The organism is Bradyrhizobium sp. USDA 3311, assembly GCF_054062495.1.
The window spans coordinates 1-57,671 of sequence record NZ_JBSSFI010000001.1 but is presented as its reverse complement, the minus strand read 5'-3'; the positions used below and the strand labels follow the sequence as shown (position 1 = coordinate 57,671).

At 59.6% G+C, this 57,671-nt stretch carries 41 protein-coding genes and 16 pseudogenes (1 of these 57 running past the window's edge); 30 read left to right on the top strand and 27 right to left on the bottom strand.

The genetic code is table 11. The features are described from left to right. Both ACVWW6_RS00285 and ACVWW6_RS00280 read right to left on the bottom strand, forming a co-directional pair. Positions 1 to 226, bottom strand: partial view of an IS110 family RNA-guided transposase gene (locus tag ACVWW6_RS00285; protein ID WP_018273859.1) — the beginning only. 818 nt of this gene lie to the left of the window's left edge; only the first 226 of its 1,044 coding nucleotides appear in the window; it begins with the start codon at positions 224 to 226; the stop codon falls past the left edge of the window. A gap of 89 nt (positions 227 to 315) precedes the next feature. Next, positions 316 to 583: pseudogene (locus ACVWW6_RS00280) on the bottom strand (integrase core domain-containing protein); the annotation flags it as partial. A 79-nt stretch (positions 584 to 662) separates the two neighbouring features. On the opposite strand from ACVWW6_RS00280, the pseudogene ACVWW6_RS00275 reads away from it, so the two are divergent. The 3 genes and pseudogenes from ACVWW6_RS00275 to ACVWW6_RS00265 form a co-directional block, all read left to right on the top strand. Next, a pseudogene (locus tag ACVWW6_RS00275) lies at positions 663 to 908 on the top strand (IS110 family transposase); the annotation flags it as partial. A 492-nt stretch (positions 909 to 1,400) separates the two neighbouring features. Beyond that, positions 1,401 to 2,717 carry a group II intron reverse transcriptase/maturase gene (gene ltrA / locus ACVWW6_RS00270; RefSeq protein WP_202633193.1) on the top strand — a complete coding sequence of 439 codons (1,317 nt, stop codon included), beginning with the start codon at positions 1,401 to 1,403 and terminating at the stop codon, positions 2,715 to 2,717. A 107-nt stretch (positions 2,718 to 2,824) separates the two neighbouring features. Next, positions 2,825 to 3,604 (top strand): annotated as a pseudogene (locus ACVWW6_RS00265) (IS110 family RNA-guided transposase); the annotation flags it as partial. A 258-nt stretch (positions 3,605 to 3,862) separates the two neighbouring features. Here the strand turns inward: ACVWW6_RS00265 and ACVWW6_RS00260 are convergent. Together ACVWW6_RS00260 and ACVWW6_RS00255 are read right to left on the bottom strand one after the other, a co-directional pair. After that, a pseudogene (locus ACVWW6_RS00260) lies at positions 3,863 to 4,782 on the bottom strand (IS3 family transposase); the annotation flags it as partial. Between the two features lie 529 nt (positions 4,783 to 5,311). After that, positions 5,312 to 6,085: an IS5 family transposase gene (locus ACVWW6_RS00255; protein ID WP_456679850.1), complete on the bottom strand. Its 774-nt coding sequence runs from the start codon at positions 6,083 to 6,085 to the stop codon at positions 5,312 to 5,314. Positions 6,086 to 6,874: 789 nt separating this feature from the next. Between ACVWW6_RS00255 and ACVWW6_RS00250 the strand changes: the two genes are divergently transcribed. The 5 genes from ACVWW6_RS00250 to tnpC (ACVWW6_RS00230) all read left to right on the top strand — a co-directional run bounded on the left by ACVWW6_RS00250 (position 6,875) and on the right by tnpC (ACVWW6_RS00230) (position 12,045). Continuing rightward, positions 6,875 to 8,251, top strand: a complete 1,377-nt coding sequence (locus ACVWW6_RS00250) for an aminotransferase (RefSeq protein ID WP_456679849.1) — start codon at positions 6,875 to 6,877, stop codon at positions 8,249 to 8,251. 1,110 nt (positions 8,252 to 9,361) lie between these two features. Next, positions 9,362 to 9,514, top strand: a complete 153-nt coding sequence (locus tag ACVWW6_RS00245) for a hypothetical protein (protein ID WP_456679848.1) — start codon at positions 9,362 to 9,364, stop codon at positions 9,512 to 9,514. Positions 9,515 to 9,569: 55 nt separating this feature from the next. Next, a complete protein-coding gene (tnpA, locus tag ACVWW6_RS00240) occupies positions 9,570 to 10,016 on the top strand; it encodes an IS66-like element accessory protein TnpA (RefSeq protein ID WP_060908461.1) in 447 nt (148 codons plus the stop codon). After that, complete coding sequence (gene tnpB, locus ACVWW6_RS00235; protein ID WP_038379303.1) at positions 10,013 to 10,363, top strand: IS66 family insertion sequence element accessory protein TnpB; 351 nt, start codon at positions 10,013 to 10,015, stop codon at positions 10,361 to 10,363. Before tnpA (ACVWW6_RS00240) ends, tnpB (ACVWW6_RS00235) begins: the two co-directional genes overlap by 4 nt. Positions 10,364 to 10,458: 95 nt before the next feature. After that, complete coding sequence (gene tnpC, locus ACVWW6_RS00230) at positions 10,459 to 12,045, top strand: IS66 family transposase (RefSeq protein ID WP_371740533.1); 1,587 nt, start codon at positions 10,459 to 10,461, stop codon at positions 12,043 to 12,045. On the opposite strand, the gene ACVWW6_RS00225 is transcribed toward tnpC (ACVWW6_RS00230), so the two are convergent. The 3 genes and pseudogenes from ACVWW6_RS00225 to istA form a co-directional block, all read right to left on the bottom strand. Then, positions 12,046 to 12,483, bottom strand: coding sequence for a hypothetical protein (locus ACVWW6_RS00225; protein ID WP_060908463.1), 438 nt, complete (start codon positions 12,481 to 12,483; stop codon positions 12,046 to 12,048). Between the two features lie 137 nt (positions 12,484 to 12,620). Further along, a pseudogene (istB, locus tag ACVWW6_RS00220) lies at positions 12,621 to 12,857 on the bottom strand (IS21-like element IS1631 family helper ATPase IstB); the annotation flags it as partial. Beyond that, entirely contained in the window at positions 12,835 to 14,580 is a 1,746-nt protein-coding gene (istA, locus tag ACVWW6_RS00215) for an IS21 family transposase (RefSeq protein WP_456679847.1), read from the bottom strand. The pseudogene istB and the gene istA, both read right to left, overlap by 23 nt. Before the next feature lie 145 nt (positions 14,581 to 14,725). Here istA and ACVWW6_RS00210 point away from each other — a divergent pair. Next, positions 14,726 to 14,917, top strand: a pseudogene (locus ACVWW6_RS00210) (IS481 family transposase); the annotation flags it as partial. Positions 14,918 to 14,993: 76 nt separating this feature from the next. On the opposite strand, the pseudogene ACVWW6_RS00205 reads toward ACVWW6_RS00210, so the two are convergent. Both ACVWW6_RS00205 and tnpB (ACVWW6_RS00200) read right to left on the bottom strand, forming a co-directional pair. Further along, a pseudogene (locus ACVWW6_RS00205) lies at positions 14,994 to 15,536 on the bottom strand (IS66 family transposase zinc-finger binding domain-containing protein); the annotation flags it as partial. 74 nt (positions 15,537 to 15,610) lie between these two features. Further along, on the bottom strand, positions 15,611 to 15,850 hold the full coding sequence (gene tnpB / locus ACVWW6_RS00200) for an IS66 family insertion sequence element accessory protein TnpB (protein WP_456679846.1): 240 nt from the start codon (positions 15,848 to 15,850) through the stop codon (positions 15,611 to 15,613). A 583-nt stretch (positions 15,851 to 16,433) separates the two neighbouring features. Between tnpB (ACVWW6_RS00200) and ACVWW6_RS00195 the strand changes: the two are divergent. Beyond that, a pseudogene (locus ACVWW6_RS00195) lies at positions 16,434 to 16,703 on the top strand (transposase); the annotation flags it as partial. Positions 16,704 to 16,705: 2 nt separating this feature from the next. Here ACVWW6_RS00195 and ACVWW6_RS00190 read toward each other — a convergent pair. Further along, positions 16,706 to 17,437, bottom strand: a pseudogene (locus ACVWW6_RS00190) (IS481 family transposase); the annotation flags it as partial. 73 nt (positions 17,438 to 17,510) lie between these two features. After that, positions 17,511 to 17,822, bottom strand: a pseudogene (locus ACVWW6_RS00185) (integrase core domain-containing protein); the annotation flags it as partial. 173 nt (positions 17,823 to 17,995) lie between these two features. On the opposite strand from ACVWW6_RS00185, the gene ACVWW6_RS00180 reads away from it, so the two are divergent. Continuing rightward, a complete protein-coding gene (locus ACVWW6_RS00180; protein WP_456683101.1) occupies positions 17,996 to 19,285 on the top strand; it encodes an ISL3 family transposase in 1,290 nt (429 codons plus the stop codon). 20 nt (positions 19,286 to 19,305) lie between these two features. Here ACVWW6_RS00180 and ACVWW6_RS00175 read toward each other — a convergent pair whose 3' ends face one another. Then, positions 19,306 to 20,130, bottom strand: a complete 825-nt coding sequence (locus tag ACVWW6_RS00175) for an IS5 family transposase (protein WP_456679845.1) — start codon at positions 20,128 to 20,130, stop codon at positions 19,306 to 19,308. 35 nt (positions 20,131 to 20,165) lie between these two features. Here ACVWW6_RS00175 and ACVWW6_RS00170 point away from each other — a divergent pair, with 35 nt between their 5' ends. Beyond that, the gene (locus tag ACVWW6_RS00170; RefSeq protein WP_456683100.1) at positions 20,166 to 20,447 is read left to right on the top strand and encodes a transposase; all 282 of its coding nucleotides are present in this window, start codon (positions 20,166 to 20,168) and stop codon (positions 20,445 to 20,447) included. A 69-nt stretch (positions 20,448 to 20,516) separates the two neighbouring features. Here ACVWW6_RS00170 and ACVWW6_RS00165 read toward each other — a convergent pair. Further along, positions 20,517 to 21,236, bottom strand: a pseudogene (locus tag ACVWW6_RS00165) (helix-turn-helix domain-containing protein); the annotation flags it as partial. Between the two features lie 127 nt (positions 21,237 to 21,363). Between ACVWW6_RS00165 and tnpC (ACVWW6_RS00160) the strand changes: the two are divergent. Next, positions 21,364 to 22,236: pseudogene (gene tnpC / locus ACVWW6_RS00160) on the top strand (IS66 family transposase); the annotation flags it as partial. 354 nt (positions 22,237 to 22,590) lie between these two features. Here tnpC (ACVWW6_RS00160) and tnpC (ACVWW6_RS00155) read toward each other — a convergent pair. From tnpC (ACVWW6_RS00155) to ectB, 6 genes and pseudogenes are all read right to left on the bottom strand, one after another. Then, a pseudogene (gene tnpC / locus ACVWW6_RS00155) lies at positions 22,591 to 24,026 on the bottom strand (IS66 family transposase); the annotation flags it as partial. A gap of 425 nt (positions 24,027 to 24,451) precedes the next feature. Further along, positions 24,452 to 25,624 (bottom strand): IS91 family transposase, encoded by a 1,173-nt coding sequence (locus ACVWW6_RS00150; RefSeq protein ID WP_271611718.1) that lies wholly within the window; start codon positions 25,622 to 25,624, stop codon positions 24,452 to 24,454. 9 nt (positions 25,625 to 25,633) lie between these two features. After that, positions 25,634 to 26,494, bottom strand: coding sequence for a site-specific integrase (locus ACVWW6_RS00145; RefSeq protein ID WP_188106851.1), 861 nt, complete (start codon positions 26,492 to 26,494; stop codon positions 25,634 to 25,636). Between the two features lie 144 nt (positions 26,495 to 26,638). Continuing rightward, entirely contained in the window at positions 26,639 to 26,920 is a 282-nt protein-coding gene (tnpB, locus tag ACVWW6_RS00140) for an IS66 family insertion sequence element accessory protein TnpB (RefSeq protein WP_456679844.1), read from the bottom strand. Between the two features lie 61 nt (positions 26,921 to 26,981). Continuing rightward, entirely contained in the window at positions 26,982 to 27,404 is a 423-nt protein-coding gene (tnpA, locus tag ACVWW6_RS00135; protein WP_456679843.1) for an IS66-like element accessory protein TnpA, read from the bottom strand. Between the two features lie 88 nt (positions 27,405 to 27,492). After that, complete coding sequence (ectB, locus tag ACVWW6_RS00130) at positions 27,493 to 28,758, bottom strand: diaminobutyrate--2-oxoglutarate transaminase (RefSeq protein ID WP_456683099.1); 1,266 nt, start codon at positions 28,756 to 28,758, stop codon at positions 27,493 to 27,495. Positions 28,759 to 29,026: 268 nt separating this feature from the next. On the opposite strand from ectB, the gene ACVWW6_RS00125 reads away from it, so the two are divergent. The 4 genes and pseudogenes from ACVWW6_RS00125 (at position 29,027) to ACVWW6_RS00110 (ending at position 33,096) form a co-directional block, all read left to right on the top strand. After that, positions 29,027 to 30,439, top strand: a complete 1,413-nt coding sequence (locus tag ACVWW6_RS00125; RefSeq protein WP_456679842.1) for a hypothetical protein — start codon at positions 29,027 to 29,029, stop codon at positions 30,437 to 30,439. 585 nt (positions 30,440 to 31,024) lie between these two features. Then, positions 31,025 to 31,325 (top strand): annotated as a pseudogene (locus ACVWW6_RS00120) (IS66 family transposase); the annotation flags it as partial. 358 nt (positions 31,326 to 31,683) lie between these two features. After that, positions 31,684 to 31,896, top strand: a complete 213-nt coding sequence (locus tag ACVWW6_RS00115) for a hypothetical protein (protein ID WP_456679841.1) — start codon at positions 31,684 to 31,686, stop codon at positions 31,894 to 31,896. 984 nt (positions 31,897 to 32,880) lie between these two features. Next, on the top strand, positions 32,881 to 33,096 hold the full coding sequence (locus ACVWW6_RS00110) for a hypothetical protein (RefSeq protein ID WP_456679840.1): 216 nt from the start codon (positions 32,881 to 32,883) through the stop codon (positions 33,094 to 33,096). A gap of 370 nt (positions 33,097 to 33,466) precedes the next feature. On the opposite strand, the gene ACVWW6_RS00105 is transcribed toward ACVWW6_RS00110, so the two are convergent. Next, positions 33,467 to 33,880, bottom strand: coding sequence for a hypothetical protein (locus ACVWW6_RS00105; protein WP_456679839.1), 414 nt, complete (start codon positions 33,878 to 33,880; stop codon positions 33,467 to 33,469). Between the two features lie 780 nt (positions 33,881 to 34,660). Between ACVWW6_RS00105 and ACVWW6_RS00100 the strand changes: the two genes are divergently transcribed. The 5 genes from ACVWW6_RS00100 to ACVWW6_RS00080 all read left to right on the top strand — a co-directional run bounded on the left by ACVWW6_RS00100 (position 34,661) and on the right by ACVWW6_RS00080 (position 37,108). Continuing rightward, a complete protein-coding gene (locus ACVWW6_RS00100) occupies positions 34,661 to 34,777 on the top strand; it encodes a hypothetical protein (protein WP_456679838.1) in 117 nt (38 codons plus the stop codon). A gap of 26 nt (positions 34,778 to 34,803) precedes the next feature. Continuing rightward, positions 34,804 to 35,034: a hypothetical protein gene (locus ACVWW6_RS00095; RefSeq protein WP_456679837.1), complete on the top strand. Its 231-nt coding sequence runs from the start codon at positions 34,804 to 34,806 to the stop codon at positions 35,032 to 35,034. A 148-nt stretch (positions 35,035 to 35,182) separates the two neighbouring features. Continuing rightward, positions 35,183 to 35,458, top strand: a complete 276-nt coding sequence (locus ACVWW6_RS00090) for a Wadjet anti-phage system protein JetD domain-containing protein (RefSeq protein WP_456679836.1) — start codon at positions 35,183 to 35,185, stop codon at positions 35,456 to 35,458. A gap of 640 nt (positions 35,459 to 36,098) precedes the next feature. Then, entirely contained in the window at positions 36,099 to 36,338 is a 240-nt protein-coding gene (locus tag ACVWW6_RS00085; RefSeq protein ID WP_456679835.1) for a transcriptional regulator domain-containing protein, read from the top strand. Between the two features lie 362 nt (positions 36,339 to 36,700). Beyond that, positions 36,701 to 37,108: a hypothetical protein gene (locus ACVWW6_RS00080; protein WP_456679834.1), complete on the top strand. Its 408-nt coding sequence runs from the start codon at positions 36,701 to 36,703 to the stop codon at positions 37,106 to 37,108. A 15-nt stretch (positions 37,109 to 37,123) separates the two neighbouring features. Here the strand turns inward: ACVWW6_RS00080 and ACVWW6_RS00075 are convergent, their stop codons facing one another. Next, positions 37,124 to 38,059: a LysR family transcriptional regulator gene (locus ACVWW6_RS00075; protein ID WP_456679833.1), complete on the bottom strand. Its 936-nt coding sequence runs from the start codon at positions 38,057 to 38,059 to the stop codon at positions 37,124 to 37,126. 138 nt (positions 38,060 to 38,197) lie between these two features. Beyond that, positions 38,198 to 38,479, bottom strand: coding sequence for a helix-turn-helix domain-containing protein (locus ACVWW6_RS00070; protein ID WP_456679832.1), 282 nt, complete (start codon positions 38,477 to 38,479; stop codon positions 38,198 to 38,200). 322 nt (positions 38,480 to 38,801) lie between these two features. Here ACVWW6_RS00070 and ACVWW6_RS00065 point away from each other — a divergent pair. Further along, positions 38,802 to 39,979 (top strand): annotated as a pseudogene (locus ACVWW6_RS00065) (adenosylmethionine--8-amino-7-oxononanoate transaminase); the annotation flags it as partial. On the opposite strand, the pseudogene ACVWW6_RS00060 reads toward ACVWW6_RS00065, so the two are convergent. Together ACVWW6_RS00060 and aepX are read right to left on the bottom strand one after the other, a co-directional pair. Continuing rightward, positions 39,979 to 40,464, bottom strand: a pseudogene (locus ACVWW6_RS00060) (phosphocholine cytidylyltransferase family protein); the annotation flags it as partial. The pseudogenes ACVWW6_RS00065 and ACVWW6_RS00060 sit on opposite strands and share 1 nt — an antisense overlap. A gap of 323 nt (positions 40,465 to 40,787) precedes the next feature. Beyond that, complete coding sequence (gene aepX, locus ACVWW6_RS00055) at positions 40,788 to 41,645, bottom strand: phosphoenolpyruvate mutase (RefSeq protein ID WP_456683098.1); 858 nt, start codon at positions 41,643 to 41,645, stop codon at positions 40,788 to 40,790. A gap of 604 nt (positions 41,646 to 42,249) precedes the next feature. Between aepX and ACVWW6_RS00050 the strand changes: the two genes are divergently transcribed. Beyond that, positions 42,250 to 42,462: a response regulator transcription factor gene (locus tag ACVWW6_RS00050; protein ID WP_028143493.1), complete on the top strand. Its 213-nt coding sequence runs from the start codon at positions 42,250 to 42,252 to the stop codon at positions 42,460 to 42,462. Between the two features lie 1,367 nt (positions 42,463 to 43,829). Here the strand turns inward: ACVWW6_RS00050 and ACVWW6_RS00045 are convergent. Next, entirely contained in the window at positions 43,830 to 44,603 is a 774-nt protein-coding gene (locus ACVWW6_RS00045; RefSeq protein ID WP_161533254.1) for an IS5 family transposase, read from the bottom strand. A 546-nt stretch (positions 44,604 to 45,149) separates the two neighbouring features. Here ACVWW6_RS00045 and ACVWW6_RS00040 point away from each other — a divergent pair. The 3 genes from ACVWW6_RS00040 to ACVWW6_RS00030 all read left to right on the top strand — a co-directional run bounded on the left by ACVWW6_RS00040 (position 45,150) and on the right by ACVWW6_RS00030 (position 49,418). Beyond that, a complete protein-coding gene (locus ACVWW6_RS00040) occupies positions 45,150 to 47,273 on the top strand; it encodes a prolyl oligopeptidase family serine peptidase (RefSeq protein WP_456679831.1) in 2,124 nt (707 codons plus the stop codon). 743 nt (positions 47,274 to 48,016) lie between these two features. After that, a complete protein-coding gene (locus tag ACVWW6_RS00035) occupies positions 48,017 to 48,223 on the top strand; it encodes a cold-shock protein (protein WP_456679830.1) in 207 nt (68 codons plus the stop codon). A gap of 1,006 nt (positions 48,224 to 49,229) precedes the next feature. Further along, positions 49,230 to 49,418, top strand: coding sequence for a hypothetical protein (locus tag ACVWW6_RS00030; protein ID WP_456679829.1), 189 nt, complete (start codon positions 49,230 to 49,232; stop codon positions 49,416 to 49,418). Between the two features lie 409 nt (positions 49,419 to 49,827). On the opposite strand, the gene ACVWW6_RS00025 is transcribed toward ACVWW6_RS00030, so the two are convergent. Then, positions 49,828 to 51,147: a type II toxin-antitoxin system HipA family toxin gene (locus ACVWW6_RS00025; RefSeq protein ID WP_456679828.1), complete on the bottom strand. Its 1,320-nt coding sequence runs from the start codon at positions 51,145 to 51,147 to the stop codon at positions 49,828 to 49,830. After that, positions 51,147 to 51,398 (bottom strand): helix-turn-helix domain-containing protein, encoded by a 252-nt coding sequence (locus tag ACVWW6_RS00020; protein WP_456679827.1) that lies wholly within the window; start codon positions 51,396 to 51,398, stop codon positions 51,147 to 51,149. Before ACVWW6_RS00020 ends, ACVWW6_RS00025 begins: the two co-directional genes overlap by 1 nt. A 518-nt stretch (positions 51,399 to 51,916) precedes the next feature. On the opposite strand from ACVWW6_RS00020, the gene ACVWW6_RS00015 reads away from it, so the two are divergent. From ACVWW6_RS00015 to ACVWW6_RS00005, 3 genes are read left to right on the top strand one after another with little or no spacing between them, the layout of a single operon-like run. Further along, positions 51,917 to 53,446, top strand: a complete 1,530-nt coding sequence (locus ACVWW6_RS00015) for a Wadjet anti-phage system protein JetA family protein (RefSeq protein ID WP_456679826.1) — start codon at positions 51,917 to 51,919, stop codon at positions 53,444 to 53,446. Continuing rightward, on the top strand, positions 53,436 to 54,074 hold the full coding sequence (locus tag ACVWW6_RS00010; RefSeq protein ID WP_456679825.1) for a DUF4194 domain-containing protein: 639 nt from the start codon (positions 53,436 to 53,438) through the stop codon (positions 54,072 to 54,074). Before ACVWW6_RS00015 ends, ACVWW6_RS00010 begins: the two co-directional genes overlap by 11 nt. After that, positions 54,071 to 57,505, top strand: coding sequence for an SbcC/MukB-like Walker B domain-containing protein (locus ACVWW6_RS00005; protein ID WP_456679824.1), 3,435 nt, complete (start codon positions 54,071 to 54,073; stop codon positions 57,503 to 57,505). The genes ACVWW6_RS00010 and ACVWW6_RS00005 overlap by 4 nt, the downstream gene beginning before the upstream one ends. Positions 57,506 to 57,671: the final 166 nt, after the last annotated feature.

Genomic DNA, 57,671 nt, shown 5'->3' with positions numbered 1-57,671 from the left:
GAATGAGCCGGACCTCATGACCGAGAGCTGCGATCTCGCGCGCCCAATAGTGGGCGCTACCGCATGCTTCCATCCCCACCAGGCATGCTGGCAGCTTCTCAAAGAATCGCAGAACTTCGCTGCGCCGTAGCTTCCGGTTGAACACGGGTGAGCCCTCGGCATCCGCCCCGTGAACCTGGAAAACGTGCTTGGCCAGATCCAGCCCGATGGTGATAACCTGTTTCACGGAACGGTCCCTCCTTTGTGGCGTTCGAACAACGACCACGTTCTAGCACTTTGATGCTGTTGGAGCGGGCCGTTCCACCACATCAAGTTTTATCCAATCCTGAGTGCGCTCCGGCTGTTGGATTTGCCCGGTTGGGTGGTGGTAGCGACGGGAGCTGGCGCGGAGCCCTCGGCATAGCGCAGCGCCAAATCCCGGCGCGGTTGGCAGGTGAGTGCGAACTCGGACGGGGTCTTCAATCCGAGCCGCGAGTGTGGGCGTGCATCGTTGTAATCGGCGCGCCAGCATCCGAGCACGACGGGCCTGGGCCAGCGAGATAAACAGCGTCTCGTTCAACATTTCATCCCGCAGCCGGCCGTTGATGGGGAAGACGGCCCCGCTCCCTCGGCGCCGGCGATATACTGGCGATGTACGGACCCGCTAACAGGAGCTATTCCCTATGAAAGTCGCGACAATTGGATTGGACATTTCGAAGCACGTGTTTCACATCCATGCAGTTGACAGCCAAGGCCAAGTGACCAGTCGCCAGCGCCTCCGGCGAGGCGAGATCATGTCGTTCTTCTCCTCGCTCGCACCTTGCTTGGTCGGCATCGAGGCTTGCGCGACCGCTCATCACTGGGCGCGGGAGATTCGGCAGTTTGGACACGATGTAAGATTGATTCCGCCGGCCTATGTCAAACCCTACGGTGCGCCCCGACGGCGCGTATTACCAGTGGAGGAAGGATCCACCCAGAGAGTTGTCGATTGATCTGGTAGCTGACGAGCGGTTTGGACGAGCAATCGGACGGATCGAAGCCTCGTGACAAAGGTCGCTTTAGGCGGCCGAGCAATCCAGCGGGCCGTAACGTGAGTGAAGCCTGAGCACGCCTCGAAAGTTACGATGTGAATGCCGATCCGATCGTATGGCGGGGAAGGCCGTGCGGACAGGGAAGCAATCGACGCACGCACCTGTCTGGTTCACCGGGGTAATGGGCACGGCACGTTGGAAAGGTAGTACGGGTAATCGGGGGAGACCCGTCTTGGTCGAAGGTCGCGCCTTCAGCATTGAGTAGTCGATGGACCGGACGGGAGTCGGACAGGGTCAAAGGTACCGATGAAACCGGGTAATTCCGGCGGAGGAAAGGACCCTGACTTCAGGTGCGCTTTTAAAGATGGCGAGGGAAAGGGTAGATTGGCGATGAGCCTTGAAACGCCCGATAAGATCAGGAGCCTTCAGAGAAAGCTTTATTGCAAAGCGAAGGCGGAGCCTGCCTTCCGCTTCTATGTGCTGTACGACAAGATCTGCCGCGAGGACATTCTGAGCCATGCCTACAAGCTGGCCCGCGCCAACGCGGGTGCGCCGGGAGTGGACGGAATAACTTTCGAACAGATCGACGCGTCGGGACTCGAAGCATGGTTGGCTGGCCTGCGCGATGAACTCGTCACGAAGACCTATCGGCCCGATCCGGTGCGGCGGGTGATGATCCCGAAGCCCGGCGGCGGCGAACGTCCGCTCGGTATCCCAACAATCCGGGACCGGGTCGTCCAAGCTGCTGCAAAGATCGTGCTGGAACCGATCTTCGAGGCGGATTTTGAGGACGGAGCTTATGGATATCGCCCGCGCCGCAGCGCGGTCGATGCCGTCAAGGAAGTGCACCGGCTTATGTGCCGGGGCTACACAGATGTTGTTGACGCCGATTTGTCGAAATACTTCGACACGATACCGCACTCGGACCTCCTCAAATCGGTGGCCCGACGCATCGTCGACCGGAATGTGCTGCGGCTGATTAAGTTATGGCTGCGAGTACCGGTCGAGGAGCGGGATAGCAACGGGAAACGGCGCATGAGCGGCGGTAAGAGCAACAAGTGTGGCACGCCACAGGGCGGTGTCATCAGTCCGCTGCTCTCCGTCATCTACATGAACCGGTTCCTGAAGCATTGGCGTCTCAGCGGTCGGCGTGAAGCATTCCATGGCCAAATTATCTCCTATGCCGACGACTTCGTCATTCTCAGCCGCGGCCACGCGGAAGACGCATTGACGTGGACGAAAGCGGTGATGACCAAGCTTGGGCTGACACTCAACGAGACTAAAACCTCGGTGAAGAATGCCCGATTGGAAAGCTTTGACTTCCTTGGGTACACGCTCGGACCCCGCCACTTCCGCAATGGGGGGCGGTGGTATCTTGGCGCGGCTCCGTCGAAGAAAAGCGTGCTGCGGATCAAGAGGAAGGTCAGCGAACTGCTGACGCCGGGCAACAAGGGCGCTTGGCCCGAAGTACAAGCACGACTGAACCGCCTTCTGCGCGGCTGGTCCGCTTACTTCAGCTATGGCTCGCTTGCTACGGCTCATCAGGCCGTTGATCGACACGTCTTTGACCGCGTGCTCGCCTTTCTGCGCAGACGACATAAGACGCCAGGACGTGGCGTCAGACGGTTCTCTGATCAGATCTATGGGAACCCTGGCGTACTTGTGCTGAACCGCGTGCGCAAAGTGTCGCCGACGTGCGCCTTGTGACGAAACCTGTCGGAAAGCCGGATGCGGGAAAACCGCACGTCCGGTTTGATGAGCGGGGAGAGGAAACGGAACGCGCAACAAGCGCATCACCGCGCCTCTCCTCGACTCTACTACGAAGAGGAGCCAAGAATGACGCCGCTGACGCGGCCGCGATCTGCGAAGCCGTCACCCGTCCAAATATGCGGTTCGTTCCAATCAAGAGCGTCGAGAACCAAGGGTTCTTGATGCTTCATCGTGCAAGAGGCTTGCTGGTCCGCCAGCGAACCATGACAGCCTGCGCCATTCGGGCTCACTTTGCTGAGTTCGGAATTATTGTCGGGCAAGGCCGGCAACGGGTGGATGGTCTGGTGGACTTGTTGGATGACGAGGGGTTGACGCTGCCGGCCCATGCCCGCATCGCACTGGCCGTTCTTATGAACCAACTGAAGGAATTGGACCGGCAGGTCGAGGCCATCGAGCGCGAGCTAGCTCAGATCCAGCGAGTAAATCCGATGGCGAAGTTGCTGTCCTCGATTCCCGGGATCGGTCCCATAACGGCCACGGCTCTCGCCGCGACCGTACCGGACGCGACCATGTTCCGCTCCGGGCGGGAGTTCGCAGCCTGGCTTGGCCTGACGCCTAAGCAGAATTCCACTGGCGGGAAGGATCGGCTCGGCCGGATTACGAAACAGGGCGATTCCTATCTCAGGCACTTGCTTGTCATCGGAGCAGGTAACGTCGTTCGGTACCCAAAGGCACGCTCCCGGGTTGGAGGCGGCTGGATCGAAGCCCTGCTTGAACGGCGTCGGCCCATGGTCGTCGCCGTCGCCGTTGCCAACAAGTTGGCCCGGATCGTCTGGGCGATGATGACGACCGGAGAATTCTATCGGTCAAAGCTCGCGGCCTGACTTTCCGCGTATGTTGGCCACCTTATGGTGTGAGGGCAAATGACAGCATGATGGACACCGGCGGAGCTGGGGATCGAGCAAGCCCGAAGAGCTTTAAGCGCAACAAGCGCGACCCGTTGATGAGGCCTCGATCCGCGATCTCCATCAGGGCCAGCGGCCATGGCATCGGTCGCACTAACAGGCCGTATACATGAACGCACCCGACCGATATCCAAAATGCTGTAAAAACCTCTTGCACCCGCGGGGCCGTCTATACATGAAGCTCTCGATGAAGGCATTCTGCATGGGCTTGCCCGGCGCGATGTAATGCCACGCGACGCGGCTCTGATCGGCCCACGTCAGGATGGCGTTGCTGGTGAGCTCGCTGCCGTTGTCGCTGACCACCATCTTCGGCTTGCCGCGCTCGATCATCAGCCGGTCCAGCTCCCGCGCCACGCGGGTGCCGGAGAGTGAGGTGTCGGCCACCAGCGCCAGGCACTCGCGGGTGCAATCATCGACGACGGTGAGGATACGGAAACGGCGGCCATCGGTGAGCTGATCCGACACGAAGTCGAGCGACCAGCGGTCGTTCGGCGCCATCGGCACCATCATCGGCGCCCGGGTCCCGATCGCCCGCTTGCGGCCGCCACGGCGGCGCACCGCGAGCCTCTCTTCCCGGTACAGCCGGAATAGCTTCTTGTGGTTGACCAGATAGCCCTCCCGCTTGAGCAGCACATGCAGGCGCCGATAGCCGAAACGACGACGTTCCTGGGCGATTGCCCGCATGCGCTGGCGAAGGCCGGCTTCATCCGCCCGGGTGGTCTGGTATCTCATGGTCATGCGGCAGCAGCCGATGGCTTTACACGCTCGCCGTTCGCTCATCCCGAACGCGCCTCGGAGATGGGCGACAGCTTTCCGCTTGGCCGCGGGCGTCACCATTTCTTTCCCACGAGATCCTTCAAGACGGCGTTGTCCAGCATGGAGTCGGCCAGCAGCCGTTTCAGTCGCGTGTTCTCGTCCTCCAGGGTCTTCAGCCGTTTGGCCTCCGACACCTCCAGCCCACCGAACTTCGCCTTCCATTTGTAGATGCTGGCGTCGCTGACGCCATGCTTGCGGCACAGATCGGCAACCGACACGCCGGCCTCATGCTCCTTCAAAATCCCGATGATCTGCTCTTCCGAAAAGCGGCTGCGCTTCATGCTCTGGTCCTTGTGGTGGGCCAGAACGAACTTCAAACTGGATTAAGCCCGAGGGGCAAGGTCAAAGACGTCAAGCCGCCAACCGGCTGCACTGTGTCCATTCTAAGCCTAACGGTCGAAACCGAGCCGCGGACTCGCAAATCACGCTTTCATTCGGTAGGTAGCCCCTGAAGAGCGCTCACCTCCTTCGGCCTCCGAACGTGCGCTGCCTCCAAGCACCTCAAGTGCGCACCCCGAGTGATGAGAAACTAGGTACCTTTTGCATCCAAACACATCCGAAATTCCCTTCGTTGCAGAGGCTTTGCGCCGGATCTAATCGAAACCACGGAGCCCGCGCATCGACTTAGTTGCGGCTCGGCTCGAAAACGTGCGCTTTATCGACGTGGCCTATATCGATTTCGTCACCGAACGGTGCATGATCGCCCGCTCATCTTAGAACGCTTATAGCGGCTGTCTCTAAACGCCTCCGATTTCCTCGGTCCCCGGCAACGCCGTGACTGTGGCCGGTCCAGTCTGGCTAGAACCTATCTCAAAATTGTCGAAACAGGATCAGCAGGCAAGCGAGCTGGACGAAGCCGAGGAAGTTTTGCGGATAGAACTCCCAGCGGACCAGCAGGCGCCGCCGCCACTGTATCCAGGCGAAGAAGCGTTCGACCAGCCAACGCCGAGTATAACGACGGAGCCTGCGGCCGTCCTGGGTGAGCGACCTCACTCGGTTTGAACGATGTGGCGCGATCATCTCGATGCCTTGTGACCGCAGTTCAACGTCGAGCGCATCGCTGTCATAGGCGCGGTCGCCGATCAGGTTCTCTGGCTTGGCCTCGATCATGTAGAAGTCGAAGCAGAGCTGTACCAAGCGCACTTCGTGATGGTTCGCGGCATGCGTGCTCACTGAAAGCGGCAAACCGTGGCGATCCACAATCGCCATGATTTTTAAGCCCTTTCCGCGCCTCGTTGGGCCGATCTCTGCACCGCCGCCTTTGGCCATCGCAAAGGTCGCGTCGATGAAACACTCCTCTTCGTCGAGCAAGCCCTTCTCGCGAAGTTCGTTGGCGATATCGGTCAGAACGCGTCGCAACACTTCATTGCGACACCAGTTCTGAAAGCGACGATGTACGGTCTTATAGTTCGGATAGCGCTGCGGCAGCATGTGCCACTGCGCGCCCGTGTTCAAAATCCAAAGAGCGGCTTCGAGAACCTGACGCGTCGCAATCGGCTTCCGGCCCGGCCGGCCGTCGGCAATGTGCTCTTCCGGAAAGTGTTTCCGGATGCGCTCCCATTGCTCGTCCGTCAGCCGAATCATCTTTCCTTTATAGCCGATCGACGCTGATCTTCAATTTTGAGATAGGTTCTAGTATCAGCCTTGGGGGCATTAGTCGGCGCGAAGATCGTACGTATTGAATCCTACGGAGATGCTGGCAAACGCCCCCCGCAGCTGCCCAGTTATCTTGCGCGGGATTGGAGGTCGCCAGGATAATCCGAATACCCCAAACGCCATTCCATATGTTCAGGTCCCCTAAGAGTTCGATACCGATGCGAAGGCGCTTGAGGGCGCCGCTAAGCTTTGTCCAAAAAGCGGAAGCGAGGCTCTTGCGAGTGCGACCAAAATAGATGTCAAACGCAAGTTAAAAGAGCCGAAAGCTAAGTTACCATGACAGACAGCGCTCGGCCTGCTTGCTCAATGGCGAACTTCGTAGGCCGGGGTTCATTGCTGTTCAGGGAACGGAAGTGACAATGAAAGTTCAGTCTGTAAAAGGCCCGACCACCGAACCTGAGGCTTCGGCGATCACGCCCTATTCCCTCCCTTAATATTCAAGCAGTTAATAGGAACGGAATGGCAGGAAGCGTGATATGGCTTCCCACTACCTCTAGGATGGAATGTGATGAGCAGCTGGGACAACGGCCCGCCGGCTATCGAGCTAACCCACCAATGCTCGTAGGTTCGCGCCACATGCAGTTTTGCTATGTCGCATGTTGACGCGAGGTCGGGCAACCTCTCCTGCTCCACCTCTTTTCGAGGTAGCAAGCTGCCCGTTTTAGGACGGCGGTTACTAACCTAGCTCTGACATGCAACACGGGACGTAAGCAGCAAATGTTCGACAACTCTAACGAACTCAGCCCTTGGGACCGCGATCACTTGTTTCACCCCGCAACGTATGCTGGAGCGCATGCACGAGGTGAATTGCCGACGCGTGTGATGCGCAAAGGAGACGGTGTTTACATCACTGATACGTCCGGCCGAACCAGTCTCGATGCCTTCGCAGGCCTTTTTTGCGTCAATGTTGGATACGGCCGCCAGAAGATAGCTGAGGCCATTGCAAAACAGGCAAAAGACCTTGCGTACTATCATGCTTATATTGGTAACGGCACCGAAGCACCCATTAGACTGTCTAAAATGATCATAGATCGCGCGCCTCGGGGCATGAGCCGAGTCTATTTCGGCCTGTCGGGTTCTGATGCGAACGAGACCAATATCAAACTGACATGGTATTACAACAACGTGCTTGGCCGACCGGAGAAGAAAAAAATTATATCGCGCTGGCGCGGCTATCACGGTTCAAGCGTAATGACGGGTTCGCTGACTGGGCTTGAACTGTATCACAACGCGTTTGATTTACCGCGCGACCCGATTCTTCACACTGAGGCACCCTACTATTTCCGTCGCGCCGACCGAACGATGAGCGAGGCGCAGTTCGCCCAAGCATGCGCCGATAAGCTGGAAGACATGATCCTGTCTGAGGGGCCCAATACAGTTGCGGCCTTCATCGGCGAGCCGATCTTAGGCGCCGGCGGTATCGTTCCGCCGCCCACCGGCTACTGGAAAAAGGTGCAGTCGGTACTAGAAAAATACGACATTCTACTCATAGCGGACGAAGTCGTCACCGGCTTCGGCCGCCTCGGCACCATGTTTGGCTCCGAGCACTACGGCATTAGGCCGGACCTCATCACCATCTCGAAAGGCCTCACCTCTGCGTACGCACCTCTGTCAGGCGTCATCGTTTCTGATAAGATTTGGCAGGTACTCATACAAGGATCTGATCAACTCGGCATGATTGGTCATGGCTGGACCTGTTCCGCCCATCCGATCTGCGCAGCGGCTGGCATTGCGAACCTCGAACTGATCGATGAGATGGGCTTGATCGCTAATGCTCGTGATACGGGCGCCTACCTCCGCGCCGCATTGACTGACGTGCTCGATGGCCACAGAAATGTCGGAGAGGTACGTGGGGACGGACTGATGGCGGCGTTGGAATTTGTTGAGGACAAGGATGACGGCGCCTTCTTCCATCCAGCCAAAAAAATTGGTGAGCAAGTAGCCGCCGCCCTGCTCGAGCGTGGCGTTATCGGCCGGGCCTTGCCGCAAGGCGATATTCTCGGGCTCGCCCCGCCGCTGTGCTTAACTAAGGAAGAGGCTGATATCATCATCGAGAAGACAGCGAGTGCAGTCAAGGCCGTTCTTGTCAATTGACCAAGTGGACTGGCTGCATAGAGTCATAGAGCCTGAGATCCCACTGCTATCACGAGCGCACAGTTGCGATAATCGTTGCCAGGATACAGTCGCGCGGCGCTGCTGCCGGTGGGATACGTCCTGCAGAGACACGTCAGAACACCTCTCTATAAGAGCACTGCCATCAGCAAATGGGAGGCAACTTTGAAGCTTCGGGGAAGATCGCCTCCCAACCAATCGGCCGAACGAAGTCCGCTCAACGTGCCGGCGAACATTACCACGCAGCTGTTAACCGGCAACGAAGAGGCAGGCCCGACCGCAAGAACCACGAAGAGACCGACGATTGGTTGAAGCCATCACCAATCAGCATTTTCAATTCAGTCCTATCAATCGTCCGTCTTAATGAAAGGCGCCCCCCTTGTGTGCTTTAAGGGATTGCCCGAGGATTTGACCTTAAGTCTAGCTTTAAGGCCACGTGGCGAATGCAGGTCAATGTTGGGCGCCGAGCGCTTGCGGCGCCGCAGACCGTCGCGCTAGACTGCAAGGTCTCTTCGAAGGCGAACCTTCTCATCTTAACTCCATCGTCGCGCGCCGGCATAGTGTGCTCGTAGCCTGCTGATCACCTGGGATCGACCAGCGGCAGGGGCAACTGGGTGGGGATGCTGTGCCAGCTCTTGTTCCTGTCGAGATCACGTCTATGGCGGCTCCGATCTCGAACGGCGTACCAGAATAGGCGTCACCGCCTGCGCAGCGTGCAAGGGCTGGAATCGTGGAGGTCGAGCTTGGGGGCCGTCGTGTTCGCGTTGACCGCTACGTGGACATTGAGGCTCTGCGCAAGTTCTTGAGCTCTTGCGGCGACAATGATTCCGATCCCTAGCGACGTCCGGTTTGGATCGCCACTTGGCCACACCGATGTGCATCGCGACTGTGAAGCCTCGCTCTAAGGGTTCAGGAGAGCCTGAAGCGCGATCCCCACGCGGGCGTTCCAGGCCGCTGCGGTGATCAGGTTAAGACTCTCTGGCACGGCGGGTTGGGCCTCTCGCTCTGCGGTAGAGCTCCTTGATCTTGGGAAGTTCATCTGCCCCGCGGCGTCAGCCGACGCTGTAGGCGCGCGCCATATCGATGGCGCAGATGGCCCATATGACCTCGGCGAAGGCGACGATGCTGTGGGACGTTTTCGACGAAATGGAGATCGAGGGCAGCCTCATGTGGGTCTATTGCGTCGGAGAAGACGACCTTCAGGTGTTCGTGAGCGTCATCTGGCGACCACGCACTGAGGGTTGATCTAGTCGGCTAGGAAGATCTCGTGGAGAGGTTTGTCACGAGGTCACCGGTCACCATGTCAAGAGCGAGTTGTAAGGATGGCGATAAGGATAGGCATACGCCTATCCTTGAGGACGGCTCCGACACGCTGCGGCGCGTCGAGATCATCACGGGGACCGGCCGACGACGGCGCTGGTCGACCGATGCGAAAGCGGCGATTGTCGCGGAGAGTTTTGCGCCGGGTGCAAGCGCTTCCGGGGTGGCGCGGCGACACGACATCAGCCCGAGCCTGTTGTTTCTTTGGCGTCGTCAGACAACGCGGGCGAAGCTCGAGGAGCATGGAGGCATGCCATCAGGCTTTGTGCCGGTCGCAATCACCGACTGTGGAGGCAAATTGCCGCTATGCGAGGAGCAGGGAGCGATTGAGATCGAGGTCGGCGCAGTTCGCATCCGTGTCATGGGAACGGTCGACCGGCGAGCACTCTGCGAGGTGCTTGCGGCAGTCGGGACGGTCGGCCGATGATCGGGCCCCGCGCTGGGTTATCGATCTGGATCGCGACGCAGCCGGTCGATTTCCGTCGCGGCATGGACTCGCTGGCGATGCTGGTAAGCGAGGCGTTTGGAGCCGATCCGTTCGACGGCGGGCTGTGGGTGTTTCGATCCAAGCGCCGAGATCGCGTGAAGATCCTGACCTGGGACGGAAGTGGCCTTGTTCTCTACTACAAGAGAATCGAAGGGCAGTTCAGCTGGCCTCCGATCAAGGAAGGCGTCATGCCGCTATCTCATGCTCAGCTCTCGGTGCTGCTCGACGGCTCGGACTGGAAGCGTGTGCCGATGCGGGTTGTGGATCAACCAACACGAGCTGGTTGATCATCATCAAGAGTAGTTCGTCATTCATGCAGAGCTGTAGTAGAACGCGCTGCATGATTGATTTGCCTTCCGATCGAGCATTGCTCCAGCAAGCCGTGACGGCACTGTCGTCACGGCTTGCCGTGGTGTCGGCGGAATGCAGCACGCTGGCGGCCGAGCGTGATGTGGCGATCGCCCAACGCGATGCTGCAGTCCAGGAGAACGACAAGCTCCTGATGATCCTGTCCCAGTACAAGCGCACGATCTTTGGTCCCCGCTCCGAGACACTGGATCCCGGACAGCTGTCTCTCTTCACCATCACGGCGCAGGCGGCAGGTGCCGCCGCCAACGACGACGGGACCGGAGGCAGGCTGCCTGATGGAGCGGAAGGCCGTAGCAAGCGACCGGCGCGACGCAACCGGGGGAGGCTTCCGGAGCATTTGCCGCGCATCGACGTCGTGATCGATATCGAGAGCCACATCTGCCCCTGCTGCGGCGAGCGGCTGCACAAGATCGGGGAGACCGTCAAGGAAGCCTTCGACGTCATTCCGATGCAGTACCAGGTCAAGCGCATTGTGCGTCCGCGCTACGGCTGCCGGGGATGCCGCCAGGGTGTGCTGCAGGCACCGGCGCCGGCCCAGGCGATCGACGGCGGGATGGTGACGGAAGCCTTGCTGGCCCACATCGCGGTGATGAAATACGGCTACCAGCTGCCGCTGTATCGGCAGGAACAGATGTTCGCCGCGCAAGGCATCACGCTTGACCGGCAGACGCTGGCCTCATGGATGGGCCGCGCCGCCTGGTGGCTGAAGCCGCTTCACACGCTGTTGCGCGACACAGTGATGTCCTACCCGCGGCTGTTTGCCGACGAGACGCCACTGCCGGTTCTCGATCCCGGCCGTGGCAGAACCAAAGTCTGCCAGTTCTGGGCGATCGCCACCGATGACCGTCCGTGGGGCGGCCCCGCGCCGCCGGCGGTGGTCTACATGTTTGCCGAGGATCGCAAGGCGATCCGCGCCAAGCAGCTGTTCGGGGATTACCACGGCATCCTGCAGGTCGACGGCTATGCCGCCTACAAGGGCCTGATCAAGAACGGCGGCCGTCTGGTGCTGCTGGCGTTCTGCTTCGCGCATGCGCGGCGGAAGTTCTGGGACGTTCACGTCGCGACGAAGTCGCCGATTGCCGCGGAAGCGCTGCAACGGATCGCGATGTTCTACGCCATTGAGGATCGCATCCGCGGTCTGCCGGCGGCGCATCGGGCTGCGGTGCGGCAAACCGACACCAGGCCGCTGATCGAGGACTTCAAACCTTGGCTCGAGGCGCGACTGCTGGAAGTCTCGAAGAAGTCCGGTCTGGGCAAAGCCATCCGCTACACCCTCAACCATTGGGACGGCCTGACGCGCTTCATCGATGACGGACGCATTGAAATAGACAGCAATACGGTCGAGCGCAGCATCAAGCCGATAGGCCTGGGAAAGAAGAACTACTTGTTCGCCGGCAGTGAAGGCGGGGCCGAGACATGGGCCATTCTCGCCTCGCTCATCAACACGGCAAAGCTGCAAGACATCGACCCGCGACACTATCTGACCGATGTTCTCGAGCGCATCGTCTCCGGACGTACAAAGATCAATCAGCTGCACATGCTGTTGCCGTGGAATTGGAAGGCCGAGCGCGACAGTTCGCTGGCAAAGCTCGCCGCCTGATCAGTTCGACGGCAAGGACTCTGGAACTTCCTGCGCATCGCTGGTGTCGTCATAGATCTCCTCGCGGATCACGCGCAGCGTCATCTCGTGCAGATAAACTTGCAACGCCCTCTCCAGCTCGGTGAACTCCGGCAACAGAACTTTGTCGACGAAGCCTCGGGACGCACGGATCACCACCGTGTTGCGTCGTTGGCGGTGATAACGAAACGGCCGCAGCCCGTACCGGCGGCAAAGCGCCAAAAACAGGTGCCGCGACCATTGGTCAGGAAGTGAGAATTGCTGCTCGATCGGCGGATCGTGGCGAGCGAGCTCCGCGACCCGGGCACGCACCCGCTGTAGCGCAGCTTCCGCCGCAAGGCGCTCACCGGCAGTTCCGGCACCCGCGAACAACGCCTCGATCTTCCGAAGCTTCTCGCGCAGCTGCGATTCGCTGGTCATTCTGATCCCCGTTGCCCGCTCCGAACCGGGATCACCCCATCACCGCGCGCCGGCAGCGTCAATCATCCAGACCGCGCTATCCAGAGCATTCCGCGCAAGTCAAGCCCAGGCGCCAGTGATCCTCTCGTGACGCTCACGAAGGACCAGTCGAACTCGGCGAGCGTCAGCTTTTCGTCGAGCCCGGATTGCTGGTATCGCCGCTCGATAAGACGGGACTGACGACGGTCCAGTTCATCCTGCAGGATAAGGGAGAAGGTCTCGAGGAAGGGCTGGTTGGCACCCTGCGCCTGGAGCACGCGCGTCTGCAGCGTGTCGCGGACACCCGACAGGCGCAGCTGTCGCAGGCAACGCTCAATTTCCGGCATGGTCATCATGTGGTTTGGTCTCCAGTGTGAGGTGAGAAGCCGCGGGAGCGCTCGTGGCGCCGGAGCTGGCCGGGGTTGCGCAGGCGACACGAGCGCGGATTGCCGTGGCGTGATCGTCGTGAGCCTCGGCCTGCCGGCCATTGTCGCCGGCATCGTGCCGCACGGCACGGCTGAAGAGATCGCCGTATTCCGCGGGGGTACGGATCAGCGGATGATCCTGGGTGAGCGGCGATGCCGGCTGTGGCGTCGCTCCAACCTGCGCGATCGCCTGTTCGAACAACCGCTCGACGGTCGCACGCACGTGCTTGTAACGGTAGATGCGGTTGCCGATGGCGTGCGCGCAGGCCTGCTCGACCAGCCGTGCTGGATACTTCCGGCTCAGCCCGACAATGCCCCACATCGCGCGCTGTCCGGGGCGCCCCTCGGTGTCGAACACTTGCTGGCATAGCGCCCTGGTCTGCGGCCCGATGCGCTCGGCGCTCGCCAGCAGCACGGCGGTTTGCCGCGACGGATTGAACGGCCGTTCGCTGGTCGGCAGGACAACAGAACCGGGGTGCGTCATCCGGGAATGAACACGCAGCAGCGCATGGGTGTGGCGATCACGGATCTCGATCGTGGAGGCGTAGATCCGCACCACGACCTGACTGCCGATCGGCGCGGGCCGCGCGGCGTAATAGCTGTTGTCGACGCGTACGGTGGTGTCGTCGCAGACAGTCCGGACGACTTCGGTGAAGATGCGGAAGGGAGCGACAGGCAGCGGCCGCAGGTGCGGCTTCTCTTCCTGGAACATCGCCTCGACCTGACGGCGCGTGCTGCCGTGGATGCGCTTGGAGGCCCAATTCTCCTCCCAGTGCCTCAGGAACTCGTTCTGGGCTTCCAGTGTCTCGAAGCGCCGTCCGGCCAGCGCGGTGCCCTGGGTATGTTGAATCGCACTCTCGACGCAGCCTTTCCGATTGGGATCGGCCACCCGCGCGGGATCGGCGACCACGGCGTAATGAGCCAGCATCGCGCTGTAAATCGGGTTGAGCTCGGGCTCGTACAAATCCGGCTTGAGGACGCCTTCCTTCAGATTGTCGAGCACGACATAGCTGGGGACCCCGCCAAAATACCGGAACGCCTCTTCGTGGAGCTGCGCCCAGACGTGTTGGCTGGACTTCCAGACCACCCGCCGGAAGCTGCGCCGCGAGTAGCGCAGCGTCATCACAAACAGGCGGGGACGGCGGTACCGGCCGCTCCTGGGATCAATCGTCAGAGCGCCCTCGCCATAGTCGACCTGGGCCTCCTCGCCAGGCAGGAACTCAAGTCGATCAAATTGCTCGGGATCGCTGTGTCGCAACGTGCGCACAAACCGCTTGACGCTCTGATAGCTGGACGGAAAGCCAAATCGATCGACCAGGTCCTGGTAAATCGCCTGCGCATTCCGCTTCAGGCGGACCTGTTCTTCGATCCATGCCCGATGCGGTTCGCAGGCCGAGCGGGCCAGGCTGCAGGCGGCTGTCGCTTCCGACACCCCAAAAGCCGGTGGTCGGGGTGGGGGAATTTGGTCGTCCGCGCTCACCGTGCCGGTGGTCACTTCCCCGGGGGAGTTTGCCTCCGCACCAGCCCGCAGCGCCCGGTAACGCCGGATCGTCTTGCGATCGACCCCCGTCAGCCTGTGGATCTCGCGCTGGCTGGCGTTGCGATCAAGTAATGTAAATACCGTGCTTTGCAGATGTGCCTTCAAGACGTTCAACTCCCAGTCCCCTTGCTGGATAAAAGGGGACCAAAATAAACGTCCTGCCTGACCGGCTACCGCTGTTCAGCGGCGCTGCCGGTGATCATCAGGTGGGGGAGTTTCAAGTGACCATACCCGGGGGATTTTGACCGACCCACGGGGGTTCTATCGCGTCGTGTTCCGCAAAAAGATCTATCCGAGCATCACTGCCTTGCAGAGCGATCTCGATGAGTGGATCGCTGCCTACAATGAGGTGCGCCCGCATCAGGGGCGCTGGTGCTACGGCAAGACGCCGATGCAAACCTTGCTTGACGCAAGTGCTCTGTCGAGAGAGAAATTGTTGCCGGCTGCGTGAGGTCGGACATGAAATCTTTGTCGGACACCTGCCGCGACAAAGCACTCACTGTCAGCTCAAGTCCCTTCTTTTACACATATTTGGAGACAAGCACCTGGGCGACGGTAGCCTCGGTCGGCAATCCCCCTCGATCAGCCGAGCCGGCGCCGGCGCCTGAATGACGCCGTCCTCGCAGGCACGGCAGGCATATTTGGGACGCCGGGTGACGAGATCCGGAACTGCGCCGGGACCAGGTCCAGCCGCTTGCTTCGATCCTCGCCGATCCGGTGCAACTTGCTCTGGCAGCAGGGACAGGTCTTGTCGTCGATATCGACGACGACCTCGATCCGCGGCAGGTGCGCCGGCAAGGCACAAGGTTGCCGCGGCGCTTGCGAGCCCGCGCCTCACGGCCTTCATGTGCGCTCACGTTCTCCGCCGTTTCGCTGTACGCTGCGACCTGCTCGACGTCTTCCAAGCCGAGCAGCATCTGATCTTCACGCTACGTCTCTGCGCGCCGACCAAACCGATGTCGCTGCAATTCCTTGATGATCTGTCGCAGCCGTTCGCTCTCGCACCGCTCGGCGAGCAGCACCGATTTCAGCGTCTCGGGATCGTCAGGCAGGGCGTCACTCACATCCAATTCAGAGCATATTCGCCACCATCTGGCGACGCCTCCGATGCTACTGATTCACTTCGCCGCAGCATCGCCAATAGCTATCCGGCTGGAGTTGGCGCCGGCGTCTCCCGCGCCTCATGCACAAGCCGCCAATCGAGGCCCTCCAGCAGCGCCGACAATTGCGCCGCCGACAGACGCATTACGCCGTCTTGGATCTTGGGCCAGCGGAAGATCACATGCTCAAGCCGTTTGGCGAACAGGCTCAGACCCGTCCCCTCCCAGAACACCAGCTTGATCCGATCCGCCCGCTTGGCCCCATAGCCACGACCGGGTCGCAAGTCCGACAGTACACGTTCTAAGATGTCGTGTTTAGCGTCACGTGAAGGTGCCCGCGCAAATCGGGCTCAACGGACAAACCTACAAGAACATTCACGTTGAGATCATGCCTTACGCGTAAGCAGTCGGCGATCGCAGCTCAATGATCTCATGAGCATGGGTAAAGCCCTGCACGATTCACGCTCACGGATAGGTCTTGAGACGCACTAACAAGGCCGCTCGTCGCGCTTTGTTCGCGCGACTATTATAGCGTTTCTCAATATGCAATCAAACTGGCCGCCTTGATTCCGCTCTGACCATTTGCCTCAATCCGACGGGCTCGACAGGCGAAGCTGCCGGCAAGACCATACCTCAAGCTAAAAAGGAGGCGGCTTCCCTCCCTCTCGTGGTCTGCTTGATAATGTGTACCGCCGGCTCCATTGGCGGCATTGCGCGATGAGTGACAAGTTACTCACGCGTGTACCTGTTCGACGCAAATCCTCTCAATGAAGGTGTGCGTTCTAATCCATCGACTAGGGCGTGTGGACTCTTGGGATTCTCAAATCAGGTGGAACGTGATTCAAGGCTTTCTTTTAGGAGGAAGCCTTGGGTGTCACAGATCGGCTCGTTCTGAGCGATGCGCAATGGGATCGTATCTCCTGCTTGATCATCGGCCGGCCGGACCAGCGCGGCTCGACGGGCCGCGACAACCGCATGTTCGTCGAGGGCGTGTTGTGGATCGTGCGGACCGGTTCGCCCTGGCGCGATCTGCCTGAAGCATTCGGCGAATGGAACAGCGTGTTTCGGCGCTTCAGCCGGTGGAGCGCCAAAGGGGTCTGGCTGCGCATGTTCGAAGCGCTGGCAGACGATCCGGACTTGTTTAGTCCCGGCATTTGCTGGAGCGGATTAAGTTTGAATCGTTCTGGCTGGGAAGTCCAGCATTTGCAGATGTATTCGTAGGGCGTGAGGCCCTTCAGGGTCTTCAGCCGTCGAGCGTAGTTGTAGGCGTTAATGAAGTCGGCGAGGTGTGCTTCGAGCTGATCGTGTCGATCGTAATGGTAGCGTTGGACGGTCGCTTCCTTGATCGTGCGGTTCATGCGCTCGACCTGGCCATTGGTCCAGGGATGCTTGATCTTGGTCAGCCGATGTTCGATGCCATTCTCTTGGCAGCGGATATCGAACATATGTGTCGTATATCTTGCCGTCGGGCCGTCCGCGTAGCGCGGCGGGAAAGTGAACTGGATCCCATTGTCGGTGAGAACCGTGTGGATCTTGTAGGGGACAGCCGCGATCAGGGCTTCGAGGAAGGCCGAGGCGGAGGTCCTTCCCGTCTTCCTGACCAGTTGCACGAAGGCGAACTTGCTGGTGCGATCGATGGCGACGTAGAGGTAGAGCTTGCCTTCAGCGGTCTGCAGCTCGGCGATGTCGATGTGGAAGTAGCCGATCGGGTAAGCCTTGAACTTTTTCTTCGCAGGCTTGCTGCCTTCGACCTCCGGCAATCGGCTGATGCCGTGGCGCTGGAGACAGCGATGCAGGGATGATCGCGTCAGATGCGGGATGGTCGGTTGGAGCGCATAGAGGCAATCGTCGAGCGGCAATAGCGTATGCTGTAAAAGAAGGGACTTGAGCTGACAGTGAGTGCTTTGTCGCGGCAGGTGTCCGACAAAGATTTCATGTCCGACCTCACGCAGCCGGCAACAATTTCTCTCTCGACAGAGCACTTGCGTCAAGCAAGGTTTGCATCGGCGTCTTGCCGTAGCACCAGCGCCCCTGATGCGGGCGCACCTCATTGTAGGCAGCGATCCACTCATCGAGATCGCTCTGCAAGGCAGTGATGCTCGGATAGATCTTTTTGCGGAACACGACGCGATAGAACTCCTCGAGCACGGTGCGGTGGAAGCGCTCAACAATGCCGTTGGTCTGTGGGCTCCTCGTCTTGGTGCGGGTGTGATCGATGTCTTCGACGGCGAGGTAGAGCTCGTATTCGTGATGCTCCGGATTGGGTTCTTCCGCACATTTGGTGCAGGGTGCAGGATTCACGAACAGTGCGAATAAGGGCATAAGGTCGGAATCGCAGTCGACGTCCGTGATTCGCCTTGCTCCATGCCTTCCGCTCGCTGGTTTCCCCCGAACTTTCGATTGTCCAGATCCTTCCCCAGACGGATAGGGTGGTGCTCGTGGCTCGGCCGAAGTCAGCGGTCTCGCTCTGTCCCTGTTGCGGCGGCCAGACGGGTCGCGTCCACAGCCATTACGTGCGACGCTTAGCCGATCTGCCGTGGCAAGGTCGAGTGGTCGAAATCCGGCTTCAGGCGCGACGCTTTCGATGCGCGAATCCGCAATGCCCGCGTCGGATATTCACCGAGCGGCTACCGGCAACGGTGCGGCCGAAAGCAAGACGCACAACCCGCCTCGGCGAGAGCCTACTGGCAATGGGCTTTGCGGTCGGCGGAGAACCCGGCTCGCGCCTGTCGCGCAAACTGGCCATGCCGGTCAGTGGCGACACCTTGCTCCGGATGGTTCACTCGGCTCCCTTGCCGGATTTCGTGGCCCCGACCGTCGTCGGCATCGACGATTGGGCTTGGCGTCGTGGCCAGCGATATGGAACGATCATCTGCGATCTGGAGCGCAATTGCGTACTTGACCTGCTTCCCGATCGTAATGCCGACAGTGTTGCGCGCTGGCTGAAGCGCTGGCCGGAGATCAAGGTCGTCGCGCGCGACCGTGCGGGCCTTTATGCTGATGGCGCGCGCTGCGGCGCACCCGACGCGGTGCAGGTGGCGGACCGCTGGCACCTGCTCAACAGTCTGGGTGAGGCCCTGCGCCACGCGGTCGGCCGCCATCGTCACAGCATAGCCGCCGCCGTGCAAATCATGGCGTCCGTGCAACGACCGAAGACTGGCAGTTCCACGCTCCCGCCCGGCCTTGCACAATTGCGGGCGGATCGAAAGGCTGCACGACGCGAACGCTGGGATGAAATCTGTCGCCTACGCGAGCAAGGTTGCCCGACATCTGGGATCGCCCAACTGCTCGGCGTCGACAGGCGCACGGTTCAGCGCTGGCTGGCCGCTGGCGGCGAACCAGAGCATTCGCGTCCTCACAGACCTTCACATCTTCTCGCGCCCTTCTCGGCATGGCTCGAAGCGCGGTGGGCCTCCGGCTGCCAGGGGGGCCAGCAGCTTTGGCGCGAGCTTCAGCAACAGGGTTATACTGGAAGTCGGGTGACCGTCGCGCGATGGGCCGCTGACAGGCGTGCCCATGCAGGCTCCGGAGGAGCAGCACAACCGCACCCAACCTGGAAAGCTCCCTCGCGTCGTCGCTGTGCTTGGTATTTGAGTCGGGATCTGGATCAGATCGATGCTGACGCCAGGCTGTTCCTCGGTCACCTGTTTGCGCGAGCTCCGGAACTCGCCACGACAGCAGAGCTAGCGAAGCGGTTTGTGTCTCTTCTCAGAGCCTGACTCAAAAAGCGTCGACGTCTTCAGGGGCTGGCCAAGCGGCGAGTTAGGAGCCTCAGATGGGCGGCGAGCAACCAGGCTAGCTCGGTGGCGGCAGAGCCTTCGAAGTCTTTGGAGAGGCGACGACATCTGCCGAACCATGCAAAGGTACGCTCGACGACCCAGCGCCTGGGCAGGAGCTGGAAGCCTTTGACCCCGAGCGGTCGCTCGACGATCTCGATCGTCCATGGTCCGCAGTCGGAAAGTGCGTTGAGGAGCTGTTTGCCGCGATAAATCCGATCGGCAAAGACATGCTCAAGCCTTGGGAAGCGGCCTCGCAAGAGCTCCAACAGAGGAACGGCACCATGGACATCCTGAATGTTGGCGGGATGAACATAGGCAGCCAGCAAGAGACCGTTGGTGTCGGTAACGATATGGCGCTTGCGCCCATGGAGACGCTTGCCGGCGTCGAATCCGCGTGGCCCGCCGGCCTCGGTCGTCGAGGCGGTCTGGCTATCGATGACGGCAGCTGTCGGCCTGGGCTTTCGCCCAAGTTTCCGGCGCGCCTTCCGAACCAAAGCTTCGACGATCTCCTGCCATCTACCCGTGTCGCGCCAAGCGTAAAAATAGCCCTGAACCGTCGAGTATGGCGGGAACTCCTTCGGCAAGGCTCGCCACTGGCAGCCGCTCGACAGAATATAGAAGATCGCCTGCACGATCTCGCGCAGATTAACCTCCCGCGGCCGGCCCAACCGACGTCGCGGCGGCATCTTCCGGGCGATCAACGCCCACTCTGCATCGGTCAGATCACTTGTGTAACGCAGTCCACTGCGCTGATACTTGATACGAGCGGCTTTGGTCCACGGCATGGTGCCCTCCCTCGAATCTTTGCAAATCCGAAGGAATCACAGGCCCGCTAAAGCCGCTCACCTTTTTCGGTCAGGCTCTCAGGGGCAGCGACATCGCCGAGCTCGATAAATGGATCGCACAAGCAGCCACCAGCGAGCTCAAGAGCTTCGCCAACGGCATCGCGCGCGACATCGACGCGGTCCGAGCGGCAATAACAACCCCCTGGACAACCAGTCCGGTCGAAGGCCAGATCAGCAGGATCAAAGCCATCAAACGACAAATGTATGGCCGGGCAAGCTATCCGCTATTGCGTCGACGCGTCCTTCTGGCTGCTTGAGTATGACCGGGCAACCTGTCCAACCCCAGCTACTCAAGCTGCACCAAATGTGCGGAAGAACCCCGGATTGCCGCAATACTCGGTGCCGCGGTCGGTCAGGATCCGGTTCAGCGGGATGCCCCGCGCATCGAAGAACGGCACCACGCGATCATTCAACAGTTCGGCCGCCGTGATCGGCGTCTTGCGATCATACAGCTTGGCGAACGCCACCTTGCTGTAGGTGTCAATGAAGGTCTGCTGATAGATCCGCCCGACCCCCTTCATGTTGCCGACATAGAAGGTGTCCTGCGCACCGCAATAGCCGGGGCACTCGCTCTCGAACTCGCCGTGCGCCTCCTTCTCGGACTTGGCCTTTTCCAACGCAACGAGCTGGGCCTCGGTCAGCACCAGGCCGTCCTGGGCCATCTTGGCCTCCAGCGCCGTCAGCCGCTTCTTGACGTTGGCGAGGTCGTGACGCAGCCACACCGCCCGCACGCCGAACGGGGAGATCGACAGGCCGCGGCTCCTGAGCTCATTGCTGACCCGCACCTGCCCCCAGGCCGGCTGGTCGATCGCCAGCTCAACGACGGCTGCCTCGACCTCCGGCGCGACACGGTTCTTCAGGACCGGTTTCTTGCGGCTGATCTCAATCAGCGCCAGCTCGCCGCCCTTGTCGTACAGTTCCTTGAACCGGTAGAAGCTGTCGCGGCTATAGCCCATCATCCGGCAAGCCTGGCTGACGTTGCCGAGCTGCTTGGCCAATTCCAGCATGCCGACTTTCGCGCGAATGACCTTCTGTTCCTGGGTCATGGTAACGTCTCCTGTGAGACGCTGCGGGCTGCGCGGGAGCGCCCTTTGGGTGAGCGCTCCTGCTCGCCCGCAGCTCCATTCCCTGCCAGTTCAAACCTTGCCGTCAGATTAAGTCGAAACTTCTACAAAATATGCCGATCGCCTGCCGCTCTACCGAGGCGCAGATTTACGGCCGCCAGGGCATTGAGCTCGATCGTTCGACGTTGGCGGACTGGTGGGACAAGCTGCCTTCAACCTGCGTCCGCTGCATGAGCGGCTCCTTGGCAAGCTCCACAACGGCCAAAGCTGTTCGCCACGAGCCGACGACGCGGTGCTCGATCCCGGCCGCGGACGCACCAAGACCGGTCAGCTCTGGGCCTATGCGGCGGACGACCGGCCATGGGGTGGTGCCGTTCCGCCGGTCGTCGCCTATGTCTATGCGCCCGATCGCAAAGCCGACCGACCGGTCGCCCATCTTGCTGGCTTTAAGGGGGTCCTGCTGGTCGATGGCTATGCCGGCTATGGCAAGCTCGGCAAGCGCTGCGAGGTTCAGCTTGCATTCTGCTGGTCGCACATGCGGCGCAACCAACTTGCCACCCCCGGGTCCCACGCCCATCGCGAGCGAGGCGCTTCAGCACATCGCCGAGTTCTACGGATCGAGAAGGACATCCGTGGCCGCAGCGCCAAGGAGCGTCGCCTCGTCCGGCAGCAGAAGAGCCGACAGCTGGCGGAGGGCCTCGAGCGCTGGCTCCGCGCAGAGCTCGCGCTGATCAGCCAGAAGGGCAAGCTGGCGATGCCATCCGCTATGCGCTCTCGCGCTGGGAAAGTTCTGACACTCTTCATCGACGATGGCCGCCTCGAGCTCGACAACAACGCCGTCGAGCGCTCGATCCGTCCGATTGCGCTCAATCGGAAAAATACGCTGTTCGCAGGCTCCGACGGCGGTGCCGAGCACTGGGCCATCATCGCATCCCTGGTTGAAACCAGTAAGCTGAACGAGTCGATCCGCTCGCCTAGCTGACCGACTTTCCATCAGGATCGTTAATGGCCATCCAAACAGCAACATCGATGAGCTGCTTCCGTGGGCCAATTGCCGTCACGACCTCGAAGCCGTGGCCAAAGAACGACGCTTACCCTCCACCCGTGCACTCAGGAATTCGATGGTAGGATTAGCAGCCGTTGTCATCCGGAGCGCTCCGCACCGCCGCCGACGTCTCCGACACCAAAGGCACGAATGATCGTGTATCCGCGAAGCCGAAAGGACCAGTTGACCTGGACACGCCCGGAGCGGTCAGTCATGAGCCATGGTTCGCGCGCGATCCATCTTGCAACCGCATGTGGCTCGAGACTTTCTGCGGCAATCTGAGCTTTCAAATCATCCGGCCACTGCTTCCAGCCTACGCCAACACACGTCAATGCGCTGAGTTACTCGTGCCGCTCGAGCGGAGATCGCTGACGCTGGCGTCCAGTTCCAGGGCAGAAGTTCGTCAAGCCGATGAGCCGGATGGGCGGCGATGCGGGCAAGGATATCCGTAAGCCACGCCTGCGGGTCGATGCCGTTCATCTTTGCCGTGACGATAAGGCCGTACATAGCTGCGGCGCGCAGCCCTCCGCGATCAGAGCCGCAGAACAGCCAGGACTTCCGTCCAAGAGCAATGCCTCGCAAGCCCCTTTCGGTGGCATTGTTGGAGACACACACGCGCCGTCCTGAAGGAACAGCGTAAAGCTCGCCCATCGCTTCAGGATATAGTTGAAGGCCTTGGCCAGGTCGTGCCCCCGAGACAGCTTGGCAAGCTGCTCCCGCATATAAACCTGGAGGTCCTCGACCAGGGGCCGGCTCAGCATCTGCCGCACCTCAAGGCGCTCCTCGGCACTCTTGCCGTTGATGGAGCGCTCGATCTCGAACAGTGCATCGATCCTCCGCGCGACCTCGATCGCGATCGGAGAGAGCGGAATTTCCTTCTTGCCGCCGGCCTTGCGCCGGGCATTCTCTTCGATGTCAGCCATGGCAAAGAACGGGCGCCGTCCATGCGACCAGCAGGCAGCCTCCCGGATCGGGCCTGGCTGGCGTCCCGCCAGATAGAGCTGGTTGTACCCGTCATAGGCGTCGGCCTGCAGGATGCCGGCATAGCCCGCCAGATGCGCCTGGGGATGCTCGCCCTTCCGGTCTCGTGAGTAATAGAACATCACCGCCGGCGGATCCGTGCCCCCAAACGACCGGTCATCCCGGATGTAGATCCAGCATCGTCCCGTATCGGTCTTGCCCTTGGCCAGCACCGGCACTGTCGTATCATCGGCATGAAGACGCTCGGCCCTCATTACATGAGGTTCCAGCAAGCGCAGCAGGGGATCCAGCGAGGCACAAACTGCGCCTCCGGCATCTGCCATGGTCGACAGTGCGATCGGCACGCCTTCCAGCACGTAGCGCTCGGCCTGGCGGTTCAAGGGCTGATGCTGGCCGAACTTCTCGAACACGATCATGGCCAACAGGCTCGGGCCAGCCCATCCCCGGGGGACGGCATGGAACGGCGCCGGCGCCTGGCCGATCTTCTCGCAGTCGCGACAGGAGAACTTCTCTCGGACCGTCTCGATCACCTTCCACTGGCGCGGCACCACTTCCAGCGTCAGCGTCACGTCCTCGCCAAGCTTGCGCAGGCGACTGCTGCCGCAGCATTCACAAGCCGTAGGTCCATCGATTGCCACCCGTTCCCGGGGAAGGTGCTCGGGGAAGGTCTGGCGCTCGCCGCGCTTGCGGGTAAATCCGCGCACCGTCGTCGTTTTGGCCACGGCCCGTTCCGCCGCAAGCTCGTCCATGTCATCCGGAACAGCGTCGTCGGCATTCATGCGACGCAGTGAATCACAGATTGGACGCGATGGGACTCTTGAGGGTTCTGTGAGGTCGCGGGGCAAAGGCCAGCCGCGCGCTCTGTCGTAGCGTGCGACCTCATAGAAGCCGGATTGAACGAAGCCGCGGAGTTGTGGGCGCTATGGGAATAGTGCAGCCGGTGTGGCTGCGGGGAAGGCGCGCCTGTGGTCGCCGCGCGTCGGCGCGATATTGATCGGACGTGAGCGGCGCCATTGCTTGGGCCAAGGGCGCGATGCAGCGAGGGATTGGTGGCGCTGGGATGCGCGGCCGAACGATTGGCGGGGTGAGCGGTGACGAGCGCGGCCACGGCGACCTCGGACGCTGCTACCGAGCAGGTGATCACGGAAGGGGTGGATGGTGCAGGCGCTGGTCATGATGTGTCACAACGAAACGGACGGTCGCGCGCGCAGGCTCGCGGGATGACGTCGACGCGCCGCATGGTGCCGCCGCAATGTGGGCAGGCGGGGATCTCGCATTTGACGAGGGGATCGGCTTCTGGATCTGGCGGAAGATGGCGGACAGCGAGGAGCTGACGGCAGAGGGCGATTTTGTCGCTGCGTCCGCCATTGGCGAGGAAGCCATAGTGGCGGATGCGGTGAAAGCCGTCCGGCAGGGTGTGCAGGAGAAAGCGCCGCATGAACTCACCGGCATCGAGCGTCATCACCTTGGCTTTGCGATTCCGCCGATAGTCCTTCCAGGAAAAGCTCACCTTACCATCGGCGAGTGAGATCAGCCGACTGTTGGCGATGGCGACGCGATGCGTATAGCGGCCGAGATAAGTCAGCACCTGTTCGGGCCCGCCGAATGGCGGCTTGGCGTAGACGACCCAGTCGGTCCGTCGGAGCTGATCGAGCCGCTGTCTGAATGCGGCGGGATCGGCGAGATGGGCGAGATCACCAAAAAAGCCCAACTGGCCAGCCACGAAGGCAGCTTGCAGCTCTTGCAGAAACAGGCGGCGGAACAGCCGGGAGAGGACGCGCACCGGCAGGAAGAAGCCGGGCCGGCAAGCGACCCAGCGTGTGCCGTCGAGCGAAGGTCCACCACCAGGCACGACGCAGTGGACATGCGGATGGTGTTGCAGGGTCTGGCCCCAGGTATGGAGGACGGCGGTCACGCCGAGCTGGGCGCCGAGATGCTTGGGGTCGGCCGCGATGGCGGTGAGCGTCTCCGCGGCGGAGCGGAACAGGATGGCATAGACCACCGCCTTGTTCTGGAAAGCAATCGCTCTGGCCGGCGCCGGCAAGGTGAAGACCACGTGGAAATACGGCACGGGAAGGAGTTCGGCTTGCCGCTCGGCGAGCCATTGCGCGCGCGCCGCGCCCTGGCACTTCGGACAGTGCCGATTGCGACAGGAGTTGTAGGCGATGCGCGTCGCACCGCAGTCGTCGCATTGCTCGACGTGGCCACCGAGCACGGCCGTCCGACACGCCGTGATGGCGCCCATCACGCGTCGCTCGACGCGGCCGAGGTGACCGGCATGCGCCTGTCGAAAAGCTTCGCCGTGGCGGCGGAATATGTCCGCCACCTCCAAAGCCGGGCCCATGAGGCCCGATCAGCCGGGTGGAACGATCTCCAATCGCAGCCGGTCAAGCGGACTCGGGGTCTGGCTGATCGTCTTGGTGGCGACCTGGGCGTAGCGTGCCGTGCTTTGCAGGCTGGCATGGCCGAGCAGCACCTGGATGACACGAATGTCGGCGCCGTTCTCCAGAAGGTGGGTCGCAAAACTGTGCCGTAGTGTGTGCACCGTCACGCGCTTGTTCAGACCGGCTGCGATGTGGGCCGAGCGGCATGCCGCGTGCAGCACGGTCGCATCAAGCGGCCGCTCACTGTCGCGGCCGGGAAATAGCCAGCGTGTCGGTCGGGTTAGCCGCCAATAGGCCCTTAGAATCTTCAGAAGCTGCGGCGAGAGCATAACGTAACGGTCCCTGCCGCCTTTGCCTTGTTCGACCCGGATCACCATCCGCTGGCTGTCGATATCCGCGATCTTGAGGAAAACCACCTCCGACACGCGTAATCCGGTGGCATAGACGGTCGTCAACGCTATGCGGCTCTTTAGGCTCGGGATCGCCTCCAGAAAGCTCACCACCTCGTCGGCACTTAGCACGACCGGCAGCTTGCGTGGCTCCCGCGCGTAGGCGATGCGCTCCGGGATCGTGCTGTGGCCGAGCGTCACCCCGTAGAAGAATCGCAACGCACAGACGATCTGGTTCAGGGCAGGCCATGAGATCCCCGTCGCCACCAGATGAACCTGGAACGCGTGGACGTCCTCCAAGCCCAAATGGTCGGGCGATCGGCCAAAATATCGGCTGAACTTCGATACTGCGTTGAGATATGATCGTTGCGTCGCCGGCGACAAATTGCGGACCGTCATGTCCTCGATCATGCGTCGGCGGAGAGGGCTAAGCTGGGCCATCGGAAAACCTCCTGTCTGAAGGGTTGGGCTCTGAAAACCCTCGATCCTCTCAGACAGGAGGCGGCCGTTACCACCTCTCCTCAAATGCCGCGCCAGCGGCTTCGTTCAATCCCCAAAATGCCAGCAGCTGCAGATTTTCCTGGATCAGCCCGCGCTCTGCGGTCGCCAGCTCAGTTGCGGATTCCTCCAGTCGATCCCTTCCAGCATATAGGCCATCTGCGCCGCAGAGATCGATACCGCGCCGTCCGACGCCGAAGGCCATATGAACTTGCCGCGATCCAGGCGCTTGGCGTAGAGCGACATGCCCAACCCATCATGCCAGAGGATCTTGACCAGATCGCCGCGGCGCCCCCGGAAGATGTAGAGATCGCCAGCATGGGGATCGCGCTTCAGGGTCGCCTGGACCGCAAGCGCCAGGCTTTGCATCCCGCGGCGCATGTCGGTGTGGCGGTGGCGATCCAGACCCTGACGCCGCTCGGGATCGGGATCATCGCCGTCTCAGAAGCTCAAGAACCCGCTGCAGCGCCTCCGTGTCCACGTCCCGATCAACACGCACGCGACAGCCGCCGCCAAGCTCGATCTCGATAATGCCGGCCCGTGCACGTTGCGCAGGCGGTGAAGACACCGGTTGTGGCGCGCCACTCGAGATCGGAGCCGCAGGCGTGATCTCAACCGGAACAAGCACCGGCGCGGCATCCCCGCTCAACTTGCCTTCGCGCGCCAACCGGCGCCACGTGAACAATTGGCTTGTCGACAGCCCGTTACGTCGTGCCGTCACCGACACTAGACGTGGCCCGCCATAGCTCTCGGTGACGATCCGCTGCTTTTCTTCCAATGTCCAACGGCGTCGAGCGCCTGTCGAGACGACTTCAAGTCGGGAAACCTTCGACATAGGCATATGGTCAGTCATACGCCTATGTCTTCATCCTCCATCAAACCGCACAAGGCGGCCCTCCCCGGAGCGATACCCTAATCCTGCCTGGATAACGAACATCACGTCACTGCCACTTCAGACTTGTTTGAACCACCTCGGTTAGCGATTCTTCGAAGATATCGAGACCCCGAGTCAGCGTCTCAAGATCGATAGTGAGTGCAGGAAGAAACTTTATGACTTGATCGAGGGGGCCGCACCGTTCAAGAACCAATCCTTTCTCAAATGCCCTGCGCGTCGTAGCCTCAGCCGCTGCGGCGGTTTGACAGTCAAGTCCCAATGCCATGCCCCGCCCTCGAACCGCAAAGCCATTTCCGCACTTGAATGCAATAGCCTCAAGCCGACGCCGCATAAATGCTCCGAGGCGTTGAATTTCCAGGGAGAAGTTCTCCGTGCTCCAATATGCATTTATTGCCGCCGTTGCCGTGACGAGAGCAAGGTTGTTTCCTCGAAAAGTCCCTGTGTGTTCACCAGGTCGCCATGCGTCGTGTGCCTCTTTGATCAATAGCAGTGATAGCGGTAAACCGTATCCGCTCAGAGACTTCGACAGCACGACAATATCTGGCGACAATGCCGCGAATTCGAAGCTAAAGAATTCCCCGGTGCGACCACAGCCCATCTGGACATCGTCAACTATGAATAGAGCGCCAACATCGTTTGCTATGGCCTGAATTGATTGCAACCATTCCTTGCGAGCTACGTTTATGCCGCCTTCCCCCTGCACAGTTTCCACTAGAATGGCGGCTGGACAATCGATGCCGCTACTCTGGTCCATCAATACTTTTCGCAAGTAGTCAGCCGTATCAACACTTGGCCCAAGATAGCCATCGTAAGGCATAAAAGTTGCGCCAGCTAAAGAAACACCACTCGCCGCTCGATAGAAACGATTACCACTGGCAGCAATCGCTCCTAAGCTCATGCCATGATATCCATTCGAAAAGGAAATGATGTTGTGGCGCCCTGTGACTTTGCGGGAGAGTTTTAAAGCTGCCTCAATAGCATTTGCGCCAGTTGGCCCCGTGAATTGGAATCGGTACTGCAGACCTCTTGGCCGAAGAATGACGGAGCTGAAAGTCTGCATAAATTCGAGCTTCGCGGGAGTGGCCATATCGAGCCCGTGCACAACGGAATCGGTCGCGAGATAATCCATTATAGCAGCTTTGAACCCGTGATTGTTGTGGCCGTAGTTCAGTGCTCCAGCACCGGAGAGGAAGTCGATGATCTTTCGACCACCCTCTGTTAACATAATAGAGCCGCGCGCTCGGCTGAAGATAGTCGGAAAGGAACGCGAGTATGAGCGAACGTTTGACTCCAGCTCTTCTAGAACCTGCATATTTCGCGGCTCGCCAGTAGGTCCACCCATCGCATATCTCTTTCGCAAGCTTCGAATGAACGAAGGACATTGGCCAGACCGTGAACTGGGACACGCGCACACTAGGCGATAAGTGTCAAAACGGCCTCCGACAAGTCTCTTACCGAAGGACATGGAGCTTCGAACCTACCCATCCTGGTGGTTGCTGATCACCGTCTACTTAGCAATGTTCTGCATATCCTGCTTAAACAGGGCTTCACAATCAGATCAGTTTAGATGGGAGTTGCCTATGTCAATTCAGATGGGGGGTGGATCAGCCGCGATTGCATCGGTACCTTCACCCAGCGAGGCTGATGTGCAAATTGAGCGTCGACTTAGTGAGGCCGCAACTTACGATTCGGAGCCGATCTGGAGGGCGCAAGACGAGCTGACTAGTGCAATTGCAGAGGCAGGCATACATTTTGAGGGACAAGCTTGTCCCGCATGTCTTCGGCCGCTTGTCATAGGATCCAGGCTGGAAAATGATCTGATCACTATCGCGGAGAGCATGGTCAAGCTTCTCGATGCCGCTGCCCAACTGTATTGCCGAAATCCTGAAGTGCAAGATCTATTTCCCGCCTATAAACATTTGCTTCGTTTCATCGTTTGTCTGCCAAAGCATCGACCGATTGTAAGAATATGCCGATTGGACGGCCTATTCAGTAGCGATGGGCATTACAAAATAATCGAAACAAATACCGAGGGGCCGGGAGGTGTTATTCAGACCGGTCTAATCGCTAATGTTTGGAGCCATGTTGCCAATCCACTGACACATGGCCTGGCATTCAACGTGGGTAAGCAGCCCCTAGTTAGGGATCCGCACTGCTTTGTCCGGGAGCTGATGCTTGCTCATCGCGAAGAGACTGGCCGAGACCTCAGAACCGCCGCTATAGCTAACTTTCGCGGCCGTTTTACCAACGAAACGGATTGGATAGAGAAGCGGCTAAGAGACGTTGGAGTCGAAGCTGTGCTGCTTGATCTTAGCGAAATAAGGCGAACGTCTCGTGGTTTAGCTGCGCCGGACGGACAACTCATCGACCTTGTATATAACAAATTGGATGTCAGAGACGTCATCGATTCGGTCGAATGTAACGACTACTTGGAAGCCTGTGCGGCTCAAGAGGTGGTTACGATAAACCCATGGATCTGCCAGTGGATACTCTCTGACAAGGCAATTCTTGCTGTGCTTACTGACGATCGATACAGTTCGCATTTTGACAGTGAGCAGATGAAGCTTATTGCCCGACACATTCCATGGACCCGCCTCGTCAGAGCAGGAATCACAACCGACATCGAGCGGCGTAGGATTGAACTTATCGGCTACATCCGAGAGAACAAGAACAATCTTGTTCTGAAACCTTCAAATGCCACGCGTGGTGAGCACGTCCTAGTTGGGCGTCTCACCTCCTCAGAGGTTTGGGATGAGCACATCAGATACGCGGCCAGTAAGCCCTACGTTGTTCAAGAGTACATCTGGCCCGGAGAGCTTACCGCTCTTCATTTGTCAACTAGATCGATCAGAAAAATGGTATATGGACTCGATTGTTATGTGTTCGGTGGCCGGGTTGCAGGATTCAACTCTCGGGCGAGCTTCGATGCTGTAATGAACGTTGGCCGAAGCGGTATTTTACTGCCAGTCGCTGTTTCCAATGCTGCTGGTTAAATTCACAATTCTCCACTTGAGCAATCCGAAAGTATTCCAGCGACGAGGCTCGTATCGCCAGGAGACTCGCTGTTTGAAAACTACTCTTATAGGCCGCCGTGAACATTGCCCCGTCGCTGAAGTGTCATCCTGTTGCGGTTAAGCCCGGTACTTGTACCCCAAGTGGTGCGCGTGGAGCAACGGATCTTCGGCGGAGTTGATGGGAACTGTGGAGTTCGTTGCGGTGAGGTGAGTGGCATGGGCGGCGCGAGGCAGGTATTTCGACGACCATTGACCCGCGGGATATTGTTAAATCGGCACCTAGTTAACGATTTTGTGCGGGCTTCATCGAGCTCGAAGAACGGGATCTCGTTGAGCAGCCCAGGGCACATCCGGCTATTGAAAATATCGATGAAGCGGTTTTGCAGTTCTGCATCGACGTTCCTGCCGCGATAAGGTGACACTCGATAACGGTGCCCTTGGTTCGTAAGTCTCCGAAAGAGACGCCTTTCGGCTGACCGGCCTGTCGCCATCAGTTCAAAGGCAACGTCAAGTTGAAGAACTTTGGCAATACGTATGGTCCCGCGCGCGATCTGGTCGTACAGCGTCTTCCAGGCCGATGCCTATGGCGGCCAGAGCAAGCTCTACGACCCAAGCCACAACGAGGTCCGATCCTGGAACCGGGGGGTGGGTCCAGGCCCGCCGAAGCGTTCTTCGTGATGGCTGATTTGGCGGAGAATGCGGGCCGCAAGGTGCAAGGCAAAAAGCCAGCGATGATCTCGCCACTGACACTGAGGCATTCCGCCGGATCGAGCCCTTGTTCGAGCCCAGCGCGCGGGAGACGCCCGAGCGGCGCCAGGCCGTGCGCCAGGAGCGCAGCGTCCTGCCGGTCGCTGATCTGACGGTCTAGATGCGCGGACAACGCGCCAAGCTCTCACGGCGCAAACTTACGAGCTCTTCTGCTTGCCGCAGGATCTCGGGACGAGCTTTTTGGTGCGAGTGCAGACCAATCGGTCGCCCGCGGCGCAGAGCCGCGGGATGGAGTTCATCGGGTCTTCGCCCAGCCTTCGCCTGCCCCTTGGGCGGGACGCCCTTACGTCGCGATCGAACAGGATGAGGCGGCATGCATGCACGTAAAGTTTGCCGCCATCCAAAGCTTACCACCCGTCGGTAAGCAGAAGCGATACGGTCCTCAGCTTCTCAGCTACGTCCAAGCCCTTGAGATCGACCCGCCTGAGGACCGTCCGACCATGGACTAGAAGCTGGTGACCAACCTGCCGGTTCAAGATTTCGCCGTCGCTGTCGAGAAGCTCGAATGGTACGCCCTGCGCTGGAAGGCGGAACTATCCCAGGAGGTCATGAAGTCGGGTTGCCGTGCCGAAGAGCTGAGGCTTGAGACCGCGGAGCGATTGGCCAAGTTTGTTGCCCTCATAGCGATGGCCAGCCGGCGCATCTTCTTCCTCATCATATCCGCATGAGCAAAGCCTAAGTTGCGCCGGAGACAGTCCTTAGCTCAACCGAAATCGCAGCGCTTGATGCCGTCGACGCGGCGCGGACCAAAGATCTTCTTCAGGCCAAATATTAGCCCCGACCTGAACCCGATCCAAACAAGTCTTTGCCAAGCACCTGCTCAGAAAGACTGGCGCACGAACCATTTACGCAGTCTGCGCCGCAATAGGCCTGGCACTAGACACCTTTACCCCAGATGAATGCGCCAACTAGCTCTCAAACTCAGACTATGGAACTTGCCCCATCACGCTTTGGTAATTCGCATCCGCTCGCTAAACGTCGACGAGGTCTCTCTCCGCCTAGCACGTTGAACGATCCGATCGCAGAATACTCTGTGCTCCTGGACGCATTCGACCCTCGATCGCGGAATTGAGATCGTTTTGCCCGCCTGATTGCGAAAGCCGCGAGTAAGATGCTTCCATTATTTTCGGGAGAGTGGATGCCATCGCAACTTCGATGCTGGTCGCCACACCTTGAAGACTCGTTGCGTTAGAAGACGAAACTTCCGCTTCGGATTTGGTAGGAGAAATCCCTTCCCAATGCTGTATCCCTCATCATCGAGGACGACCATCAGTTCGGATAACCAGCGCTGTCTCTCGATCGGCCACGATGTGCAAAAAGAGGTGTGAGATGAAGGTCGCGCGTAGCAATAGATCAAACAATTAATGCGTGCCGAAGAAGTGCGATAGCCAGACGATCGTCGGGAAAGCAAGAAATACTGCCGTCTACTATTGAGAGAGGTGGGATGTGGCGCGAAGGATACATGCTGTACAGAATCGGCACACTCCCGCCGCGTGAGGCCGCACACCTTCCCCTCGGGAAGCTTTTGAGCTCTCTTACATATTGCGGCTTGGGCTTACTCTTGGGTTGGGTAGCGCAAAAATTGGAGGACCCCGAGTGCCTCATCCTGTGATTTGCGCGACCAGCCACACAAAAAACGTCATGGAGATAGGATGACTGTTGAAACCGCGCCGTCAGCGGTTCTTGTCGGAAAAAATCGCAACGGCAATTGGGTCGTCCGCGAAAGGAACGGAAATTTCGGCGGCTTGTTTGCAAACCGAACGCAAGCCATCAAATACGCTCTGCTTGCAAATGGCCATCGTCCAGAAACTATCGTCGAAGTGACGTACGCCATCGAACTCTATGTTTCCCCTTTGCCCATCGCATGACTTGGCAGGAGCTATCCAAAACGCTGGAACAGCGTGCCTGGCACTCTTAGCGTCCAAAACAAGACGGCTGTTGGTCGTGATGACGGAAAAGTACCTGCCGCTTCTTTTTTCTGTGAACGACTCCTGTTGCCCGCTAGTATGGCAACTGGTTCCTGACATTGAGATGAGTTAGGCCGTTGTGCCGTGCTGGAGACACCTGATCTTCGGTCATCAATGCAGAGCGGCTGCGGGCGCAATAGACTGTTTGCTAGCACTATGGTTCAGGAAGGTGTTCCACGCAGCAGGCCGGGACGAGCCGCTCGCGTTCTGCGGAGGCAGTCGGCAGCCGCGTTGGTTGCAGCTCCTATCAAGGTTGCGCTCTTAGGCGTTGTTACTCGGCCGGCCTCAGAAGCAGCCGCCAAGTCCTGAAGAGGCGCAGCACCAAACCTCCGGTGACGCTCTTGAACTTGCGCCCATGGGCGGTTGGAAAGACTTTTGCGAAGATGCGCTCGGCGGTACGTAGATCTTCCGGGTCATCAATTTCGTACCACCTGAGGTCATCGCATCTCACCGCAGCAAGCTGCAGGCCTCCCGTTTCCACGAGATAGGAAATAAGCTCCTCCATGTATGCTTGGGTAGCTCCGGCCCTGATCATATCATCTAGAGCCGGGATGACCTCTGTCCGCAGGGTAGACGCGGAGAGTCTCAATAGATTCAGCGTTTTGTAAAGAGGCGGGCCACCCACGATGAGGTTTCGCGCTGTTTTTTCCAAGCAAGACTCTTGAATGAAGCCAAGTTTGGACAACAGAACCGCCGTTCCTGCATCAACTCACACGGTAGGCGAGGCGGTGATTTCGCGCGCACGCGCCTACCTAGAGCGCCTGAAGCAAGCGGAGCCAGCGACGAAAGGCGCAGCAGCCCTGTCGCCCTAGGAATAGACGCATGTGGCGACCAACCCGAGCCCGCCTGCCTCACCGCCGGAAAACGTGGCTGCACATCTGCGCTCAAAGCTTTCGGTAGGCCCGTCGCCGATGATGGGCGAGACAGCCTCGTCGACATGTCGAATTGGCATCACGGCCTTGGCGACGCCGTCGGCTTCGCAATTGAAACGCGCGCCAGGAGACCTTCCTTGCCTCCCGTAAGCCCGTACTCCTCTGCCGGCTTGCCGTCGAGTTTAGCCGCTTCGGCTACCCTCCTGCGCGGCGAATTCATCAACGCGCTCACGGCCCGGATCGGAAAGATGGAGCGGGAGCTGCAAACGTTGAACCGTAGCCTCTACGCACATCCCTTTCATCACCAGCGATATTCATTCCACCGCACCCAAGTGGTGGAATCCCAGCCCATTCCTGAAGGATCATCGAGATCGCCAAAACCTCCGGAGGCGCTCGATATGTTATTCCGGGGCGACGTGCCCGATGACTTCCCGCCCAAGGATACGATCTTGCGCTCAAGGCATTGCTCGATGATCCCGACAAGGACTTCACCGCAACTTTTACTCCTTCGAGATCCACATGGATGATGTCGGCACCGGCCGGTTGACCGCTGGGAGCAGCGGCGCGGCACCGGGTCTGGCGCCGAACAGCAGGTGCCTATCTACGTTGCGATCGGCCCTTCGCTGGCCGTCGTCTGTGGCAGCGCGGAGCGTCGTGCCGGCAAGCCCGCCGGTTTCTCCCTGGCCATCTTCAATGAGGCCTTCTCCTAAATTGACGGCAAAGAACCAGCTGGCAGATGGTCAGCTTTTACAAAAACCTCGGCCTGCAGTTCGTGATCGCGGCAACGTTCGAGAAGCGGGTGGCCGCGCTCGAGCATATGGACACCATCGTGGAGGTGGACCGGATCCGCGAGCAGTCCAGGGCTACCGTGGTGCAACTGAAAGAGAAGGCCAAGCGCGAACTGATGGCCATCCATCCGGACCTGATGTCCGAAGTTGAACTGGCCACCCCTCTGGCCGCTGAGTAGTCATGGCCCGGCGCTTCACGGACGCTAATCGGCTCCTGAACGACCTGCTCGATCGTTTCGAGGCCCGAGCCGCAATGCGATCCCTACCCGGAGTATCCCGCTTTCTCATCGATACCCCTCGCTTGCCACCCAGCAGGCGCGGCGGACCTTGGTATCCGAACAGACACCGATCTTTCATTGGTCGGACATCGATCCGGACGGCACCTGGATCTTCCACACCATCGAGCGCGCCGTCGATCGACCGATCCGCCCCCACCTCATGAGCGTCGAAGTTGCCGAGCGTTTGGGACAAGTGCCGTTCAAAAATCGGCACCCGCTCGATGTCCACCGGACTCCGGGATCGCAGCTGTGGCAGCCTGGCCAAAGATGGAGCCAAGACACTCGAGCAGGAAGAACTCGATCCAGTCCTGCCAGAGCTTCCTAGAAAGTGCGCGCAGATCAACGCGGTATTGATCCGGATGAGCTTCCTCGGTCGACGATCTCCGTCGGCCTTTGTTAAACAACACCTGTGTTCCGCAGGGTGAACGCCATGAGTAGGACGGCTCCTTGCCGTGCTTCGACCAATCCCATTGGCACCATGGCGACAACGCCTCGAAGCATTGCCCACTCCAGAAGTGAAGAATGGGAATCTCTTGTAACCGTGTGTTAGTCCGTTGGTTCGATTACGAAAGCCCCAGTCGGTCTGCGATTTCTCGACAATCACCGAAACAAGAGCACCAATGTTGGTGCCGTCTCCAAAGCGCGCGGCGGATGATCAGCTCCTCGATCCACACTTAATGTCATCCTCTCTGGTGATGCCGACTTCGGCCTTAGCCCTGGTCCCAACGCCGCCGACCTGGCCATATCAGGCAACGCGGTAGCGAAGGGAAATTGTCAATTTGTCGCAAGATCAAGCGGTGGGTCGATCGCGCTCGGCCTTAAGCGTGCGTCTCCGACGAGTAAACCAAGTTCGTTGAAGCGAGATTCGGCCATCGCCGCGAGCGTGCTTAGCGCGAAGGCGCTCAAGGCTTAGCGCATCGCTCAAAAATGGTGAGAGTGTTCTGGCCGACGCGAGCATCTGCGAGATGCCGAGCCTGGGTGATTCTGAGAAAGGACTGGAGATCCGAGGAAGGGTACAGCGGCCTCAAGAAGGCAGAAGCTGCCGACTGGCCTGGGAGTGGCTGCGCCGGCATCGCGACTACCAAGAGGATTATAGGCGGCTATCCCGCCGCGAACGTTCAAGCGCAGCGGCGGGCCAGTTCCGACTCAAAGTGGGGGCTCTCGTTTCCCTGCTGATCCACAAGAGGCCTTCGACAAGCAAGTAGTTCTGAGCGCCCGAGGTGCTGTCAGCGTATTGGCTGTGCGGGCGGCCCACTACATTGCGCCTAAGAGCCACCAGCTGGACTTCGCCAATCTGCCGGGCAGGGAGCTTCGCCGCGCGCCGGATGGATGGCATGGCATCGTGCCGCTCGGGGGCGCGAAGCATCGCCTTTAACCAAGAGAGCTTCCGGCGAGCGGATATGCTGTCATCGTTGATCTGCCGCTCGGCGCCAGTTTCGAGCTCCAGTTGGGGCGCCGCACGTCTATTGTGGCGCGCGCTTGAGCATCGGCCACTCGGAACACCCCCTCTTGCTTTGCCTGTTTTGAAGCAGCGTCAACTGATCCTCGCGCTGCGTGCACTGGATGGATGGCAGCAAAAAAAATAGCTATCGTCGGGCAAGGCTTGTTTGGAAGCGCTCGTATTGCTGGACGAGGATGGAAAACAGACGACCTGCGCAGCCAAACCATTCGACGAGCCTTGACTGCTGCGCATTGCTCCACAAGGGCAGACGAAGGAATGACACTTCATGAGCTATTAGAAGATCAACGGCATACCTCCGTTCCACCAGCAATTCTTTGCTCGTATAGCACAATCGCGGATAGGCTGACATCTTTGCGTAGCGATCTCTCAGTTGTTTTTGACCTCGGGATTGCTGCACGAGACAGACGCTTTCTTCGCAAGGGCTTGACGAATCAGCCCGCATGGTTCCTCAAGTTGAGTGCACTCAAATGTCAAATAGCGGGCAACGCGTTGATCTCCGCTGTATCAGATTGAGGCGCCTGGCAGGCGTCAGGTAGTCTGCGAAAGTGGTGTCTTCTTGCAAAGGCGAACCACCCATCGGCAAAAAGAGCGAGCGATCTCGGGATGCTGGCTGCGATCCATGGCATAGGCGCGATATTGCATGCCACTTGGAGTGCGTGAGCCGGGGATGATTTGCAAAGCGCCCCCTCGCACCAGATCAGTGACGATGATTTCTGGTGCTACAAGAAGGCATTTCCCTGTCATGACTGCCGGCAGAGCGAGATAATTGTGATCGTACCGCGCGCCCGCTCGTATGTCGTTTGGGGACAGGTTCATGGCCCTCAGCCATGTCGGCAGGATGTCGGGACGTGATGTGATGTTCAGTACCGGCGTTGATCGAACGATTGAAAGGTCTCTTCCCGCGACCAGATTTGGAGGGCCGACGCATACAAGCTCCTCCCTGTAGATCTCCCAACTGTCGGCGGATTCGATGACGGAAAGATCGCGTGTAATCAAAATATCGTAATTATCCGAAGATGTCGGCGGCGATAGGGAGCTGACGACGTCCACGATAACACCTCCCGCTTCAGCAGAGAACTCTTGCAGATTTGGAATCAGAAGCGAAGAAGCAAAAGTCGATAATGATGTGCGGACGACAATCCGATTGGTTTCAGCGGCCGCCCGCCGCCGCATTCTCTTGGCGGTGAAACCGACTGTCTCGAGCGGTTCAGAAACTGCGTTTGCGAATAGCCTCCCAAATTCCGTCAAATCACTGCGCCGCCCCCGCCGCTCGATGAGGTCAGCACCAAGATAGTCTCGCAGTACGGACAAATAGCGGCTGACGAAACTCTGCGTTATTCCCAAAGTCGTGGCCGCGCGTGTGACACTGCCTTCGCGCGCGACGGTCACAAAAGCACGGATGGCATTTAAAGGAACCTCATCGTCTTGAGCTGCCACTGTCTGCTCCAGCGCCAGAATGAACATCTATCACATTATTCGATAACCCAAGCGGGATTGCCGGGTGTGAAGGGCCGGCTGCGCATAAAATCCTCTTGGGAGCGTTACTGATATTGGTCCTGTGCCGAGCAAGATCTGCATCACAGATCGGTGTTGTCAGCGTGACTAAGTCCTTTTGCGGCGAGCCGCCTTCGGCTTGCGACCTTTAGGTAAGGTAGCCGGTGGGGGGGCACCCTTGGATGGCCGAACAAGCAGCTCGGAAACAGCAACCCCAAGCGTCTCGGCCAGGCGATCGAGAAGATCGATTGTCGGGTTCGCCTGTTGACGCTCAAGCCCGCCCATATAGGAGCGATCCACACCTGCATCGTAGGCCAGTTGCTCCTGCGAAATACCGCGCTGGACGCGAATCCGCCGCAGATTGTAAGCCACAAGCGCGCGAGCTCTCATGCGCGCAGGCAGCCATTTTGATGGTGATCAAACCACTGGCTATAACCCGCCTAAAAAGTGGCGCACCAATCGAAGGTTTCAATCGAATTCTTCGATATGTGTCATCGAAACTCGCGGTCAGCACCAGCGCGGTCATGGCAACCGTCCCTCTATCAATTCGCAGCGACGCAGGTTTCGAGGCGGTGACCGGAGCCCAGCCGTTCCGCTGCTCGGCACCGTTCGATTGCGCTTCCCATTTGCGCAAACGGCCGTCATCCCAAGGCAAAGATGCTCATCATTGCGAGGGGCCCTCAATCAACGAATGGGGTTGCAGGTTTGATGAATGAGCCGGCGCAGTGCGACAATTTGGCATCCGTTTACGCAACACGCGCTTCAAGGGGAGATGACAAGGATCGCGCGCGGTGAGGGGGCTTACCTTCTCGCCGCCGACGGTCGACATATCATGGATGCAATCTCGTCCTGATGGGTCGTGACCCACGGCCATTGTCACCCACATATTGTCAGCGCCATCCAGGAACAGGCGGGCAAGCTCAATCAGATTATTTTTGCTGGGTATACGCACGAGCCAGCCGAGGAGCTTGCGGCGCAACTCTTGCAGCTCACGCTGCCTGCTCTTGAGCACGTCTTCTTCTCAGATAGCGGTTCGACGAGTGTCGAAGTCGCGCTGAAGATGGCGCTGGGCTATTGGAAAAACATCGGCAAACGGCGGACGCGCATTGTGGTGGTGCAACACTCCTACCATGGAGATACGGTCGGAGCGATGTCGGTCGGAGGCCGTGGCGTGTTCAATGCAGCCTATGAGCCTCTTCTCTTTGACGTCACACCAATCCCGTTCCCGGCAACAGGTCGCGAGCGGGACACGCTCAGTGCACTATATTCAGTGTGCCGGGAGGAGATGGCGGCGGCCTTCATCGTGGAGCCTCTGATCTTGGGCGCGGGAGGAATGCTGATGTACCCAGCCTGGGTGCTGCGCGAAGACTGGGGCGCTCTCTTCATTGCAGATGAAGTCATTGCTGGCTGGGGTCGAACCGGAACGCTGTTTGCGTGCAGGCCGACGTCACTCCAGATATCGCCTGTTATTCAAAAGGTCTCACTGGTGGATCGCTTCCGCTCGCAGTGACACTCTGTCGCGCTGATATTTTCGACGCGCACTATTCGAACGATCGCAATTTGACGTTCTTCCATTTGAGTTCATATACCGCGAACCCGCTTGCCTGCGCCGCCGCAAAGGCCAATCTGGATCTTTGGTAGAGCTCCGATGCGCGCACGCGCGTGTCAACCCTCGCATCCATGCAAGAGCACGCAATTCAGCCGTTTCAGGCAGATCCGCGCTTTGCGAACGTTCGTCGGACCGGCACCATCACTGCGCTTGAGCTGAAAACAAATGACGCCGGCTATCTCGCCGGCATCGGTCCGAAACTTCAGGCCTTCTTCAATGACCAAATCTTCTCCTGCGTCGCTCGTACGATCTACGTGATGCCGCCTTATTGCGTTACAGCTTTCAAGCGAAATTCTGAAATGAAGCCAAGATCGGATAATAGGACCGCCGTTCCCTGCATCAACTCATGGAAAGGAGCGACAGCTGCCGCGTTGGGCGCTTCGCTGACGACTAGCTGCCGCAATACATTTTCCTCAAAGAAGACGTCGCCCTCAAGAACAAGGGAGTCTCCGCAAAGGAGAGCGTCACGCGCCAGCCAGAGCGAATAGGCGCTTCCAGTGCGGTCGTAAACAGAGGATTCGACGTATTTAATTGCAACATTGCCAAAACGACTGCCACAGGCTTCTTGGATCGCCTCTTTGCGATACCCGACAACAATCGTTACCTGTTTCACGCCGAGGCGCCCAAGGTTACGTAATGCGTTGTGCAGGATGGCAGTGCCATGGATTTGGACGAGGGGTTTCGGACTTAGATCCGTTAGCGGCCGCAGACGAGAACCCACTCCAGCGGCGAGAATGAGAGCATGCTTGGGAGCATTCACAGGCATTTCATTCGCCTTCTTCATCTCGAGTGTCGCTCCGTAAGCATCGTGAACTCCTCTGTTCAGTGTTACGTGCCGCAGACTTGTCCGGTCACGCCAGATATTGAAGCGGGTAGGTGTGAATTGTCATCAGGCATACACCTGCATCAGCCGTTGCGTCAGCTTCCTTAAGCGTCAGGGCCAGATGTTTAGCCATGTCCGGAGCTGTCCCGGATGTTAGGTCGCAGCCTTGCTGGGTGGCACCGGATCGAGACCGACGAGAAGTCAGGGGGGGCATGGGCCGGGTTTTGAAGAAAGAAAACTTTAGGTGTCACACCTGCTGACATGGACTAGCTGGGCTGCAGATATTGCTTTTCGGCCTCGGCGAGTTCGTCGTACTTTAGGAGCTCGAATATCTCACTCAGCGGCGCGATATGAGATTCGATGCTTGCAACGCTCTCTTGAGCTGCGATGCTGTCGCAGATCCGCCGCATTGCGGCTGCCGCAGCTCGCATGGAGTGATTGGCCCAGACGACTGTGGAGATCCGCGAATTGCGATAGGCAGAGACTGGCGTTCGAAAGTACGTCGTCGGAACAATGACGACAGGGAGCCGGTTCCGCCACTCGGTGACGAACGAAAGCATCTCGTCCGCGGTACTCTTTCGCGAGTGAATCAAGATTGCATCGGCTCCTGCGTCGGCATAGGCATGAGCGCGCAATATGGCTTCGTTCAATCCATGGCCGGCGATCAGCGCTTCGATCCTAGCCACGAGAACAAGGTGCTCAGCGACCGTATCCTTCACAGCCCGCAGATGACCGGAGAATTCATCGATATCAGCGAGCGGATGCCGTTCACCAATGAGCGAGTTCAGCTTCGGGAAGCAGCTGTCCTCAAGCGAGACGCCCGCCGCGCCAGCCTGATGAAGTTTGCGTGCGAGGAGGCGAGCATTGTTGAAATTGCCGAAGCCGCCGTCACCGTCAACGAGCACAGGTAGCTCGGTTGAGTCCACTATGCGTTCCACGCTGTGGACGAGCTGGGTCCATGAAGCTTCATTGGCATCGCGATAGCCGAGCGAGCTGGCAATCGACAGGCCAGACGCCCAGAGCCCCTTGAATCCTGAGCGCTGGGCGATCGTGGCGGACAGGCCATCATGCGCTTCCATCAGAAACGAGAGCTCATCATTCGAGCAGACCTGGGCGCGAAGCATTTCGACTGGCGACGGCTGTGCGCATTGACGACCTGCGGTAGGCCGAACGGCTTGTGGTTGATACTGCATGCCTAAATCCTGGAAGCCGATCCTCGATTGGCGCCAACGTCACTGTTCTTATCTTTTTAACGTGACGCCGATCAATGACCAGCATTGGTAGTTTTTTGAGACGCGCAGACTGGCATGATTGCCATAGACTTGGCGGCCGAACGCGAAGCTTTCGTTATGGGTTGATGGGCGTCGCGCCTAACGCTGAAGAAGGAGCGTGGATGCAAATTGAAATGACCTGGGTTCCCGAGCCGGGTACTGCGGCCCCTAGAGAGAATTCCCCACTCCTTGGTGGGAGGAGTGCTTTGTGAAGGAGTGATATCCGGCTCACATAGAGTTGGACACGATATCGACAGCCAGATTGTCGTAATGCTGCTGTCGAGTTAACGACATATGTCGCAAGCCCTTCGACAGGGCTGCAGTGGGATGGCGGCCTCGCGCGAACGTCGCGACAATCGCCGAGAATTTATCCCGCCTCGCCGATTTTTGTTGGCGCCGCTGAGCGGCATGGCATTTGCTGATGCCTCTCTTGCTCTCTCGAGTCCAGGAGAAATTCATGGCGGATGTGCAAGAAGTTGTGCTGTCGGAACGGGAAAGACAGTGTTTGCGATGGGTGGAAAAGGGGAAGTCATCCTGGGCCATCGCAGTCATCCTGGGCGTGAGCGAAAACACCGTCAACTTTCATGTCAAGAATGCGATGCGAAAGCTGGAAACGACCAGCCGGACCCAGTGCGTCGTCAAGGCGCGGCGTCTGGGTCTTCTTGATTAACGGCCGCAGTTCCGTTGCCGCTGAAGAGGCGTGCTTCTATTTCGTCGCCGATTGTCACGGGGGCCGTGGACCACTAGGCGAGGCGAGATCACGGACTCACGGCGCTTCTTGAAAGCTCGACGGCCGGTCGGAGCCCCATGTTAACCTTGTGATCCGTCCGACCCCCTGCTGCGGACGTGGCGGTCGTATGCGTGTCGCATTGAAGAGAGGTGATGGTGGCGGCTGAGGTAGTGAAGTCGTGCTCGCCGGAAAGGCGGTGTAGACGGCCTAGGCCGGACACGAAGACGGCAATCATGAACCCATTTCCAAAAGCGTGCTGCTGGTAGACGTTGCACCATATTCTAGCGCTCTGCGCGCTCAACCCGAGTGCGGGCGATCCTCACGAAGCGTAGCTAGCTTAATGAACTACCTTTTCGCGGACCGCCAATGCGAAGGTTGCGTTCTTTCGATGATATAGCGTACGAGGCTCAAATGCCCCTGCATCAAACTCATGCCGCGGCGATGACCGCCTGTAACGACATCGATCCCGCTGATGCCGCTTTGAAGGGGGGCTGCCTATGAAGACGTGAAGTTGGCCTTTGAGGCTTTGGCGGGCCCACTGATACACAGGACAGACTCTGGGATCTGCCGGCGGCGACAGTTCACGCGATGGTCATCACGGACAAGAGCTCGGCGCCCGCGAGGACCGACCGGGCGAAAAGCATAGCACGGCGGATGACAGGCTTATGTAGCAGGACGAGGAGCAATCCAGGCTTTGGCGCTGACGCGGTTCTTGCGGGCGGCGCAGGGCCCATGAATCAAGACATCATGCGAGTGGTCTATGATCAGAAGGGGACGATACAGTCAACTCATGTTCTATCTCTAAACGACGCTGATGCGAGTGGTGGTGGCGCCGGTCGGCGCGCTGCTGCCCGTTGATCGTTCCGCCCCGGAAGGCGGCGCTTGCTCTGGGCTGCAACAGCACCGTTACGGAACGGTTCGCAGTGAGGGTTGCACTAGCCTTGAACCAGCCCGGCTGATCCGGCAGCAGCGGGCATTCTCGGATCGAAAATCTCGCCCTTGATCTCGTTTGTGTAACAGGGGGTTCGATGAAGACCACGGCTCGTGCGTGGGTTGCCGCCGGGTGGATCAGGATCGTTTAAGCTGGGCCGTAGCTCCCTCAATTGCTGCTGATGCCCAGCTTCATTTCGCCGTTTTGCGCCGAAGAACCTGATCTGGTGCTTGTACGTGTTGTTGATTGTCGGCTGAATCTCAAGACGTGTTGCAACGTAGGCCGTTTCTGGGGCGCTTTTACTCTCCTCGTCTCGAGCGCAATCCTTTCGGCAATCAGTCAACGAACCGATCTTTCGGCGTGACTAGAACCTATCTCAAAATTGTCGAAACAGGATCAGCAGGCAAGCGAGCTGGACGAAGCCGAGGAAGTTTTGCGGATAGAACTCCCAGCGGACCAGCAGGCGCCGCCGCCACTGTATCCAGGCGAAGAAGCGTTCGACCAGCCAACGCCGAGTATAACGACGGAGCCTGCGGCCGTCCTGGGTGAGCGACCTCACTCGGTTTGAACGATGTGGCGCGATCATCTCGATGCCTTGTGACCGCAGTTCATCGTCGAGCGCATCGCTGTCATAGGCGCGGTCGCCGATCAGGTTCTCTGGCTTGGCCTCGATCATGTAGAAGTCGAAGCAGAGCTGTACCAAGCGCACTTCGTGATGGTTCGCGGCATGCGTGCTCACTGAAAGCGGCAAACCGTGGCGATCCACAATCGCCATGATTTTTAAGCCTTTTCCGCGCCTCGTTGGGCCGATCTCTGCACCGCCGCCTTTGGCCATCGCAAAGGTCGCGTCGATGAAACACTCCTCTTCGTCGAGCAAGCCTTTCTCGCGAAGTTCGTTGGCGATATCGGTCAGAACGCGTCGCAACACTTCATTGCGACACCAGTTCTGAAAGCGACGATGTACGGTCTTATAGTTCGGATAGCACTGCGGCAGCATGTGCCACTGCGCACCCGTGTTCAAAATCCAAAGAGCGGCTTCGAGAACTTGACGCGTCGCAATCGGCTTCCGGCCCGGCCGGCCGTCGGCAAGGTGCTCTTCCGGAAAGTGTTTCCGGATGCGCTCCCATTGCTCGTCCGTCAGCCGAATCATCTTTCCTTTATAGCCGATCGACGCTGATCTTCAATTTTGAGATAGGTTCTAGTGGTTTTCGCGAGGAAAGAGCTCGTCCAAATCGGCAACGCTTGCAGTCAACGAGTCGGAGGTCGCCATGCATACCACCCTTGGCGATGTCGGCTTAGCTGCTGATCAATGCGCTGCTCTTCGTGGGGATGATGCCCGTCGACAAGTCTGCCCGGTGACCCAGCGAGGAGGAGCAATCTCATATGCGGAGGAAAGCTGCTTCGCTGTGTCCCGGGTCTTTGCCACTGAAGATCAAAAAACGCTGGCGCTGTCTGGCAGGCGGTCTGCCGAGACGCTGTGGTGTCACTTGGCAGCCAATGTCGGCAACCGAACATGGTCGTGCAGCCCCTAACGGCTGAAAACTTGTGACTCTTCATCCGGCACGCAGCTTGCAATGAACGGCCCATGACATAGCGCAAGCCGCGCTATGTCATGCGCTTGCGTGCTTTCCACCGCTTCTGCTTGACCCGGCAGGGCCCGCGAGCCTGACCGCTCGACCTCAGCCGGAGCAAATCCATGAATACATTACTCTTCTCCGCCACGCTGCTTTCGATTGCCTGCATCACCTCCACGGCGCTTTCACAGGAGCGAACGGATGCGGCGTTGACTGATGACCCATTCCTTTGGCTCGAGGAGATCGAAGGGCCACGCGCAGTGGCTTGGGCTCGCGCCGAGAACGAGAAGACGCTCGGGGTGCTCCAGTCAGATCCTCGCTATGGGCACTTCTACGGACAGGCGCTCTCCATCCTGCAGGCCAAGGATCGGATCGCATATGTTTCATTGAAACGGCGCGGCTTGGAGAATTTCTGGCAAGATGAGAACCAGGTGCGCGGCGTCTGGCGGCGCACCACGCTCGAGAGCTATCGTAGCAAAGACCCACAGTGGGAAACCATTCTCGACGTGGACGCCTTGGCGGTCGCCGAGAACAGGAATTGGATCTTTCAAGGTAGCAGCTGCCTTCCGCCTGAAGAGCGCCTCTGCCTGATTAGTCTTTCCGATGGCGGCAAGGATGCCGCGTCCATACGAGAGTTCGACTGCGACGCCAAGACCTTCGTTGCGGATGGCTTTTATCTCCCAGAGGGCAAGCAGCACGTCAGCTGGGTCGATCGTGACACACTCCTTGTTGCACGGGACTGGGGCGAGGGGACTTTGACGCAAGCCGGCTACCCCTTTGTGGTGAAGGAGCTCAAACGCGCTCAGCCGCTCAGTGAGGCTCGCGAGATCTTTCGTGGCGGGCCCACCGACGTTTCGATGTCCCCCTTCGTGCTTCGTGACAGTGCGGGCAACATTCATGCGACCGGCGCGATCCGCGCAATCAGCTCTTTCGAGTCCGAGTATGTGGTCTTCCGCCCCGATGGGCCCGTCAAGCTCAATCTGCCGAAGAAGGCCGCGGTGATCGGTCTAGTGGGTGGTCGCCTGCTTGTAAGGCTTGATGAAGATTGGACGCCGCCGGGCGATATCAGCTTCGCCGCCGGATCGTTGATTTCGTATGATCTGGCCGAATGGAAACAGGATCCGATGCGCGCCAAAGCCTCGCTCGTCTTCCAACCTGGGCCCCGCCAGGCCCTGAGCGGGTTAGGCGCCACAAAGAATTTGTTGATCCTGACGATCCTTGAGAACGTTCAGAGCAGAGCGTTCGCTTATAAGTACGATCACGGAGCTTGGTCCGCGACGCCGATCCCGCTGCCGGAACATGCAAATGTCAGCCTGTCAGCCACCTCCCATGAAGCGGACCGAGCCATGTTCGCGGTCTCGAGCTATCTCAGACCAACCTCAGTCTGGTATTTTGATGCCGAAAGCAAAAGCCTTGAGGAGTTGAAGACGACACCGTCTGCCTTCGATGCGTCCAACCATGTCGTGGAGCAGCTCGAAGCCACTTCGCGTGATGGCACGTCAATTCCCTATTTTCTGGTGCGGCCGAAAAACGCAAGGTGTGACGGCACGATCCCGACACTTCTTTATGGCTATGGCGGTTTCCAGGCTTCGCTTCTGCCCTCTTATCTGGGACCGGTGGGGCGGCTCTGGCTCGAACAGGGCAATGCCTATGTCGTGGCGAACCTGCGTGGGGGCGGCGAGTTTGGTCCACAATGGCACCAAGCAGCCCAGGCGGCAACGAAGCAGACGACATGGGATGATTTCATTGCCGTTGCCGAGGACCTGATCCGCCGGAAGATCACAAGTCCGCGCCGGCTAGGCGCGATTGGCGGCAGCCAGGGCGGCCTGCTCGTTGGCGCCGCAATCACCCAACGTCCAGAACTCTTCAACGCGGCCATCATCAAGGTGCCGCTGTTTGACATGCTCCGATACACCAAACTGGGCGCAGGCGCCTCCTGGATCGGCGAGTACGGTGACCCTGCCATTGCCGAGCAGCGTGCGTGGATCGAACGCTACTCGCCCTACCAGAAGCTGATGGCGGGCAAGACTTATCCCGCTCCCCTAATTCTTACCTCTACCAAGGATGACCGCGTGCATCCAGCGCACGGCCGCAAAGCTGCCGCGAAGCTCGCCGCGCTGGGCCAGCCTTACTTCTATTACGAGAACATCGACGGGGGACACAGCGCCGCGGCCAATCTCAGGGAATATGCGCGTCAACTGGCCCTTGAATACACCTATGCATCGAGGCGGCTTTGTTCTGAGTAAAATTCGGTCAACGGGCTGATCGAAGCAGACAAATAGAGACCATCGGTTATCTCAACGTCTTCACGGTGCTCAGCTGAATTCATCGAAACCAAGGCGAGAGGCGGATGGGCCGCCGGCGGTGCGACGAAGTTCGTCAGATGCGCAAGTTACCGGTTTGAACAGCCTTACCTTTGCCGAGCGGGTTTTCCGGCTTCCCAAACACAACATGACGAGCGGATAACTTGCCAAATGCGCTTCCTTCAGGATTGTCTCGGCAGACCCTCTTCGTTCGACAGGGCGCGACGTGCGGTTGACATCCGAAGACGAACAGTCAAAGCAGCAGCCCTGCGGGCGTCTTCGTGCTTGAGAAAGCATGTCAGGTAGCGTCAATGCAGGCATGCGCGCATTGATAATCCTGCTCGGCGCTGCGCAAAGAAGTTCACGACCGCCCTGTCGTTCAACGTCGATGAAAGCGATCCGTCGGCTCTGGATGAGCGCGGCATGTTCGAGACCCCGCAGCTCTTCTGTAAGCCAGTCGCGTGCGACGAGTGAATCGAAGGATCAAAACGTCATCTGGGCTGAAGCCTTGAGGCGAAGTGTCGTCGACGTCAGGATGCTTTTGTCGCTTGCACAATGCGGCCGCAGCTAGACCACGCGATAAAAAACGAGCACGTGACCAGCGCAGCGACTCGCCTCTTGCCGACCCTCTTGATGGCCGGGAAACTCTTCGCTAGATCACCACGGTTCACTATGGAGATGCCGCCGTGGCAATGGGTATTGTGAAGTGGTTCAACTCGACCAAAGGTTACGGGTTCATCAGGCCTGAGGACGGAAGTCCCGATGTCTTCGTGCACATCAGTGCCGTCGAAAAAGCCGGTTACACCACCCTCGAAGAGGGGGCCCGGGTAAGTTATCAGCTCAAGGCCGGGCGTACGGGTAAGATGTCAGCTGATGATCTCCGGGTTGGCTGATCTGACCCGCCTCCGGAAAACTGGTCTTTGCAAAGCGTGTTCTCGCACCTGTCCGGCAATGCCTTGTCACAGCGCGGGACGTTCGGCCTTTCGACCGTCTCTTCTAGGCATGGGGCTGTCTCGCAAACCGCTTGAGAGCCTCGATCTCCTGAAGCCGTTCACCATCGCTGCAGCCAGAGTTACAGCTTTTCCCAGCCAGGTCGCAGTGCCAAATCGACCTTGTCACGGTCTATTTGCTTTAGCCCAAAATGGTTGTGCCGGTCGGCAAACCAGAAGAACAGCCTTTTGACTTTCACGCTTCTGTAATTGTCGCAGCTTTTGCAGCTTGCGGGGATTGAGCTTGCGCAAGCCATCAACAAGCATGTCGGCCTGGTGAAAGCTCTCGCTATGCGGCAGCTCGTCGAACAGCCGGGAGGTTGTTCAAGGAAGTTTAGCTTTCTGCCATAACGCTCAGTCATATTAAGTATTTTCAAACCGGCGATTTCAACCGGCGCGGCGGAGCGCCGCGGGGGCCATCCTGAAGCGGCTGTTCCTCACCGTGAAGGAGGATGAGCTTGCGCACCTTGTGAACCAAAAGCGGACTCGGCTCTACACGCGCCGCATCTGGTTTCTCTACGAATGGCTGTTGGGGCGCGAGCTCAATCTGCCCGCAGCAGACAAGGTCTCCTAAGTCGGATACTTCGATAGCGATTCCCAGTATGCAAGCTCCGGACAAAATTCAGCACGGCACCGCGTGCCAATAACCTGCCGGGCACGCCGGACTTCTGCCCACTATTTTTTGAGACGCCGCTACTTGCGGAATTTGTTGCAAAGGATCTCAAGGAGCGCGTCCCCGTCGTGGTGAGCCAAGTCCCGAAGGATCTGCTCGCGCGAACCGCCGCCTCTCCTCAAGGACTCGAAGTCGAGTTACGTCCTCGAAGGAGAAAGGCGGCCGCAGGATCGCATCCAGCGCTCGGGCAAAGTCATCGGCGAAGCAGGACCGGGGCCGCTCGATGAGGCTGAGTGTTTGCGCCTGCAGCGGATCGTCATCGGTGATGAACGCTTCGTCAAGCTCGGCTCCCGTAACGAAGGCGGCTTCGTCGGCGAGCATGACGGCGAGACACAAAGACCCGTTCCGGATCATGTTAGCGCACGTCACGAAGATCGCCTGGCTCGTGCGCGGCTTGATCGCGTTCGATCAGGCGGCATCAAATGAGCTTGATCCTGCGCCGCCGTGCTGGCTTTCGGGTTCGTCTACGTTCCCCCCTACCGCCTCATGTTTTGACGCGCATTCTCGCCGTAGCGAGATCGTCCCCTATATCGCCCCATCCGCTGCCGGTTCCTGAGCCCACAAGATTGCCGAGATCGTCGTGGGGCCGGCGGCGCCGCTCGACACCGAGCGGACGCTAATATCGCTCGATGGGGATTACCGGGGAATTTCCCCGGCGGTCGTGGTCGATCTCCTCTTTCAATGAACCCAGTTTGTATTGGGAGCAGAATTCCCGATCGGTAACTTTCGGGCCGTTCATCCTCGCTTGAAAGGTAAAAGTTCCCGCTCGGTAACTCTTGCGCGCCCTCGATACTGCACAAAAGTTCCCGGGCTGGCAGCTTGCACAAACCGGCGATCATTCACGACTCTTGAACACAGCCAGCGAATTCACACGGCGCTTCGCGCCATCGGCAATCGATATGGCCATCTTCTCCGGAAATCCTTTTGGAAGCGCATTCAGCACCTGATCTATGGTTTTTGTGGCTGTATCGCCGAGCTGCTGGATGACAACCTTGACTGTTTTGTCGGGTAGACCGCAGCTTTTCGCAGTCTGCACGAAATGTCGGCCGAGAACCGTGTGGACGACGTAATGCCGGTTGCTGCCGATCGGCATGGCCAGCTTCATTTGGTTTTGGCTGATCTGTCCAGCGTCCAAGCTCGGCTGGGTCGAAATGATGTCGTAAAGCGGGGCAAGATGAAAACGTCCGCCCGGCGCCAAATGAATGCTAAAATTCTTCGCGTGGCCATCGGTGGCGGCAAGCAGCCAGAACACGATCTGCGCCTTGAAGAAAATGGTCTGGTCGTCCTCAGGCGTATCGCTGCCCTTGAGCAAATCCGAGATTTTGCGGATGCCGGGTCCGCCATCGGATTCATACTTTCGCGCGGGTGGAACGGACAGCGCCTGGCAGCAGTCTTCCTGCGGCAGCCGCAACAGGCGGTCGTCGCGCGTCCAGATGCGATCGAACCGCTCAACTGCGAGCACGCGGCGCCCGGCGAAATCGATGATGCTTGATTTGGCGACAGGCAAGCCGAGTGCCGCAACCAGCTCAAGGCACAGATGCTCGTTTTCAACGCTGCCGGTCAGGTCGATTCCGTTCGGCAACTTCCCGATCTGCGGCTTGATAATGTGCGTAGTTGCGGTCGTGCCATGAGGCACGTGCCACTTGTCTTTCCAGTAAAGCAGCGCTGTCTTTTCCTGCGCGCCCGCGAGAGAAATGCGGAAGTCCTGGTCGGGGCCGATGCCGAGCGGATTGCTGGCAAGGTTGCCGAGAATGGCGGCGATCTCCTGATCGCTAGCGGCGCGGCCATCAATGGCGCCGGCGCCCCCGGGTGCGGCACTGTCGGGAAGGAATTGCAGCGCCCCGATGCAATCGCGGCCGATTGCGGAGAGCAGGCTGTAAGCGTCGGCGCCATCAGCATGCGCGCGTTCGGCGACGCGTCGGCGGATGTCGTCATTATCGGGCAGAAGATTGTCAAAAACAGCGACGACGGGATCGCCGATATAACGATCCTCCCGCAATGGCAGCGACACCGAAACGGGGATGGCATTTTCCCACGCGAGCCACTGCTTGTCATACTGGAAATCGATTGCGCCGCTGCTCTCGCGCCGCAGCCGCCCGACCAGCCGTGCGTTGAGATAGACGTTGAGCGGCGCGCGGGCAGGACGACGCGCCATCAGAACAGATCCTCAATCGCTTCAGCCGTCAATTTGGTGCGCGGCCGGATGACCAACTCGAGGTCGAGCCCGGCCAGCGCATCCATCAAGATGCGCAGCTGGGTTGCAGGTACACCCGCTTCCAGCTTCGAGACCGTCGCTTGACGCGCATGCATCTTCTCACCAAGGTCCCCCTGGGTGAGCTTCTTCTGCCGCCGGTAGCGCCTGATCCCGGCGCCAACTTGTTGCGGAGTGCGGGCGATCGTATCCATAAAGGCATGATACGCAAACGCGTATAATTTGTAAATATACGCGACCGCGAATATCTATATATTATACGTGGTCGCGTATATTTAGGCATAATACGCAATTGCGTATGAAACCCCGCGATCCCACTGCCGCTCTTATTGAAGTTACTAAAAACTAAAGCTGATGATCGATGTAGAGCTGGTGGCTCGAATCTGCCGGTGGGCGAGAGAGCCTCCTCGACATGTCGAACGTTCGTATCACTATCGTGCCAAGCAACTCCTTGTATCCATTTTGCTGCAATAGTAACAACAACAAATTCAATGACTTGAGGCCGGATTGTTCCCGATCTGAGACCGGACACTAGCTCCGATCGGACCTTTGGAGTCTCGACAGCGATTGAGCTGGAAAGCTATATTAGAACATACTAAGAACTGATCTTCCGGTTGTATTTTCAAGACCCACTCTCACTAACATTTTGCCCGGCAGGCCGTGCATTTAGCGCCGCCAACTCAGGATGAAGTCGGGCCCAGGAGCCGCGTCATTGACCTTGTTCCGCCATTTGCATGACGACGCCTTTTTAGCTTTTTCGCGCGATCACAAGCACCTGTACGCAGCGTGTCTGCTCGATCTGCACGAACGCTTCTTTTCAGGCGCGCCGTCGTTTCCGACCCCGCAGCAGGTGGTCCACGCCATCTACGACGTCATGCGAGCCAACCCCGTCCTCTGGAACGAGGGCGATGATTTGGGCAGCCTGCCGGAAATGATCTCCGCGGGACGCCGCCGGATCCGGAAGGCCGACGTCGCGCTCGCTTCCGAGAAGGGCGACAAGGCGCTCGGTCTTGCCCGACAACTGTACGCCCGGCTGCTTGCCTGGGGATGGCTTGAAGAGGAGGAATACGGGCTTCGCGTTACCGTGGACATGGCTATGGGACCGCTGCTCGTGATCCAGCGGCTCGCGAGCCTCAATAAGGATCTCTCGCAGCGATTCGGCGGCTTGATCGTGCAAATCCGCCTCAACCTGGAGGCCGTCGAAAAACTGAGGCCCGAGATCACCGACCGCAAGCAGCGCGAAGCCGCGCTCGCCGTCCGCGAGGCGCGTAATCAGGCCGACCAGTTCACTAAGAGCCTGCGGGCCATTCTGGCCGACCTGAAGCGCGTCCGACGGACCGTCATGGAGTCGAAAACAGTCGCTACCCGGCTGGAAGCCTTTTTCGAGGAGTTCGTCGAACAGCTTCTGCTGAAGGATTTCGAGTCCATCCTCACCGTCAACCATCCGTACCGCTTCCGCGACGCCATCGTCGATCTCGCGCGGAGGATCTCCTACACCCCGGAAACCATGCAGGTCCTCGCCGAGGAGTACATAGCTTCCAGCATGGCAGCCGACATCGAGGACGGTCGAATGGCCGCGGCCGACGACCTGCTGGCCATCGAAAGCATCTTCGATCAGATCGGGGAGATGTTCGACAGGATCGAGGCCTTCCGGAGGCAGCTCGAAGCCCGGGTCCGCAACACCATTAAGTACGCCGAGCGGGGCGGGCAGGGACTCGTCGGCCGGGCCGGCGACCTGGTGCGGCGCCTGGATGCCTTACTGCGGGACGGCAGGCACCACAAGGCGACAACCGAATGGAGCATCGAGCCGCTGCGGTCGCCCTGGTCGGAGCACCATCAGGCTCCGGCCAGGCAGCCACGCCGTCCCGTCGAAGCAAGGGAGCTCGCCGAGCCGCCGTCGGATCCGTTGTATGATCTGCGGAAGAAGCTCCGCCTCGAGTACATCGCTCGCATCGCGCCCCGCCCCGAGGATGTCAGACGATTCCTCGAGGGCCAGGTGCCGCCATTCGCGACCAGGGAAGCCCGCTTCATGGAAATCGATACCGTGGACGACTTTCTCGCCTTCGATTGCGCCCGCCGATATGCGCTGACAGGCGAGGTTCCGGCGCAGGTCGCGGCCGGGTTCGAACTCGAACCGTGCCCCGACACGCCACCACACGATAGCGAATGGCTCCGTTGCGCAAACTTCCTGGTCAAGCGATCGGGCGCACTCCGGAAGGCGAGGGCGGCTCATGCTCAGTGAGTTCGAAAACGTCGAGCGCTCCTTCGGCGCGGAAAAGGCAGCCGACCTCCGCAAAGCGCTGCACTTCCTGCTACGGCGGCAGTTCGTGTTCGCGGGAGACCCCCGGACCGGGACAGTCTACAACACGATCATGGACGGCCGCTTCCGCGACGTGGTCGACGGCTTCTTCGATAGTTGCGGATACCGCGTCCATCGCGATCCGGAGGCGCAGTGGGCCGGCATCGTCGCCATGGACGAGGACGTGCCGCTGCCCCGGATGAAGCTCGACGAAACCATCGTCATGCTGGTGCTGGCGGCATACTGGCAGCAGGAGGTGAACGTCGGAGCAGTCGAGGACCGGGCCGTCGTAGTGGCCACTTTGAACGACCTGTTCGATCGCTACCGCGAGATGGCGCAACACGGCGGCGGAGGCGCGATCTCGCCCGCCCGCTTCCGGGACATCCTGCGCGAGGCTGCCCAACGCAGTTTGGTCGAGATCAGTGATTTTGACGACGAGCAGCAGGACTGCGAGATCAGGATCCGCCCGATGATTAAGCTGATCAGTGGCAGCGATGCCCTCCAACGGCTTGAGCGCTACGTCCGTAGCGAGGAGGCGCGGTTTCCGCAGCCCGCAGGAGACGAGGCATGATGGAACTACGCCACCTGACGATGGTGAACTGGCACCTGTTCGACGTCGCCGACATCGACGTGACAGGACACGTCGGGGTCCTGGGCGAGAACCGGTCCGGCAAATCGACAATCCTCGACATGGCACAGGTCGTTCTCACCGGCGCGAGCCGGCGGTTCTTGCGCCTGAACGCGGTCGCCGGCGACAGCGGAAAATCGCGCAGCGGCTCGAAGCGCAGCGTCGTCGATTACTGCCTTGGCACCCTCGGCGAAGACCAGCGCCGGCGCGACGAGGCGCGCACCTACATCGCGCTCGGTTTCGAAGACACGGAAGGCGCCCGGCCACCGGTCACGATCGGCATGGCGCTCGAGGCGCGCAAGTCCGACAGCAGGGAGACCGTGCTGGCACTCTTCGTCGCCGTCGGGACCGTTCTGAGCTCCAAGGACTTCATCGAGCAGCGAGGAAAGTCGCAATTCCCGGCGCAGTGGGAGGACGTGCGCGCCCGGATCGCCGCGGCGGTCGGTGAAGGCAACTTTGTCAATCATCGCGACCGGGCGAGCGACTACGTCCGCGAGTACATGCGCCATCTTCTGCCGCATTCGCCCTATGGCGAGCAGAACGCCAGCGCCCTGCAGAAATCAATCGTCAACGCGATGACGCTCGACCACAACCAGACGGCCACGCAATTCGTGCGGAACTACATCCTCGAGGACAGTCCGATCGGCATCAAAGAGCTGCGCGAGTCGATCCAGACATACCGCAACATCAGCGAGACCATCCGGAAAATGCACCTCAGGCTCGAAGCCCTAAGGGCGCTTCGGGTCGTCCTCGGCACGCTTGAAGAGGCGCTCGAGACCAAGTTCAGGGAGGAGTGGATCGCAAAACGTGCGACTTGGCTCGCGGCGCGCGCGACAAACCTGGATTTCAAGACCACGCGGCGTACCGAGATGGCGCGCCGGGACGCCGCAGCAAAAGAACTCGAATTCATCGACGACGACGTCAAGGCCATCGATAAGGAGATCGAACGCCTCATGGCCGCGATCGCCGAGCACGATGCCAAGACCGGCAGAAAGTTCCTGCAGCAGACCGCCGATGTGGCCGGGCAGGCGGCGCACCGCGCCTCGGCGGACTTCAAGGCTCGCATGGAGAACATCCGTCGCCTGGAGCCGCTACGCGCGATGTGCGCAGACGGTTTCGAGGACTTCGTTCCTACGCTTGAGCGTCTTGTGACCGCCACCACCGAGGCCGACATCGGGGGCGTCTCCGACGAGGTCACCGCGGCCGAGAAGTCCTTCGCGGCAAGCGGCGCGAAATGGCTGCCGAAGATCGACGAAGCACGTCAAGCGATCATCGCGGAGCTTTCCGGGCTCCGCGGCCGGCGCGACGAGGTGCTCGAACGGATCCGACAGCACGCCGCCGGTGGGGCGCGCGCCTATCTCGGCGACGACACTGAACTCCTCTGCCGCAGGCTGCGGCAGAGGGGAATGGTCCCGCGCGTGCTCTGCGACATCATCGAAGTCGCCGAACCCGAGTGGGTAGGAGCCGCCGAGGCGCTCCTCGGCCGCGACCGGGAAGCCGTGTTCGTGGACAGAGCGGATATCAGCGCCGCCACGTCCATCTTCAAGGAAGGTCGCCGCGAGTTTCGCCATGCATCGCTAGTGAGCCTAAACAAGCTCGAGCAGTTCAGGGCCAAGCCGGAGCGCGGCACCTTCCCCTCGATCTTCCGGAGCCAGGATCCGGACGCGATGGCCTTCATCATGCGCCGCTACGGCAATGTCCGTCTCGCCGACACGCTCGACCAGTTCAACAGGCCCGGCCGGGCGATTATGAAGGACGGCCTCTACGACGACGGACTCGTCCGGAGCCATCGCTGGATTGAATCGTCGCAGCATAAGATCGGAAAGGCAGCCCAGGCGAACGCCCTGCGATCCCTGCAGGATCAGGCCGAGGAGCTGGGTCGGATCCTGACCGACAAGGGGAAGGAGGCCCATGCCGCGGAGCAGGCTTTTGCCGCTCTGAAGAACATCTGCGAGGGACGTAATGACCTGGGGGCTTGCGCGGCCGCCTTCGCGGCCGCGCAGACTGAGGTCGCTGAAGCTCAGGCCAGGCTCGATGCCCTCGACGGCGCGGGGGACGGCGGGCTTCGCGACAAAAAGAGGGCGCAGCAAAAGCTGAAGGAGAAGAGGCTGGAGGAGAGAAAGACACAGCAGAAGGCGTTCGGCGAGCATGACGGCGAGGTCAGGTCGGCGGAGAGGAGGCTCGGAGAGGGCGAGAACGTGCCCGGCTCCGAACTCAACCTCAGGGTCGCCCGGTCGATATACCGCAAGTTCTTCCCACTCTACTCCACCGCGAAAGGCAGGGCCGTCTACCGCGACCGCCTCGATGCCGCAGCCCAAAAGGGCTTCGCGGAGAAACACCGGGCCATCGCCGAGAAGGCCTTGAAGGATGCGAACGCGTCCGACAACGAGCGCGCCCGGATCGAGCGACGGGTCCGCGAGCTTCTTTACGATTACTTCGACCAGTTCGGAATGAGTTCGCAGGTCGGCGCGGAAAGCGAGCCGCTGCAGGAGGTGAAGCCATGGATGGAGCAGCTCATCTCGGATATCGAATCCAACGAGTTGCGCCAGTACGAAAGGCAGGCGCGGGAAGCGGCGGAGAAGGCGTCCACCCTGCTGCGCGGCGAGTTCATCAACGCGCTCACGGCCCGGATCGGAAAGATGGAGCGGGAGCTGCAATCGTTGAACCGTAGCCTCTACGCACATCCCTTCCATAACGAGCGATATTCATTCCACCGCACCCAGATGGTGGAATTCCAGCCCATCCTGAAGATCATCGAAATCGCCAAAACCTCTCCGGAGGCGCTCGATATGCTGTTCCGGGGCGACGTGCCCGATGACTTCCCGCACAAGGATACGATCGTCGCACTCGAGGCGCTGCTCGAGGACCCCGACAAGGACTTCACCCAGTTCGAGGACTACCGCAACTTCTACACCTTCGAGATCCACATGGAGGATGTCGCCACCGGCCGCTCGACCCGCTGGGAGCAGCGGCGCGGCACCGGGTCTGGCGCCGAACAGCAGGTGCCTATCTACGTTGCCATCGGCGCTTCGCTGGCGGCCGTCTACGGCAGCGCGGAGCGTCGTGCCGGCAAGCCCGCCGGTTTCGCGCTCGCCATGTTCGATGAGGCCTTCTCCAAGATGGACGGTAAGAACCAGCGGCAGATGATGAGCTTCTACAAAAACCTCGGCCTGCAGTTCGTGATCGCGGCGCCGTTCGAGAAGCGCGTCGCCGTGCTCGAGCACATGGACACCATCGTGGAGGTGGACCGCATCGGCGAGCAGTCCAGGGCCACTGTGGTGGAACTGAAAGAGAAGGCCAAGCGCGAGCTGATGGCCATCGATCCGGACCTGATGTCCGAAGATGAGCTCGCCACCCGTCTGGCCGCCGAGTAGCCATGGCTCGGCGTTTCACGGATGCGATCGGCCTGCTGAACGACCTGCTCAACCGCTTCGAGGCGGGGGCCGCAAGCCCGATCGCCCACCCGGACTACCCCGCTTTCCCATCAGTCGTCGCGGCGGACGCCTTCCTGAAACAGATCAGGGAAGCCGAAAGCGCCGG

Bases quoted from the DNA above. Each gene is read 5' to 3' on its own strand.
- ltrA (WP_202633193.1), top strand. From the start codon at position 1,401: ATGAGCCTTGAAACGCCCGATAAGATCAGGAGCCTTCAGAGAAAGCTT.
- ACVWW6_RS00255 (WP_456679850.1), bottom strand. From the start codon at position 6,085: ATGATTCGGCTGACGGACGAGCAATGGGAGCGCATCCGGAAACACTTT.
- ACVWW6_RS00250 (WP_456679849.1), top strand. From the start codon at position 6,875: ATGTTCGACAACTCTAACGAACTCAGCCCTTGGGACCGCGATCACTTG.
- ACVWW6_RS00245 (WP_456679848.1), top strand. From the start codon at position 9,362: ATGGCCCATATGACCTCGGCGAAGGCGACGATGCTGTGGGACGTTTTC.
- tnpA (WP_060908461.1), top strand. From the start codon at position 9,570: ATGTCAAGAGCGAGTTGTAAGGATGGCGATAAGGATAGGCATACGCCT.
- tnpB (WP_038379303.1), top strand. From the start codon at position 10,013: ATGATCGGGCCCCGCGCTGGGTTATCGATCTGGATCGCGACGCAGCCG.
- ACVWW6_RS00225 (WP_060908463.1), bottom strand. From the start codon at position 12,483: ATGACCAGCGAATCGCAGCTGCGCGAGAAGCTTCGGAAGATCGAGGCG.
- ACVWW6_RS00175 (WP_456679845.1), bottom strand. From the start codon at position 20,130: ATGCCGTGGACCAAAGCCGCTCGTATCAAGTATCAGCGCAGTGGACTG.
- ACVWW6_RS00150 (WP_271611718.1), bottom strand. From the start codon at position 25,624: ATGGGCCCGGCTTTGGAGGTGGCGGACATATTCCGCCGCCACGGCGAA.
- ACVWW6_RS00145 (WP_188106851.1), bottom strand. From the start codon at position 26,494: ATGGCCCAGCTTAGCCCTCTCCGCCGACGCATGATCGAGGACATGACG.
- tnpB (WP_456679844.1), bottom strand. From the start codon at position 26,920: ATGCAAAGCCTGGCGCTTGCGGTCCAGGCGACCCTGAAGCGCGATCCC.
- tnpA (WP_456679843.1), bottom strand. From the start codon at position 27,404: ATGACTGACCATATGCCTATGTCGAAGGTTTCCCGACTTGAAGTCGTC.
- ectB (WP_456683099.1), bottom strand. From the start codon at position 28,758: ATGCAGGTTCTAGAAGAGCTGGAGTCAAACGTTCGCTCATACTCGCGT.
- ACVWW6_RS00125 (WP_456679842.1), top strand. From the start codon at position 29,027: ATGTCAATTCAGATGGGGGGTGGATCAGCCGCGATTGCATCGGTACCT.
- ACVWW6_RS00110 (WP_456679840.1), top strand. From the start codon at position 32,881: ATGACTGTTGAAACCGCGCCGTCAGCGGTTCTTGTCGGAAAAAATCGC.
- ACVWW6_RS00095 (WP_456679837.1), top strand. From the start codon at position 34,804: ATGGTCAGCTTTTACAAAAACCTCGGCCTGCAGTTCGTGATCGCGGCA.
- ACVWW6_RS00085 (WP_456679835.1), top strand. From the start codon at position 36,099: ATGCCGAGCCTGGGTGATTCTGAGAAAGGACTGGAGATCCGAGGAAGG.
- ACVWW6_RS00080 (WP_456679834.1), top strand. From the start codon at position 36,701: ATGGCAGCAAAAAAAATAGCTATCGTCGGGCAAGGCTTGTTTGGAAGC.
- ACVWW6_RS00075 (WP_456679833.1), bottom strand. From the start codon at position 38,059: ATGTTCATTCTGGCGCTGGAGCAGACAGTGGCAGCTCAAGACGATGAG.
- ACVWW6_RS00070 (WP_456679832.1), bottom strand. From the start codon at position 38,479: ATGAGAGCTCGCGCGCTTGTGGCTTACAATCTGCGGCGGATTCGCGTC.
- aepX (WP_456683098.1), bottom strand. From the start codon at position 41,645: ATGCTTCGCGCCCAGGTCTGCTCGAATGATGAGCTCTCGTTTCTGATG.
- ACVWW6_RS00050 (WP_028143493.1), top strand. From the start codon at position 42,250: ATGGCGGATGTGCAAGAAGTTGTGCTGTCGGAACGGGAAAGACAGTGT.
- ACVWW6_RS00045 (WP_161533254.1), bottom strand. From the start codon at position 44,603: ATGATTCGGCTGACGGACGAGCAATGGGAGCGCATCCGGAAACACTTT.
- ACVWW6_RS00040 (WP_456679831.1), top strand. From the start codon at position 45,150: ATGAATACATTACTCTTCTCCGCCACGCTGCTTTCGATTGCCTGCATC.
- ACVWW6_RS00025 (WP_456679828.1), bottom strand. From the start codon at position 51,147: ATGGCGCGTCGTCCTGCCCGCGCGCCGCTCAACGTCTATCTCAACGCA.
- ACVWW6_RS00020 (WP_456679827.1), bottom strand. From the start codon at position 51,398: ATGGATACGATCGCCCGCACTCCGCAACAAGTTGGCGCCGGGATCAGG.
- ACVWW6_RS00010 (WP_456679825.1), top strand. From the start codon at position 53,436: ATGCTCAGTGAGTTCGAAAACGTCGAGCGCTCCTTCGGCGCGGAAAAG.
- ACVWW6_RS00005 (WP_456679824.1), top strand. From the start codon at position 54,071: ATGATGGAACTACGCCACCTGACGATGGTGAACTGGCACCTGTTCGAC.